We start from the raw sequence: 57,671 nt of genomic DNA on the forward strand, positions 1-57,671 counted from the left end.
GTCCTCTTGTTCAACCCCATGCGCGACGTAGGATTTCGCGCATGGGGGGTGCTGCGCCGAACGGGCTGCCGGGCTGGGTGACGCTGCTGCGCGCGCCCAACCCGGGTCCGATGACGCTGGACGGCACTAATACGTGGGTGCTGCGCGCCCCAGGCGAGACCCATGGCGTCGTCATCGACCCCGGCCCGCTCGACGAGGGCCATCTGCAGCGCATCGCCGGTCACGGCCCGTATCAGTTCATCCTCATCACCCACGGTCACCATGATCACGTCGAGGGCGCAGCCCGGCTCTCCGAGATCCTGGGCGGCACCGCGGTGCTCGCGGCCGACCCGGCCCACTGCGTCGCCGGCGAGCCGCTCGATCCGAGCGAACACCTCGGCGGGTCCGGGCTCGAGGTGCAAGTTCTCGACACGCCGGGACATACGTCGGATTCAGTGTGTTTTCTGATCGACGCGGGGAAGGCGCCGGTCATGTTCACGGGCGACACGATTCTCGGGCGCGGGACGACCGTCGTTGCCCATCCGGACGGCGACCTGGGTGCCTATTTGGGCAGCCTCGAGCGTCTGAGCGCGTACGAGAAGGTCCTCATGTTGCCCGGGCACGGCCCGTCGCGTACTGACGTCGCCGCGCTGGCCCGCGAATACCTCGACCACCGCCGGGAGCGGTTGGCGCAGGTGGAGGCGGCGATGGCGGCCGGCGCGCGCACCGCCGAGCAGGTCGTCGACATCGTCTACCCGGACATCGATCCGGCCGTCCGTTTCGCGGCCGTCTGGTCGGCCTCGGCGCAACTGGATTACCTGAATCACAAAATCGGGGAATCAGGAACACCCGCAGGCAGGTTGGATCCGCTGTGACCTGTCCTGTGTGTGGAACCGTCGCCGTGCCCGGCGCCCGCTTCTGCCACAACTGCGGCGCGGCCCTGCCTGCGGCCGCGACCCTGCCGGCGGCCGAGCGGCGCATCGTCACCGTGCTCTTCGGTGACCTGTCCGACTTCACCTCCTGGTCGGAAGACCTCGACCCGGAGCGGGTCGGCGCGGTCACCGACCGGGTGCTGGCCGCCCTGGCCGGCGCGGTCAAGACTTTCGGCGGCCACGTCGACAAGCTGACCGGCGACGGCATCATGGCTGTCTTCGGCGCCCCGGTGGCCCATGAGGACGACGCCGAGCGGGCGGTCCGGGCCGCGCTGAGCATGCAGCGCGCGGTCCGCCGGGTGCTCGACGACGAGCGCGGCGGCGGCGCCCCGCTCGGCCTGCGCGTCGGCCTCAACACCGGCGAGGTGGTCGCGGGCATCCAGGCCTCGATCGAGTACACCGTCATCGGCGACACGGTGAACACCGCCGCCCGGCTGGCCGACGCGGCCGCCGTCGGCGCGGTCTACGCCGGCTCGCGCACCAGCGGCGGCACCCGGCACGTGGCCTCCTGGCGGCAGCTGCGCCCGTTGCGGCTCAAGGGCAAGCGCGAGCCGGTGCCCGCATTCGAACTGCTCGGCCTGCACGACGCGCCGGGCACCCGCTCCGGCCTGGGTGACGAGGCCCCGTTCGTGGGGCGCGAGACCGAGCTGGGCCGGGTGGCCGGGCGGCTGTCCGAGGCGATCGACTCCGGCACCCCGCGCGTGATGGTGATGACGGCCGAGGCCGGGATCGGCAAGTCCCGGTTCGCCGGCGAGGTCAAGCGCCTCGCGGCCGGCTACGACGTCGGCAACGGGCGGTACGCGGCGCACACCGGGGCACGGGTGCTGCGGGTGCGGTGCCGGGCCTTCGGTGAGCGCCGGCGATTCGCTCCGCTGGCTGACCTCGTACGGAAATCAGTCGGTCTCCCCAAGGACGTGGTGGCCACCGTCGGCCGCACGGTGGTCGAGGAGAGGCTGCGCAAGCTGGCCAACCGCCTCGGCCGCGACGGCGAGCCGGCCCACATCGACATCGACCGGCTGCTCGCGCTGCTCGGCTACGGCGAGGCCCCGGCCAACCCGGTGGGCCCGGCAGCCGACGCCGACTGGCAGCCCTCGACCAAGCGCGCCGACGCCGAGGCGATCTCGGCCGCGGTGGCCGAACTGCTGAGCGCGCTGGCCGCCGAGGCGCCGCTGGTGGTCATCGTGGACGATCTGCACGACGCGACCGCTTCGACCGTGGACGCGTTGGGCCGTACGTTGTCGCTGCTCGACGGCCCGGTCGTGGTGCTGCTGCTCGGCCGGCCCGAACTGGTGCGCACGGCCGGCGCGCTCACCCGCCTGGCCGACGCCGAGGTGCACACGCTGCCGCCGCTGCGCGGCGCGGACGCCTCCCGCCTGCTCACCTCTTATCTCAACGGCGGCAAGCTGCCGCAGCCCGACACCGACCGGCTGCTGGCCACCGCGCAGGGCAACCCGTTCTATCTGGCCGAGATGGTCACGCTGCTCATGGAACGCGGCGCGCTGACCCCGGCGGTCGGGGCCAACGCGGCCGGCAAGTGGCAGCTGGCCGACGGCTCGCTGGGCCGGCAACTGCTCTCGCGCGACCTGGCGGCCGTGCTCGCGGCCCGCATCGACGCGCTTCCGCCCGAGCCCCGCTCGGTGCTGCGGGACGCGGCCGTCGCGGGCGACCGGGTGCCGGCCGGTGTCATCGAGGCGTTGCGCGAGCGCCGGGCGTCGAGCGACGCGCGGCCGGGCGCGGTGGCCGCGGTCGAGCTGGAACGCTCGATCGACGAGTTGCTGCAGCGCCGCATGCTGCACCGCTCGCGGGGCGGTTACGCCTTCACGACGCCGTTGATGCGCGAGGCGGCCTACTCCGGCATCGGCAAGGCCGATCTGGCCGAGCGGCACGCCTACCTGGCCCAGTGGGCCGCGCCCGAGAGCCTTGAGCAAGTGGGCTACGACAGCGCGGGCCGGTTGAACCTGAGCGACAACGAGCGCGACGCCTTCGTGGCCACGCACGCCGAGTGCGCGGTCGAGCTCGCGAACGCGGTGCGGCTGCGTCCCGAGGCTTCGGTACGCGAGGTGGCGCCCCTCGGCGTGGCGGCGCTCGGCCGTCTGGCCCGCCGGGCGCTGGCCAACATCGAACCGGCCGCCTCGATCGAGTACGCCGAGCGGGCCGGCGGTCTCACCCCCGAGGGTCTGCCGCTGCCCGACCAGCTCGTGCACGCCCGCGCCCTGCTGCGCCTGGGCCGGGCCGAAGAGGCGCTGACCCAGGGCGAGCGGATCGCCAAGAACGCCGCCGACGAGCCGGTCAACAAGGCCGAGGCGCTGCTGGTGGTCGGCCGGGCCCACGAGGCGCTGGGCGACAGCGGCCGTGCGGTCGCCGCCTGGCAAGAGGCGCTTGAGGTGGCGACCGAGGCCGAGCTGCTGCCGGAGCGGGCCAACGCGATGCGCCGCCTGGGCATGGCCGACTTCCTGGCCGGCCGGCTCAGCCAGGCCAGCAGCCGGTTCGCCGCGGCCTACCAGGTGACGCTGGCCGCCGGCGACCGCCACGGGCAGGCCTGGGCTTTGCAAAACCTGGCCTGGGTGACCACCACCCGGGGCGACTTCGCCGGCACCGACGCCGTGCTGGGCCGGGCGGCGCGGCTGTTCGCCGAGCTGGGCGACCCGGTCGGCCGCTCGTGGCTGCGCGGCACCACGGCGTTCGCCCGGCTGCTCTCCGGCCGCCTGCAGGAGTCGCGGCGGCTGGCCCGGATCTTCCTGCCCTTCGGCGACCGGGTCGGCGAGGCGTGGGCCGTGGGCACGCTGCGGGCGGTCGAGGCGTACGCGGCCTCGGAACTCGGCGAGCTGGCCGAGGCCGACGGGGAGGCGCGCCGGGCCTACCGGGACTTCAACGCGGTCGGCGACGACTGGGGGCGGGGCCTCGCCCTGGTCGTCCGCGGGGCCATCGCCCGCGGGCTGGGCGAGCTCGACCACGCGTACGACCTGCTGACCGACGCCCTGGCCTACGCCGACCGGACGGGTCACCCGCTGCTGCTGGGCATGGCCGGCACGCTGCGCGGCTTCGTCTCGCTCAACCGGGGCGACCTGTCCGGGGCCGAGGCCGACGCCCGCCGGGTGATGTCCGCCGTCGAGCCGCACAACCCGATGGCGCCGGCCCAGGTCGGCCCGCGGGTGCTGATGGCCGAGGCGCGGCTGCGCTCGGGCGACGCCAAGACGGCGATGGGCCTGCTGGCGCCGATCGCCACCGACACCGGGGTGCCCTCGCTGCTTTTCTCGCGGCGGCACGCCCTGGCCTCGTACGCCGCCGCCCTGCTGGCCGACGGCCGGGTCGAGGCCGCCCTGACCTGGATCGAGCGGGCCCGGCAGGTGAACGCCGAGGACGTGCGCAGCGGGGTGCTGGCGGCCATGGTCCACGCCCGGGTGCTGGCCGCGGCCGACCAGTGCGACGCGGCTCATGCGGCGGCCGAGGAGGCGGTTCTGCTGGCCTACTCGACCGAGCAGATCAGCGAGCGCGTGGCGGCCGAAGAGCTGCGGGCCGCGCTCGCGGTGGAGCCGCTGGAGTCGTCCGCACCTGCGACTGTCGCCTACGCGTCTGACGTGCCCGGATGATCGCCCGGGCGCCTGGCGTATTTTCAACTTCATGACCGAGACACCGCGCGGAGCGTTGCCCGCTCCGTACGTGCCTGGCATGTCCGGCTTATCCGTGATGGCGCGGGGTGGGTACGCCACCGTCTATCGCGCGATGCAGGACTCGGTCGGCCGTGAGGTCGCCATCAAGGTGGAGAATCGCCGCCTCGAGAGCGACCGTGACCAGGCACGATTCCTGCGTGAGGCGCGCGCGGCCGGGCGCATGTCGTCGCACCCGCACGTGGTCGACCTGTTCGACGTCGGCGTGACGGTCGACCAGCACCCGTACCTGATCATGGAGCTGTGCGACGGGTCGTACCTCGACCGCATGCGCCGCTCGCCCCTGGGCGCGGCCGAGACCCGCGACCTGGGCGTGAAGATCGCCGACGCGCTGGTGCACTCGCACGCCAACGGGGTGCTGCACCGCGACGTGAAGCCCGCCAACATCCTGTACTCGCAGTTCAACACGGCCGTCCTGGCCGATTTCGGGCTGGCCGTGCTGGGCGAGATGCGCGACTCGTCGGTGACACTCGAGGTGCTCACCCCGGCCTACGCGCCGCCCGAGATGTTCCGGCACGACGAGCCGAGCGGGGCGGTCGACGTCTACGCGCTGTGCGCCACGCTCTACGCGGTCATGCGGGGCCGCCCGCCGCGCTGGGACGGCGACCGCAGCCCCAGCCTGCTGACCCTGATGGACCTGTTCCACCAGCCGATCCCCGACCTGCCCGGGGTGCCGGCCGGGCTGACCCAGGTGCTGCGGTACGGCATGGCCAACGACCCGGAATCCCGGCCGACCGCCCAGCAGCTGCGCGAAATGCTCACCGCGGTGCAGCTCAACCCGCCGCACCAGGTGCCGCCGCCGCGCTTCTCGCCCAGCGACGACACCCCGACCATCCGCAACCCGCGGCCGCCCAAGAAGAAGTGGTTCGGCCTACTCGGGAGCGAGAACCGCTAGCAGTTCGCCGGTGTCCACCTCGGCCCCCGGGTGCACCGGCAGCGAGGCGACCACGCCGGCGCTGGGCGCGTGCACCGGGTGCTCCAGCTTCATCGCCTCCAGGGTGAGCAGCAGCTCCCCGGCCCGCACGCGCTGACCGGGAACCACGAGCACCCGCCGCACGGCGCCGGGCAGCGGCGCGATCAGCGAACCTTCGACGGCGTCGGGAGCGGGCAACGGGAACCGGGACAGCGCGCGCAGCGCCACCGAACCCTCCGGGCTGTCCACGTACGACACCTCGCCCACCCGGTGCACGTTGAACGTCAGCCGGATGCCGTTGACGTCGAGCACGACCCGCTCGTCGCCGGCCCGCACCACCACCGTCTCGGGGTAGTCGGCCGCCACCGGCGCGTGGCCCAGCCCGGCCAGGTCGAGCTCTTCAGGGTCCACTGTGCGCACCCACCAGCCGGCCAGCTCGCCGTGGCGGTTCATCCGGTAGCCGACCTCAACCGGGCCGGCCGGGCCGTCGTACACGGCGGTCTGGGACCCCGACGGCACGTTGCGCCAGCCCGACGGCACCGCGCCGAGCACCGGTGCGGTGGCCCGCCGGTCGGCCGCCCCGGCCAGGGCGGCGGCCAGGCAGGACAGGCGTACGGCGTCGACGGCCGACAACAGCGGGGCGAACACCTCGGGCCGCCGGTCCAGGAAGCCGGTGTCCACGTCGCCGGTGCGGAACGCGTGGTGGCGCAGGGCCCGCACCAGCAGGTCGCGGTTGGAGGCGACGCCGTGCAGCTGGGTCCGGGTCAGCGCCGAGGCCAGCATGCGGGCCGCCTCCTGCCGGGTGGGCGCCCAGGCGACCAGCTTGGCCAGCGTGGAGTCCTGGTGCACGCCGACCACCGAGCCGCTTTCGACACCGGCGTCGAGCCGCAGGCCGGGCGCGGGCAGCGGGCGGAACCGGCCGGCCACGTCGGGCACGGCGAACCGGTGCACGGTGCCGGCGGCGGGCAGCCACGCGTACGCCGGGTCCTCGGCGCACAGGCGCACCTCGATCGCGTGGCCGCGGATCGGCGGCGGGCCCGGCATGGGCAGGCTGCCGCCCTCGGCGACCAGCAATTGCAGGCGTACGAGGTCATAGCCCGAGACGCACTCGGTGACCGCGTGCTCGGCCTGCAGCGTCGGGGTGAGCTCGAGGAACCAGAAGTCGCCGTTCGTGTCGAGCAGGAACTCAACCGCGCCCGCGCCCACGTAGCCCAGCGCCCGCACCGAGACGATCGCCGCCCGGCACAACTCCTCGCGCAGCCCGGGGTCGACGGCCGGCGACGGCGTCTCCTCGACGATCTTCTGATAGCGGCGCTGGATCGAGCACTCGCGCTCACCGAACGGGACGACCGCGCCGTGCTCGTCGGCCAGGATCGGCACCTCGATGTGCCGCACGTCCTCCACGTACGGCTCGCAGTAGACCTCGCCACCCACCTCGCGCCGGGTCGTGGCCAGCGCCTCGGCCAGCGTCGCGGCGTCCCGCACGACCCGCAGGCCGGCCCCGCCGAGCCCGGTGTCCGGCTTGATCAGCACGGGGAAGCCGGGCACCTCGTCCGGGTCGGTGAAGCTGGGCAGCACCGGCACCCGGGCCTCGGCCACCTGGGCCTTGGTCTCCTGCTTGCTGCGCAGCACGCCCAGCGTCTTGGCCGGGGCGCCGACCCAGATCAGGCCGGCGTCGGCCACCGCCGCCGCGAAGTCCGGGTCCTCGGCCAGCTCGCCGATGCCCGGGTGGATGGCGTTGGCGCCGGACCGCTGGGCGGCCGTGATGATCAGGTCGCCGCGCAGGTACGACGAGCGGGGTGTGCCGCCGTCGATGCGTACGGCGTAGTCCGCCTCGCCGACGTGCGGGTCGTCGGAGTCGGCGGCGGAGTAGACGGCGACCGTCTCGATGCCGACCAGGCGGCAGGTGGCGAACACCCGGCGCGCCGTCTCGCCGCGGTCGGCCACCAGAAGCCGTCGGATCACTGGTCCACCTTTCCGGATCTGAACACGCCGACGTGCCCGGCGCCCTCGACGGCCGCGCTGTGCACGGCGGAGAGGCAGAGCCCGAGCACGGTACGCGTGTCGCGGGGGTCGATGACGCCGTCGTCGTCGCCGTTCGCCAGCGGGCCGTCGGCGGGCCAGCGGAATGCGAAGCGGGGGTCGCCGGTGCGCCCGGTGTTGAGGGCGAGCAGGGGCACGGTGGAATGGGCCAGCGCGTCGACCGCGCCCGAGCCAAGGGCGCCGGTGTCACCGGGCCGGATCAGCAGCAGCGAGGTGTCGGTGGCGTTGGCCAGCTGGATGAAGTGCACCGCCTTCTGGGTGTCGGCCGCGGACTGCGGGCCGCCCGAGGTGGACAACACCCCGACCGGGTAGCCGTGCAGCTCACCCCAGCCGGCCAGCACGGCGGCGCCGACGGCCGGCTTGAACTCGTCGAAGTCGCTGGCGTCGAGGATCCGGGCCAGCACCTCGCGCGGCTCGACCAGGGCGGGCCGGCCGGCGCCGGCCAGGGCGAGCAGGTCCTCGGCGTCGTACTTGGGCTCGGCGGGCGGGAAGCTGCGTGGCTGCGGGCCGCATTTGCGCCAGTTCAGACGCCGTACGCACTGACGGGCCAGCCGCAGGGCGTCGCGCTCGTCCTCGGCCAGCTGATCGGCCCGGGGCAGGCTCTTGGCGTGCCCCCGGACCAGGATCGTGTAGTCCGACAGGGCGGGCAGGTAGGCGGCGTCGCCGCTGGTGGGCCCGAAGACCACGCCGACGGTGGGAACCCGGGCGCCGGCCAGGCGGCTCAGGTCGCGGGCGACCCCACCGCCCGGTGGCGAGCCGTTGGTGGTGGTCTCGGCGGCCGACTCGACCAGGTTGACCAGCGGCAGGCGGTTGGCCGCGGCGATGCGCACGGCCCGGCGGATCTTCTCGACCGCGTACGGGTTGACCGAGGTTCCCTCGACGGTGGGGTCGGTCGCGATGATCATGCACTCGGCCGCCTCGACCACGCCGATGCCGGTGACCACGCCCGCGCCCACGGCGAACTCGGTGCCCCAGCCGCAGACCGGCGACAGCTCCAGGAACGGGGCGTCCTGGTCGAGCAGCATCTCGACGCGTTCCCGGGGCAGCAGCTTGCCGCGGGCGTGATGCCGGGTTACCGCACGCTCGCCACCGCCGGCGCGCGCCTCCTCGATGGCCGCCTCGAGCCGTTCCAGCCGGTCGAGGGTGGTGTTGCGGCCCTCCAGGTAGCCGGGCGTGCGCGCGTCGATGGCGGTGTCGAGCACGGTCACGTCGGAACCCCGATGCGCTGTACGCCCCCCACCATGTTCAAAGCCGCGCCCTCTCGTATCCGCCGGTGCCTCTCGACCACCTCCGTAACGAGTGGTCGAGCGGGTGCGACACGGATGCAAATGCGGCTGGTTTGTACCCTTTTAGGAGGTTCGGTACGCATTTTTAGGGGCCGCCCCGGTGGGACGGCCCCTGAGAGATCAGGTGGGGTCAGACGCGGGCGCGCCGCGCCAGACGCTCGGGGTCCAGGATGATCACGCTCTTGCCGTCGAGCCGCAGCCAGGCCCGGGAGGCGAAGTCGGCCAGGGCCTTGTTCACCGTCTCGCGGGACGCCCCGACGAGCTGCGCCAGCTCCTCCTGGGTGAGGTCGTGCGTCACCCGCAACACGCCGCCGTCACGCGTGCCGAACCGGCCCGCCATCTGCAGCAGGTTCTTGGCCACGCGGCCGGGCACGTCTGTGAAGATCAGGTCGGCCAGGGCGTCGTTGGTGCGCCGGAGCCGGCGGGCGAGCACCCGCAGCAGCTGCTCGGCGATCTCGGGCCGGTTGTTGAGCCACGGCCGCAGCGACGTCTTCTTGAGCCGGGCCAGCCGGGCGTCGGTCACCGCGGTCGCGGTGGCCGTGCGCGGGCCGGGGTCGAACAGCGAGAGCTCGCCCACCATGTCGGACGGGCCCATGATCGAGACGAGGTTCTGCCGGCCGTCGGCGGCGCGGCGTCCCAGCTTGATCTTCCCGGACAGCACGATATACAGGCTGTCACCGGCCTCGCCCTCGTTGAACAGGACGTCGCCCTTGCGGACCTCGACCGTGTCCATCTCTTTGGCGAGCGCCTCGGCGGCCTCCGGGTCAACGCCCTGGAAGATCCCGCTGCGCGCCAGTACCTCATCCATCGCCGCACCTCCGAACACGCGCAACGCCTGCGCTCGATCAGTCTAGGCGCACGCGGGCAAGAATCGGGCGGGCACCCCTTGATCCAGATACCGCAGGGTAACCGGCCCGGCCGTGACGGGCAGTATTTTCCGTCGCCGAGTGTGGTCGACGACCAGCCTTTCGACGGTTCTTCCGCGTAGCCACCTGAAGGTATCGTCGCCGTCGATGAATTCCCACCCCTCGCATCGAGGACCAGGCATTTTCGGGCGGCCTGTCCTTACTGTCGCTATTGTCCTGGCGGTTCTGGCCGCCGTCGGTGTCGGAAGTGTCGCCTTTGCGAACCGCGACCGCGGCTCCTCGGAGGTGACCTGGGCCGACCCGACCACTCCGGCCTCCGCGCCGCCGGCGTCGCCCGCGGCTTCCTCCCCTGCCGCGCGCGAGGAATCGGGTGTCAGCACCGTCACACTCTCGGCCACCGGCGACATCATGATGAGCAATGCGCCCGGCCGCATGCCGCCGCGCGACGGGGCGGGCTTCTTCGACTCGGTGAAAGAGGCGCTCGCCTCCGACCTGGTCATGGGCAACCTGGAGCAGCCGCTCACGGCCGACACCGGCACCTCCAAATGCGGGGCGGCGGCGACCAACTGCTTCGCCTTCCGCTCGCCGACGTCGTACGCCAAGCACCTCAAGGACGGCGGCTTCGACCTGGTCAACACGGCCAACAACCACTCCAAGGACTTCGGTACGCAGGGCGCCCGCAACACCCGGGCGGTGCTCGACGAGACCGGCATCAAGGCCACCGGCAACACCGACGAGATCACGGTGACCGAGGTCAACGGGATCAAGGTCGCGGTGGTCGGGTTCTCCTCGTACGCGGGGGCCAACAGCCTGATCGACCTCGACCAGGCCCGGTCGGTGGTCGAAGCGGCCAAGGGCGAGGCCGACCTGGTCGTGGTGCAGGTGCACATGGGGGCCGAGGGGGCCGACCAGCAGCACGTGAAGCCGGGCACCGAGACGTTCTTCGGCGAGAACCGGGGCGACCCGATGAAGTTCAGCCGGGCGGTGATCGACGCCGGGGCCGACCTGGTCGTCGGGCACGGGCCGCACGTGCTGCGGGGCATGGAGTTCTACAAGGGCAAGCTCATCGCGTACAGCCTGGGGAACTTCGCCGGGGGCGGGCGCACGCTGTCGCGGACGGGAGTGCTCAAGTACGGCGGGATCCTGCACGTGACGCTGCGGAAGGACGGGTCGTACGAGGGCGGGAAGTTGCTCTCGACGTACATGAACTCCAACGGCCTGCCGACCCGGGACGAGTCGAACGAGCAGGGCCGCAAGCTGGTGGCCCAGCTGAGCAAGGCCGACTTCCCCGAGACGGGTCCCTCGTTCGGGGCCGACGGGTCGATCGAGCCGTAGTCGCGCCCGAAAATCTTGTCGCAGGGGCGACGTACTCTTTAGCGGTGACTCTGGTGGGGCGGTCGGTCAAGCGGTTCGCGGCGGAGACGCCCATCGGGCGCAAGCGGCGCGCCCGCAAGATGGCCCGCGAGCTGGCCGACACGCATCCCGACGCGCACTGCGAGCTCGATTTCACCACCCCGCTCGAGCTGGCGGTGGCCACGATCCTGTCGGCGCAGACCACCGACGTCCGGGTCAACCAGGTCACCCCGACGCTGTTCAAGCTCTATCAGTCGGCCGCCGACTACGCCGGGGCCGACCGCACGGCGCTCGAGACTCTGCTCAAGCCCACCGGCTTCTTCCGGGCCAAGACCGACTCGCTGATCAAGCTCGGGCAAGCGCTGCTCGATCGGCACGACGGCGTCCTGCCCTCGACGCTCGACGAGCTGGTGGCCCTGCCCGGCATCGGGCGCAAGACGGCCAACGTCATCCTCGGCAACGCGTTCGGCGTTCCCGGCATCACTGTCGACACCCACTTCCGGCGGCTCACCAACCGCTTCGGCTGGGTCGCCGAGGACGACCCGGTGAAGATCGAGTTCCTGGTGGCCGACCTGATCGAGAAGCGCGACTGGACCATGCTGTCGCACCGGGTGATCTTCCATGGGCGGCGGGTGTGCCACGCGCGCAAGCCGGCCTGCGGGGCGTGCACGCTGGCCGCCATGTGCCCGTCGTACGGCACCGGCCCGACCGAGGCGGCGGCCGCGGCCAAGCTGCTCAAGGGGCCGCGGGCGCGCGAGCTGGCCGTCGCCGCCGGGGTTGACCCGGCGCTGGTGCCGGCGGCCGCGGTGGCCGCGCCGGAGGCCCCGTGAACCAGGCCGTTCGCTGTGGGCAGGCCGCCGCGGCGGGGAAACCGGCCCGTTCCCGGCTGACGCGGCTGCTGGTGGCGCCGATGGTTCTGGTGCTGGCGGCTGCGTTGGCGGCCTGCGGCGACGACGAGCCGGCCATCGCCTCGCCGTTCACCGGGTGCGGCTCGCTGACCGAGCCACCGGCGGCGGCCGCGACCGACCTGCCCGATCTCCAGCTGCCCTGCTTCACCGGCGATGACGAAGTCTCGTTGCGCTCGCTGCGCGGGCCCGCGGTGATCAACATCTGGGCGTCGTGGTGCGAGCCGTGCCGCACCGAGCTGCCGGTCATGCAGGGCCTGGCCGACAAGGCCGAGGGCCGGGTCACGGTGCTCGGCGTCGACTCCGGCGACAAGCGCGACAAGGGCGCCGACTTCGCCACCGACAAGGGCGTCCGCATGCCGACGCTGTTCGACGAGAAGGGCGCGCTGCTCAACAATCTCGGCCGCATCAACCTGCCGGTGACCGTCTTCGTCGACTCGTCTGGCAAGTCCTACGTTCACCCGCTGCCGCTGGACGCGCGCGGCTTGTCCGAGCAACTGCGCAAGCACACCGGCGTGACGGTGACCCCGTGACCGAGGGCCGGTTGCTGCGGCGGCCCGACGGCTTGCCGTCGTGGTTCGAGCCCCTGCTGAGCCGGGTGGCCGGCAGCCGTACCGAAGACTTCACCCCGTTGCGGGCGCCGGCCCACGGCGGCCGGTCCAGCGCGGTGCTGGTGCTGCTCGGCGAGAGCGAACCGGCCGCCGGCACTCCGGGCGGGCCCGACCTGCTCGTGCTGCAACGCGCGGCGACCATGCGCAACCACGCCGGCCAGCCCGCGTTCCCCGGCGGCGGCACCGACCCTGAGGATGCCGACGCCGTGGCCACCGCCCTGCGCGAGGCCAACGAAGAGGTCGGTCTCGACCCGTCCAGCGCCGAGGCCCTGGCCCTGCTGCCCGAGCTGTACATCCCGGTCAGCTCGTTCGTCGTCACACCCGTTCTGGCCTGGTGGCGGCGACCCCATCCGGTGAGCCCGTTGCAGGCGGCCGAGGTCGCGCACGTGGCCCGGCTGCCGATCAGTGAACTGGTCGACCCGGGAAACCGTATCCGGGTACGCCATCCCAGCGGCTGGGTCAGTCCCGCCTTCCAGGTGCGCGGGATGCTGGTGTGGGGGTTCACGGCAGGGGTGATCTCGAGGGTGCTCGACATGGGTGGCTGGACGCAGCCGTGGGAACCTGGCCCGCTGGTCGAGCTGCCCGAGGCGAGCGCCCCGGTGCCCGCCACCCGCGGCGGCGCGCCCGACGAGGTGTTGCCGTGATCCGCCGGTGGTCCCCGACTTCTACTCTGGGTGAGTGTCCGTGGTCGATGCCATCCTGATCCTGCTCATGCTGGTCTTCGCGATCAGCGGCTACCGCCAGGGCTTCGTCATCGGCGCGCTCTCGTTCGGCGGCTTCTTCAGCGGGGTGCTGATCGGCCTGCAGGTCGGTCCGCTGATCGCCGACCGCTTCACCGACCCGACCGCGCGGCTGGTCGTCTCGCTGGTCACCATCTTCGCGGTCGCCGTGCTGGGGCAGACGCTGGCCGGCTGGCTCGGCACCCACCTGCGGCGGGCCATCCAGAGCAAGCCGCTGCAGCGAGTCGACGACGCCGGCGGCGCGGCCGTCTCGCTGGTCGCGGTGCTGCTGGTGGCCTGGCTGATCGCGGTGCCGCTGGGCTCGACGCCGTTCCCCGGCCTCAACTCGGCGGTGCGGAACAGCACGATCCTGGGCGGCATCAACAGCCTGATGCCCGAGCAGGCGCAGGCGCTCTCGGCGGCGCTGAGCGACACCCTCGACACCAGCGGCTTCCCCGCGGTCTTCGGGGGCCTGACGCCCACCAAGGCCAAAGATGTGGCGGCACCCGACCCGAAGCTCAAGGGCTCCCAGATCGTCGCCCGGTCGAAGCGTTCGGTGCTGAAGGTGCTGGGCACGGCCCCCAGCTGTTCCCGGCGCATCGAGGGCACCGGCTTCGTCTACGCCGACGAGCGGGTGATGACCAACGCGCACGTGGTCGCCGGCACCCGCGAGACGACGGTCGAGGTGAACGGCCGCCGGCGCGACGCCACGGTCGTCGTCTACGACCCCGACCGCGACCTGGCCGTGCTGTACGTGCCCGGCCTGGGCGCCCCGGTGATGCCGTTCGTGGCCAAGCAGGCGACGACGGGGGCGAGCGCGATCGTGCTGGGCTATCCCCAGGACGGCCCGTACGACGCCCAGTCGGCCCGCATCCGCGACGTCGGCAAGATCACCGGCCCCGACATCTACGACGCCGGCGACGTGACCCGCGAGATCATCACGATCCGCTCCCTGGTCCGCAGCGGCAACTCCGGCGGCCCGCTGATCACCCCCACCGGCCAGGTGCTGGGCGTCATCTTCGCCGCGGCGGCCGACGACAAGAACACGGGGTTCGCCCTCACCGCGAACGAGGCTGCGCCGGTCGCCCAGGCAGGCGAATCCCGGACCCGAGGCGTCCGCACCGGCGACTGCGCCTGACCCGCACACCCGGGCCAGCCCCTCGAACCACACTCACCTGCCGAGTCATGATCGGTGATGAGGATCGGCGGAGAAGGCTCCTCTAAAGTCGTCGGTCATGAGCGTCGCCATCGAGGTCGTCCAGGAAGTCACCGAAGACCTGGTCAAAGCGTTCGGACGGCTCCTGCCCCAGCTGTCGCGATCGGCCCAGCCGCTGGATGGAGCGGCACTGCGCGCCCTCACCGAGTGGCCAGGGAACAGGCTGCTCATCGCGCGGATCGACGACCAGATCGTGGGCACGCTGACTTTGGTCACGTTCCCCATCCCTACTGGTCGGCGGGCCTGGATCGAGGATGTTGTGGTGGACGAGGCAGCCCGCGGTCACGGTGTTGGCGCAGCCCTGACGCAGGCGGCCGTCGAACTCGCCCGAGCCGACGGCGCGCGAACTGTCGACCTGACGTCGCGGCCGACCCGTGCGGCAGCAAACCGGCTCTACGAGAGGCTCGGCTTCCAAGTGCGCGACTCGAAGGTGTATCGACTGGAAAGCTAGCGGCCCCCGACGCCCCCGAGCGGGTGAACCCGGTCAGGTGGTGCCGGCGAAGCGGCGGATGGTGAGGACGGCGGCCACGGCCGAGAGCAGGAACAGAGCTGCGGCGGCCCACCACGCCTGATGTGAGGTGGACTGGGGTGCGGCCAGCGGGGCTGCGCCCGAGCCGGGGTCGTTCTGGGGCTTCAGCGGGGTCAGCCCTTGCGTCGTGCCGTCGGGGGCCGAGAGAGCCTGGCCCGGGGCGGGGGCGCTGCCGAAGCGGGCGATGCCGGGGGACGGGGACGTGTCGAGCGGGTTCTCGAAGACGGGCGGGATCGAGGCGGTCAGGGCGGCCACGGGGTCGACCAGGCCGAAGCCGAAGAGGGGGTCGCGGCCGGCGGCGCCCTTGTCTTTCGCGGTGCGGATGATGCGGTTGATGACCTCGCCGGCCGGCATGTCGGGCCAGCGGGAGCGGATCAGCGCCGCGGTGGCCGAGACCATGGGGGCGGCGAAGCTGGTGCCCTGCACCTTCCAGTAGTCGCCGCCCGCGTTGGCTCCGACCAGCTGGGTGGCGGGGGCGGTGACCACCGTTTCCTTGCCCGTGATCGAACCGGACCACAGGGTGGTGCCGTCGCGTTCCATGCCGGCCACGGCGATCACGCCAGGCTCGCGGGCCGGGTACCAGACCCCGCTGGACGACGACGCGCTGGTGTTGCCGGTGCAGGCGACCACGACGACGTCTTTGGCGAACGCGTAGTCGAGCGCGGCGGCCAGGGCGGCGCTGCTGCCGTTGCCGCCGAGCGACAGGTTGATGACCTTGGCGCCGTGGTCGACCGCCCAGCGCACGCCTTGCGCGACGATCAGCGCGTCGCCGTAACGATTGTCTTCATCGAGAACTCGTACGGGCAAGATCTTGGCTTTAGGGGCGATGCCCACGACGCCGGACGTGTCGTCGTTGCGGCCCGCGATGATGCCCGAGACGGTCGTGCCGTGGCCGACCAGGTCGGTGTCGCCGTCACCCTTGTCGTCGACCAGGTCGAGGCCGGTGAGCACCTGACCCTGCAGGTCGGGGTGGTCGGAGTCGACGCCGGAGTCGATGACCGCGACCGTCACCCCGGAGCCGCTGGAATACGTCCAGGCCTCGGCGATGTCGAGAGTGTCCAGATGCCACTCGTCGGCCCGGACGGAGTCACCCTTGAGCGGACTGGGTTCGGCGAGCGTGACGGCGGAGGCCGGGGCGGCGGGCAGGGCCAGCGCGAACAGCCCGGCTGTCGCGGCCGCGGCGAGACGGCGTGCGCGACGCCGCCGCGGCATGACCGGCCGGCCACTCACCCATTCAGCGCTCAAGTTCGCATCGCCATTCTGATCCTGGATGGTCGATGCAGATTACTCCGAAACCGGCCCCAGCGGCTGCTGTCTGTCTATGCCTATCGCACCGCCTGTCTGTTAATTCCGCGCGCATGTCAGTACGGCGCCAGGTGTGCCAACTGAATCAGCCTCACGCCCTCACGCCGAGTGAGCAGACGCCCCCGGCCCGGCGGCATCAGCGCGGGCCGGACGGCGCCGACCAGCGGGCCCTCGTCGGACGGTCCGGACATCACCAGGCCGGGCGCGGACAGTTCGCGCAGCCGCTGGATGACCGGCTCGTAGAGCGCCCGCCCGGCCCCACCGGCCCGCCGGGTCAGGATCAGGTGCAGGCCGACGTCGCGGGCCTGGGGCAGGTATTCCAGCAGCGGGGTGAGCGGGTTGGTCGGGCCGGCCACGACTAGGTCGTAGTCGTCGACCAGCACGAACAGCTCGGGCCCGGTCCACCACGAGCGCTCGCGCAGTTGCTGGGCGGTCACGTCGGGGCCGGGCAGGCGGCGTTCCATGTAGCCGGCCACCGATTGCATGAGCTCGAGTGTTTTCTGCGCCTGAATGCCGTACCCGATGCGGTGTTCCGTCTCGGGCAGGTCCATCAGCGACCGGCGGTAGTCGACCAGGATGATCCGGGCTTCTTCCGGCGCGAAGCGCTGCGTGATCGTGGTGGCCAGCGCGCGCAGGAACGTCGACTTGCCGCACTCGGCGTCGCCGAACAGCAGGAAGTGCGGGTCCGAGGCGAAGTCGATCTCGACCGGCTGCAGGTCGGCCTCGCTGATGCCGATGGGCAGGCGCAGGCCGCCGCTGCGGTGAAGATCCATTTCCGCGTACGGGACCAGGGCCGGAAGCAGCCGGACGCGGGGAGCAGGGGCGCCGTGCCAGTTGGCCGCCACCTCTTTGACCAGATCAGTGGTGTCGGCCAGGGTGCTGAGCTCGGGCCGCACGGTCAGCAGGTGCAGAAACTTGTTCTTGTCGGTCGGGTGCTCGATGATGCCGCGGCCGGCCTTCTCGGGCACGGTCATGGCGGCCCGGCGGTTGACCGTGGAGTCGCTGGGGTCGCCGAGCCGCAGCTCGACGCGGGAGCCGAACAGGTCGCGGATCGCGGGCCGGAAGTCCATCCAGCGCGAGGTGGCGGCGACGACGTGGATGCCGTACGACAGGCCGCGGGTGGCGATGTCGGTGATGACCGGTTCGAGTTCTTCGTACTCTTTGCGGAGCGTGGCCCAGCCGTCGATCACGAGGAACACGTCGCCGAACGGGTCGGTGTCGGTGCCCGGGTTGGCCGGATTGGCTCGGCGCCGGCGGTACGAGGCCATCGAGTCGATGCCCATCGCGCCGAACCTGGCCTCGCGCTCAGCCAGCAAAGTGGACATTTCACCCACCGTACGCCTGACGCCGACCGCGTCGAGACGGCCCGACACTCCGCCGACGTGCGGCAGGTCGCGCAGCGTGCCCAGCGCGCCGCCACCGAAGTCGAGGCAGTAGACCTGCACCTCGGCCGGGGTGTGGGTCAGGGCCAGGCCGCAGATCATCGAGCGCAGCGCGGTCGACTTGCCGCTCAGCGTCGAGCCGACCACCGCGACGTGCCCGGCCGGACCCGAAAGCTGCAGCCACATCACGTCGCGGACCTGCTCGCGCGGCTTGTCGACCAGCGCGATCGGCACCTGCAGGGCGCCGTGCAGCTCGGGGTTGGCGAAGGCCAGACCGCGCACCGGGTCGGCCACCACCGGGCCCAGCAGTTCGTCGAGCGCGGCCGACACGGTCAGCGGCGGCAGCCACACCTGGTGGGCCGGCGGTCCCTGCCCACCGAGGCGGTCGACCATCACGTCGAGCACGCTCTCGCCGGCCGGTGTCTCTTCGGGCGGCGGCTCGACCGGTTTGATCGGCTTGGGCGCCGGGACGTACCGGGTCGAGTACGGCAGCACCTGCGGGTCGGCGCCGGGGCCACCGGCGGCGGCGCGGGCGCCGGCCTTGGCCATCGGTCCCGACACGTACGCCGCCTTGAAGCGCAGCAGCGGCTCGGTGCCGAACTTGAGGTAGCCGTGCCCGGGCGACCTCGGCAACTCGTACGCGTCGGGAACTCCCAGTACGGCGCGCGACTCGAGCGCCGAGAAGGTCCGCAGACCCACGCGGTACGACAGGTGGGTGTCGAGGCCGCGCAGCCGGCCCTCCTCGAGCCGCTGGCTGGCCAGCAGCAGATGCACGCCGAGCGAGCGGCCCAGTCGTCCGATCTGGACGAACAGGTCGATGAAGTCCGGTTTGGCCGACAACAGCTCGGAGAACTCGTCACAGATGACCAGCAGCGACGGCAGCGGCGGCAGGGCGGCGCCCCCGGCCCGCGCCTTCTCGTAGTCGCGCAGGCTGGCGTAGTTGCCTGCTTTGCGCAGCACCTCTTGCCGGCGGATCATCTCGCCGTCGATCGCGTCGACCATGCGGTCGACCAGCGGCAACTCGTCGGCCAGGTTGGTGATCACGGCCGCCGTGTGCGGCAGCCGGTCGAGCGAGGCGAAGGTCGCGCCGCCCTTGAAGTCGATGAGGACGAAGTTCAGCGTCTCGGACGAGTGCGTCGTGGCCAGGGCCAGCACCAATGTGCGCAGCAGCTCGGACTTGCCGGAACCGGTGGCCCCGATGAGCAGGCCGTGCGGGCCCATGCCGTCCTGGGCCGACTCTTTGAGGTCGAGCTCGACCGGGGCGCCGTCGGCCCCGACGCCGATCGGCACCCGCAGCTTGTCGCGGTTGGGTCGGGGCATCCAGGCCTGGGCCACGCTGAACGTGTCCGGCTCGCCGATGCCGAGCAGGTCGGACAGGCCCATCTCGGCCGCCAGCGGGGTGTCGGCCGACTTCGACATGGCGGCCAGCCGCAGCGGGGACAGCCGGCGGGCGACCGCCTCGGCCTGCTCGACGCTGAGTCTGTCCGGCGTGCCGACCTCGGCCTCGTGCTCCATCGAATAGGTGTTGAGCACCCGCCGGCCGCCGTGCTGGGCCACCTCGAGCACCAGCAGCGACCGGTCGAGCAGGCGCGGCGGCTGCTCGTCGAGATCGAGGACGGTGACACCGTCGATGCCGTCGTCGAGCTGGGTGGCGCCGCGCAGTCCGGCCCCGTCGAGCACGATCACCACGTGCGGCGAGCTGTGCCCGCCGGAACCGAACCGCGGGCGGTTGCCGATCACGTCTTCCAGCAGCTGTTCCAGCTCTTGGCCGGTGCTGGCGACCAGCCGCACGTGACCGAGCGCGTCGGTGCGGGCCGGGTGCAGGTTGTGTGGCAGCCACTTGGCCCACTCCCAGTCGGAGCGCCTTTCCGGCCCGGCGCAGATCGCCACGATCAGGTCGTCGGGGGCGTGGAAGGTGGCCAGCTGGGTGATCATGGCGCGGGACAGGCCCTGGACGTCGGCCTCGGGGCCGCGCAGGAACACCCGGGCGAAACCGCGCAGCGAGGCGGCGACGGGAAGATCGGGAACTACTGAGTACGCGTCGAGGAAGCGCCGGAGTGCGCCGGCCGTCATCGGCTCGAGCTCGTCGAGCGGCCGGGTCACCGGAGGCAGCAGCGGGGTGGCCAGCGTCTGCGGGCCCACTGCCAGCCGTACGACGCCGAAATCGGGATCGCTGGTGCGCCTCTCCCACACCCGGTGGCTGCCGGCCGTCGACCACAGCTTGGTCGGGTCGGGGTGGCGGTAGAGCAGGCCGACGCGCTGCTTGCGGGCCGTCTCACGAACACGTTTGCGCAGGCCGGACAGGTGCCGCAGGTATTCGCGGCGGGCCGCCATCATCTCGGCCTTCTTGGGCGAGCCGTTCGAACCGAAGCTGGTCGCCATCATCGCGATCGACGAAACGCCGAACAGGCCACCGATCACATAGGAGTAGGCGCCGCCGCGGCCCTGACCCATCATCATCGCCATCGCGACCGAGCCGCCCAGCATGGGCAGCGCCATCATGGCCTGCTGCCAGCGGCCGCCCGTGGCCTGCGGGATCTCGGGCGGCGGCTCGACAGCGATCTCTCCGGTCGGAATCTCCGGCGCGGGCCGCCGGGCCGACCGTTTGATCACCACCGTGCTCATGCCGCGTTATATCCCTTTCGTCCACAAGGGTGTGATGGTCACTCCCTGTGCGCGGGTCCGTCGCCGGACGTCGCGTCGGCCCCATGGTAGGTAAAGTCTGCTCGCGTTCGCAGCCTCGTCACCTTCGATGGCATATGCGACGCTCGACGGGGGAGGCGATCCATGAGCATCGGTCTGGCGCGGGTGACCATCAGCGCGCCGCAGCGCCGCATCGACGTGGCGCTGCCCGAACACGTGCCCCTGGCCGAACTGCTGCCTGAGGTGCTGCGACACGCTGGCGAAGGCCTGGCCGACGACGGCGAGAAGCACGGCGGGTGGGTGCTGCGGCGTACGGACGGGGTCGCGCTCGCCACCGCCCAGGGTCTTTTCCCGCAGGGCGTACGCGATGGCGAGATCCTGCATCTGGTGCCCGCCCACGACGAGTGGCCCGAGCTCGAGTACGACGACGTGGTCGAGGCCATCGCCGAGGGCGCGCGCCGCCGCGGCAGCGCTTGGACGCCGTCCTCCACGCGAACGGCCACATTGGTCGGCGCGGGTGTCCTTCTCGCTCTCGGCCTGTTCGCGGTGCTCGCCGCCGGGCCATCCTGGAACGGCGCGGCCTTCGCGGGCCTCGGCCTGGCGGTGCTGCTCGCGCTGGCCGGGGTCACTGCTTCCCGCGCGTACGGCGATGCCAGGGCCGGCGCCGCCCTTGGTGCTTACGCCATGCCGTTCGCCTTCGCCGGCGGGGCCGTCCTGGTCGCCACCGACGACCGGGTCGGCGTGGTCGGGCTGCTGCCGTGGCTGGGCGGCTCCGAGCTGCTGGCCGGGTCGGTCGCGCTGCTGCTGATCGCGGCGCTGGGCGCGGTCGGGGTGGCGGCCCGGCTGCGGTTGTTCACGGCGGGCGCGGTGGCCGGCCTCTTCGGCGCGGTCGCGGCCCTGGTCAGCATGGTGACGACGGCCGCCGGCGCGGCCGCGGTGCTGATCTCGATCCTGGTCTGCGGCATCGGCGCGCTGCCGCTGCTGGCCATCCGCTTCGGCAAGATGCCGACCCCGCCGGTCACGCTGCCCACCGGGGCCGAGGCCTCCGAAGGCTTCACGACGGCGAGCACGTCGAGCGCGCTCGACGCGGCCCGCGAACGGCCGGACCGGGCGACCGTCTTCGCGGCCGTGACGCGTACCGAAGAACTGCTGGCCGGCATGCTGCTGGGCCACGCCGTGCTGGCCGTGGGCGCGTTCACCGTCCTGGCCGTCGCGGGCACCCTCTCGGCCCGCATCCTGATCGCGGTGTCGGCGGCGGCCCTGCTGCTGCGCTCGCGGCTGTTCATCACGCTGCGCCAGCGGGTGCCGCTGGTCGTGGGCGGGCTGGCCGGGGTGGCCGCGCTCGGTCTCGACCTGCTGCGTGGCTCGGACCCGGTGATGCTGCTCGGGGTGACCGCCGGGGCCTTGGCTCTCGCGCTGATCACGGTGGTGGCGGGCGCGACCTATTCGCGCAAGCCGCCGTCGCCGTACCTGGGGCGGGCCGCCGACCTGTTCGACACGCTGGTCGTGGTGTCGGTGATCCCGGTGGCGTGCGCGGTCGTCGGCCTGTACGACGCCGTGGGCGACATCAGCCTGTCCTGATCTTCGGTTCCTGCAGCGAGTCGACGTTCTTCCAGCGACATTTCGTCTTACAGCGCCTCGTCGTTCTTACAGCGACCTTGCGTTCTTACAGCGACCTTGCGTTTTTACAGCGACGCGCGGGCGGTCCGGGACCGCCCGCGCGCTCGCGGGGCCGCGCGACGTCGGCGGGCGACGGCGGGGCGCGGCTCTTATCTGTATGTGCGGGCTTGCGTCAGTGCTCGAGGCCCTCGGCCTCGGCGGCCTCCTGGCGCTTGAACGACGCCCGGATCTCTTCCTCCGCCTCGACCCGGCCCGTCCAGGTGGCGCCCTCGACCGACTTGCCCGGCTCGAGGTCCTTGTAGACCGTGAAGAAGTGCTGGATCTCCATCCGGTCGAACTCGCCCAGGTGGTGAATGTCGCGCAGGTGCTCCTGACGCGGGTCTTCGAACGGCACGCAGAGAACCTTGTCGTCGCGGCCCTTCTCGTCGGTCATCCGGTACATGCCGATGGCCCGGGCCCGGATCAGGCAGCCGGGGAAGGTCGGCTCCTGCACCAGCACGAGCGCGTCGAGCGGGTCGCCGTCCTGGCCCAGGGTGCCCTCGATGAAGCCGTAGTCGGCCGGGTACTGAGTCGAGGTGAACAGCGTGCGGTCGAGCCGGATGCGGCCCGTCTTGTGGTCGACCTCGTACTTGTTGCGGTGGCCCTTGGGGATCTCAACCACTACGTCGAAATCCATTTTGTGCTCCCTTGTTCGCCCGCTGAAAGAAACCGGGCCGGGCGAGAACACTGCGGCCGGTCAGGCGGCCGACAGGATCCGCGCGCGACGGTGTGCCGGATGTCGCTAGTCTCCCCTAAGTCTTACGCCGCGCTCTAGGAGGGGCTCGTGGGGAGGCAAGATTCACACGATGGTCCCGGATACGACGGCGTGTCCGAGTCGCATGGCGGCTCTGGAAACGGTAACCCGGCCGAGGGCGTGACGGGTGTCGCTTCGCCCCAAGCCGGTGCGACGGTCGATCTCAGTGGTCACGGGGGTGCACAGGCGTCCCGGCCATCACCCGAACCGGCCGTAGGCGAGGGTCGGGCGACCGTGCCGCCGTCGGCCGTTCGGCCGCCCGGGGTGGCCGGTCGGGCACAGATTGCCGGCGGGAGCGCCCCCCAATCGGGGCAATCACCGCGCGCCGTCGCGAATGGGCCGGAAAATCGGGTCATGCAGCCGCAGACGCCGGCCCGGGACCCCGAGCGAACCCCCGGCGAGAAGACGCGCGACCTGTCGCCGCCGCCCCCCGCACGGGCCACCGGAGGCAGCATCCTGCACGACGGCACCCCCCAGTCATCGCAGCCACCCCACCCGGCGCAGCCGCCCACAGCGCAATCGCATCGTGGAGCGCAAGCCCAGCCGCCAGCTGCTCCGCTCGTGCAGCCACCGGCAGCGCAGTACGGAGCGAAAGCTCAGTCAACGGCGCAGCCGCAGCGTGGAGCGCAAGGGCAGCCGCCAGATGCTTCGCATCCGCAGCCCGCGGCACAGGGGCAACCGCCGACCGCGCAATCGCAGCGTGGGGCGCAGGGGCAGCCGCCGTTCGTGCAGCCGCCGCAGTCCCAGCCGCCGATGGCGTCACAGGCGCAGCCGTGGACTTCGTCGGCGCAACCGGCGCAAGCGTCGTTCGGGCCGCGGTCGCAGCCGGCCGGGCTACCCGCGGCGCCGCAGCCAGCAGCGGAGGAGCGGGCTCAAGGCGCTTGGGCCACCGCGCCTGGGTCCCCGGCCGCTGGCGGCACGTATGGGCGGGCTTCGGTTCCGCTGAATACCGTGCGGCCCACATCGCCCGGCCCGGCTGCTTCGGCTGCCGGCCCACTGGCCCTACCGCCCGCCTCTGCGCCGGCGGCATCGCCCGCGTTCCCGCCGGCATTGCCGCCCGCGACAACACCAGCATTTCCGGCGGCGACTTCTGTGGCCGTGCCGCCTGGGCCGGTCGAGGGGCTGTCGGCCTTCCCGCCGGCGGGGCCCTCGGGAGGCGGTTCGGTTGGTGGGCCACCGGCGGGGTCCGCAAGCGGCGGGTCAGCTGGTGGGCTGTCGGCTTCGTCGGCAGGGCCCCCCAGGGGTGGGCCGGTTGGTGCGCTGTCGGAGCTGCCGCCGGTGGGGCCTCCAGGGGGCGGGGCCTCTGCAGGTGCTGACGACGGGATGATGCCCGCAGGCGGCGGAGCCCGGAAGTCCCGTACGAAATTATTTGTAGTTCTTGGCTTGGTTATTGCTCTTGTCGCAGCCGCGGGAGTCGTCGGAATCCTTCGACCCGGTCCGGTCGACAGGTGGCTGTCGTCGGCCGAACCGACCAGCGAGCCGACCCCGGCGCCGACGACGCCCGACCCGTCGCCTACGCCCGTCTTGGCCGCGGCGAACGGTGGGGGAACGGAACTCACCGCCGCGTCCGCGACCAAGGCGATCGACCCGTTGGTCAAGTCGCCCGCGATGGGCACGAAGGTGCACGTCGCGGTGCTGGATGTGACCTCGGGTGACGTTCTCTACTCGCGCAACGCCGACACGATGACCACTCCCGCCTCGACGACGAAGCTGTTGACGGCGGCGGCGGTGCTGGACGCGCGCGGGCCCTCGTACCGGCTCAGCACGCGCGTCGTTGCTGGTAGCGCGCCGGGTGAGGTCGTGCTGATCGGCGGCGGTGACCCCACGCTCGCGACCACCAGGAACACGCTCTTCCCGGGCGCGGCCCGGCTCGATCTGCTCGCGGCGCAGGTCAAGAAGTCGCTGGGCGCCACCAAGCCGACCCGGCTGCTGTACGACACGTCGCTGTTCAGCGGGCCCGAGACGGCCAAGGGCTGGGACTCGAGCGACATCTCGTTCGGGCAGGTCTCACGGATCCAGGCGCTGATGGTCAACGCGGGCCGGGTCAAGCCGATTCACAATGAGTTCGGCGGGGACCCGCGGGCGTCGAATCCGGCCGACGCGGCGGCCAAGGCGTTCGCCAAGATGCTGGGTGTGCCTTCGTCGGCCGTACGCAAGGGGAAGGCGCCCGAGTCGGCGGGGCAACCGCTCGGCGTGGTCCAGTCGCCTCCGATGGTGCAGCTCACTGACTGGATGCTCGAGCAGAGCGACAACACCGCGGCCGAGGTGCTGGGCCGGCAGGTGGCGCTGGCCGGTGGCAAGCCGGGCACGTTCGACGACGCCACCGAGGCGATCGTCGGGCGGATGCGTGACCTGGGGCTGCCGGCCGACGAGGCCGACCTGTACGACGCGAGCGGGCTGTCGCGCAACAACGGGATCAGCCCGACCATGCTCACCCAGCTGCTGTCGCTGGCCGCCTCGGGTCAGCAGCCCGCGCTGAGTGCGATCTTCGGCGGGCTCCCGGTGGCGGGCTGGTCGGGAACGATGCTCAAGCGGTTCGTGACGCCCAAGCCGAATCAGGGCGGGCAGGGCGTCGTACGGGCCAAGACCGGCACGCTGAGCGGGGTCAACACGATGGCCGGAACCCTGACGACGGCCGACGGGCGCCTGCTGGTCTTCGCGATCATGGCGAGCGGTTCCGGGAACGCGATCACGGGGCGGGCGGCGCTCGATGCCGTGGCGGCGAAGCTCGTTTCGTGCGGCTGCTGATCTCAGGGTTTCACCCGAGGATGGCCTGGAATCCCGCGGGTACGGTGGGGTGATGGCGCAGTTCGTTGATTGGGATCTGGCCGCCGCGACCGCCGGCGCGCTGTCGAAATCGGGCCCGACGGTCTCCTACGAGGACGCGATGGCGGTGGTGACCGAGCTGCGGGATCTCACCGACGAGGCGGCCGGCCACGTCGCGGCCTACACGGGCCTGTCCTCGCAGGTCGAGGTGCCGCCGGTCCGCGTGGTCGACCGCAAGGACTGGGCCGCCGTCAACATCGAAGGCCTCAAACAGGTGATCATTCCGCTGGTCACCCGGCTCTCCGGCGACAAGCAGCCGGGCGGGCTGGCCGACGCGATCGGCTCCCGGGTCACCGGCGTGCAGGCCGGCACCATCCTGGCCTACCTGTCCGGCCGCGTGCTGGGGCAGTACGAGGTGTTCTCCGGCAATCCCGGCCAGCTGCTGCTCAACGCGCCCAACATCGTCGAGGTCGAGCGCAAGCTGGGCGCCGACCCGCGCGACTTCCGGCTCTGGGTCTGCCTGCACGAGGTCACCCACCGCACCCAGTTCACCGCCGTCCCGTGGATGCGCGGCTACTTCCTGGGCGAGGTGCAGGCCTTCGTCGACGCCTCGCAGAGCACCGAGCACATTCTCGAGCGGCTGCGCCGGGGCGTGGCCACGCTGTCCGACGCGCTGCGCGACCCCGATTCGCGCTCGTCGGTGCTCGACATCGTGCAGACCCCTGGGCAGAAGGCCGTGCTCGACCGGCTGACCGCGCTGATGACCCTGCTCGAGGGGCACGCCGAGTTCGTGATGGACGGCGTCGGGCCGGACGTGATCCCGAGCGTCGAGTCGATCCGGGCCAAGTTCAACCACCGTCGCGAGAGCGGCAACCCGCTCGAGAAGGCGATCCGGCGGCTGCTCGGCATCGAGGTCAAGATGCGCCAGTACGCCGAGGGCCGCAAGTTCGTGCACGGCGTGGTCGAGCGGGTCGGCATGAACGGCTTCAACAAGATCTTCGACTCGCCGCTGACCCTGCCCCGGCTCGACGAGCTGGGCGACCCGGACGCCTGGGTGGCTCGCGTGCACGGCCCGCAGCCGGCGATCGGCGGGTAAGTGGCCCGCATCCCGCCCGCTGTCGCCACCATCCGGCAGGCCGTTCGGCGGGTGCTGCCAGCCGACGGTCTCGTGCTGGTGGCGTGCTCGGGCGGGGCTGATTCGCTGGCCCTGGCCGCGGCGGCCCGCTTCGTGGGGCGCTCGGTCGGGTTGGTGACCGTGGATCACGGCCTGCAGGACGGCTCGGCCGCGCGGGCCGCCGACGTGGCCGCCTGGGCCTCCGGCGCCGGCTTGTCCCCGGTCATGGTCGAGACGGTCTCGGTGGCCGGGCGGCCGGGCGGTCCCGAGGGGGCGGCGCGAGAGGCCCGGTACGAGGCCTTGAACGCAGCCGCTGAGCGGGCCGGCGCGGTGGCTGTGCTGCTCGGGCACACTCGCGATGATCAGGCCGAGACGGTGTTGCTGGCGCTGGCCCGGGGCGCGGGGCCACGCGGGCTCTCCGGCATGCCCGCGCGCAAGGGGATCTTCGTACGGCCGCTGCTGGACGTGGCCCGGGCCGACACCCGCAAGTCGTGCGCGGCGCTCGGGCTGGCGCCGTGGGAAGACCCGCACAACAGCGATCCGGCTTTCGCACGCTCACGCGTACGCGGTGCGGCTCTGCCGGCGTTGGTCGAGGCTCTGGGCCCAGCGGTGGTGGCCAACCTGGCCCGCTCGGCCGAGCTGATCGCGGCCGACAACGAAGAGCTGGACAGGCTGGCCGGGGCGGCTGCTTCGGTGGACGTCTCCGACCTATCGGCGATGAGCCGGGCGATCCGCCGGCGGGTGCTGCACTCGTGGGCCTTGAGGCTCGGCGCGCCGGGCGGGGCGCTCTCGCACCGGCACGTCGCGGCGCTGGACGCCCTCGTCACGCAGTGGCACGGTCAGGGGCCTGTACACCTGCCGGGCGGCATCCAGGTCGCTCGTGAGCGGGGAGTACTCGTTCGAGTGCCCTGACGGGCTGTGAGAGTTGTCACTCCCCGTGTGCATTCGGCGGACGCCATGGGCGGAACTGCCCGATTCCCTGCGGTTCCGGGCCTCGTGATCACTGACCCGTGCGACGGGCCGCAACCTTCATGCGGCAGGCTGGAGCCATGGCTGATGGCTCCTGGTACGACGCCGACATCGACCACGTGATCATCTCTGAGGAGCAGATCCGGGAAAAGATCGCCGAACTGGCGAAGCAGGTCTCCGCCGACCACGCCGAGGCCGAGGACGGCATTCTGCTGGTCTGCGTGCTCAAGGGCGCTGTCATGTTCATGGCCGACTTCGCGCGCTCGCTGGGCCACTACGGACCGTCGACCGAGATGGAGTTCATGGCCGTCTCCTCGTACGGGCAGGGAACCACCTCGTCCGGCGTGGTGCGCATCCTCAAAGACCTAGACCGGGACATCACCGGCCGGCACGTGGTCGTGGTGGAGGACATCGTCGACTCCGGTCTGACGCTCTCGTGGCTGATGAAATACCTGCAGTCGCGCTCGGCGGCCAGCGTCGAGGTGGTGGCGCTGTTCCGCAAGCCGGACGCCGTGAAGGTGCAGGTGCCGGTCAAGTACGTCGGCTTCGACATCCCGAACGAGTTCGTGGTCGGCTACGGTCTGGACTTCGCCGAGCGCTACCGCGAGCTGCCGTACGTCGGGGTGCTGAAGCCCGAGGTCTACGCCCGTAGCTGAACCGTTTCTCAGCCCCTTCTCAGAATTCAGTCCTTATGGGCGGTTTTGCCACTAAAGCAGGCTGAACGGGCGACGACCGGGAAGTGGCCGGGCAGCGGGCTCACGGGTTCGTAACCGGCACCCACGGTGTACCGTCGAGTGACCGATGGCGCAGTGTCACAAGCGCCGGAGGGGCCGGGAAGATTTCACCGCCACGGTTTCACCACGACAGCGGGGGTATCAGACCGGGGCCGCCGGTGGGCGGCACGTTGAGGTGACCAGGACGCCGATCAGGAGGGTCCGGGCGCTTGGCGCCCGACAACAGTATGGAACGTACGCGTTTCTTCCGCCGCCCGGTGGTCTGGATCATTCTGGTGATCATCGGCGTTATTGCGCTGAGCTCCTTCTTCACCAGTGGTCCGAGCTACCAGCGCGTAGATACCTCGGTGGCGCTCGAGCGCCTGAACCAGCCCGGCATCAAGAAGGTCGTTCAGAAGGACAAGGAGCAGACGCTCCAGATCGACCTCGCCACGCCCGAGCGGTTCGAGGGCAAGCAGACCGACAAGATCGAGACCCAGTACCCGTACGAGGTCACGCAGACGATCTGGAACGAGGTCCAGGAGGCCAAGACGGCCGGCCGGATCACGGGCACGATCAACACGACGGTCTCGGGCGACAACATTCTCTTCAGCCTGCTGATCAACCTGCTGCCGATCGCCATTCTGGTGATCCTGCTGCTGCTGTTCATGTCGCAGATGCAGGGCGGCGGCTCCCGGGTGCTCAACTTCGGCAAGTCCAAGGCGAAGATGATCACCAAGGACACCCCGAAGACGACGTTCGCCGACGTGGCGGGCTCGGAAGAGGCCGTCCAGGAGCTGCACGAGATCAAGGACTTCCTGCAGAACCCGGCGAAGTACCAGGCGCTCGGGGCCAAGATCCCGAAGGGTGTGCTGCTGTTCGGCCCGCCCGGAACGGGTAAGACCCTGCTGGCCCGCGCCGTCGCCGGCGAGGCCGGGGTGCCGTTCTACTCGATCTCGGGTTCCGACTTCGTCGAGATGTTCGTGGGTGTCGGCGCCAGCCGTGTCCGCGACCTGTTCGAGCAGGCCAAGTCGAACGCCCCGGCGATCGTCTTCGTCGACGAGATCGACGCCGTCGGCCGCCACCGCGGCGCCGGCATGGGCGGCGGTCACGACGAGCGCGAGCAGACGCTCAACCAGTTGCTCGTCGAGATGGACGGCTTCGACACCAAGGGCGGGGTCATCCTGATCGCGGCCACCAACCGGCCCGACATCCTCGACCCCGCGCTGCTGCGCCCCGGCCGTTTCGACCGGCAGATCCCGGTCGACAACCCGGACATGGAGGGTCGCAAGCAGATCCTGCGCGTCCACGCCAAGGGCAAGCCGTTCACGCCCGACGTCGACCTCGACTCGGTGGCCCGCCGCACGCCGGGCTTCTCCGGCGCCGACCTGGCCAACGTGATCAACGAGGCCGCGCTGCTGACCGCTCGTAACGAGAAGCGGGCGATCTCCAACGAGTTCCTCGAGGAGTCGATCGACCGCGTCATCGCGGGCCCCGAACGCCGTACGCGGGCGATGAGCGACAACGAGAAGAAGATCACCGCGTACCACGAGGGTGGACACGCGCTAGTGGCGTACGCGCTGCCGCACTCCGCCCCGGTGCACAAGGTGACGATCCTTCCGCGTGGCCGCTCGCTCGGTCACACGCTGGTGCTGCCGACGGAAGACAAGTACACCCAGACCCGGGCCGAGATGATCGACACCCTGGCCTACGCGCTGGGTGGCCGCGCGGCGGAAGAGCTCGTCTTCCACGAGCCCACCACCGGCGCCGGCAACGACATCGAGAAGGCGTCCGGCCTGGCCCGGGCCATGGTGACCCAGTACGGCATGAGCTCCAAGCTCGGTGCGGTCAAGTACGGCACCAGCGGGGACGAGCCGTTCATGGGCCGCAACATGGGCCACGAGCGGGACTACTCCGACTCGGTCGCGGCCGACATCGACGCCGAGGTGCGCGCGCTCATCGAGCTGGCGCACGACGAGGCGTGGGAGATCCTGGTCGAGTACCGGGACGTGCTCGACAGCATGGTTCTCGAGCTGATGGAGAAAGAGACCATCACCCGGGAAGACATGGACCGGATCTGTGCCCGCGTGGTCAAGCGCCCGCCGATGTCGCCGTTCAACGGCTTCGGCAAGCGCCTGCCGTCCGAGGCCCCGCCCGTGCTCACCCCCGCCGAGCGGGAGAAGCTGCGGACTCAGGCCGAGGCGGACGGGCAGATCGCCGTCGGCCCCAACCCGAACGGCAGCAGCCCGGAAGGCGCCAACTGATTTCCGACGACGACGAGCTGGACTATCTCGCCGCCCGGCTGGTCGACGGCAAGCTCACCGGTGCTCCGGTCGAGCAGGCCGTCGACCTCGGGCGGATCGAGAAGGCGGTTCGCGAGATTCTCATCGCGATCGGGGAAGATCCCGATCGCGATGGTCTTGAACGCACCCCGGCCCGGGTGGCCCGGGCGTACGCGGAACTCTTCGCCGGCCTGCGGGTCGACCCGGCCGAGGTGCTGAAGACCAGCTTCGAGGCCGACCACGAAGAGATGGTGCTCGTCCGCGACATCGAAGTGATGAGCATGTGCGAGCACCACCTGCTGCCCTTCAAGGGCGTGGCCCACATCGGTTACATCCCCGGCCCGAACGGCCGCATCACCGGGCTCTCCAAGCTGGCCCGGCTGGTCGAGGTCTACGCCCGGCGGCCGCAGGTGCAGGAGCGGCTGACCTCGCAGATAGCCGACCTGCTGATGGAGAAGCTGGACGCTCGCGGGGCGATAGTGGTGCTCGAGTGCGAGCACCTGTGCATGGAGATGCGAGGCATCCGCAAGGTCGGCGCCCGCACGGTCACCTCGGCGGTCCGCGGCGCCTACCAGACCGACGCCAAGGTCCGCGCCGAGGCGATGGCGCTGATCAACGCCCGCTGACCTTGCCTCAGGCCCGGACCATCCGGTTGGCCAGGGTCGACATCGTGTACGTGCCGATGCCCAGCACCACCTCGAGCGCATTGCGAGTGGTGAAGCCGGCGCTCAGGAAGTCCTTGAGCTCTTCGTCGGGCACTTCGCCCGCGGTCTCGAGCACCCGCATCGTGAAGGTCCAGAGGGCCGCCAGCCGCTCGTCGGCGGGCGGTTTTCCCGTACGCAGGGCAGTGATCAGGGCTGCGTCGGCGTTCAGCGCGCGCAGGCGCCCGGTGTGCATGGCCAGGCACACGCGGCAGCCGTTGCGCGCGGCGATCACCATCACGACCACCTCACGGGCCAGCGGGTCGAGGGTGCTGCCTTCGAAGAGGGCGCTGGCCTGCAGGAAACCGCCCAGCATCTCGGGCGACTCGGCCAGGCGGGCGACCGCGTCGGGCAGGTGGCCGAGGTGCTCGACGGTGTCTTTCATGAGCGGCCGCGAGCCGGTCGGCGCGGATTCGAGGGTGTGCTGAGGGAACATCATTCCTCCGCTAAACTAGTCAACGTGGTTGTCGAAACAGTAAACCAGGTTGTCGAGTTTGCCAATGGCTGACGCCGACCCGCCCGGCTTCGAGCTGCCCCTGCTGCTCTTCGCCGGGTTCCGCTCCCTCATCGACGAACTGCACGCCGAACTGGCCGCGCGCGGCCACACCGAGGTGCGCCCGGTGCACGGCTTCGCCATGCAGGCGATCGGCCCGTACGGCGCCTCAGCCACCGACATCGGCCGGCGCCTAGGAGTCTCGAAACAGGCCGCCGGCAAGACAGTCGACCGCCTGGCCGCCCTCGGCTACGTCGAACGCGCCGACGACCCGTCCGACGCCCGCCGCAAACTGATCCGCCTGACTCCCCACGGCCTCGACATGCTGACCCAGTCAGCCGAAATCTTCGACCGCCTACGGGCCCGCTGGGTGACCACCCTCGGCGCCGAAGGTGTCGCCCAGCTGGAGTCGTCGCTGCGCACGGTCGTGCCCGCGGCCGGCTTCCCGGTCGACGTCCCGGGATGGTTCGGCTGAGGGCTTGTTACCGCGCTTCCAGCAGGGTGCCCAGCACCGCGATGACCACCATGACCGCGAGAATCCCGCCGAGAACCCACCAGGCGGCCGGATGCCCGAAGTTCAGCGTCAGCCCCAGCCCCGACCGCCGAGGCACGAGCAGCCGAGGATCCCGCGGGTCCGAATAGAACCACCCCTGCCACCCGGTCATACATCCACTATCGCTGAGCCCACGTTTTCCACAATCCCGGGCTGTCCACAGGGCACCCGCTCCCGGCTCGCAATTTCGACGACAATGACTGCGGGGGGCTCCCCCTGGGAGCCCGCTTCTAAGGGAACGTTGCACCACCCCTGCTCGTTGGGGGTTGGCAATGTTTGCAGATCATGTGGCCGGCTGGGTGCCGGGTGGCGCCAAGGACACGCAACGGCGCCGGTATTTCGAGTTGCTGGCGCAGGGCATGGGCACGACTGGGGCCTGCCGGGTTGTCGGTGTGGACCGGCGGACCGGCTACCAGTGGCGTCATGCCGACTCGCGCCGTTCTCGTAGGGCCTACCGGTTGGCGAGGCAGCGTGAGCGGCGGGTAGCCGCTGCGGCCGCGGCCGCAGCGGCTGAGGCGGCGAGTTCGCCGCGGTATCTGTCGCGGGCTGTGCGGATCGTGATCGCCGATCGGCTGCTGGCCGGGGCAGCCGGACAGCGATCGCGTCAGAGCTGGGCCGGCCGCGGTGCACGATCAGCCGGGAGGTCCGCCGTAACCGCCACCGCGACGGCAGTTGTCAGCCCTGCACCGCCGCGCAGCAGCATGCCCAGAGCCGCCGGCCTCGGCCCAAGCCCCGCAGACTCGCCGTCAACCAGCCGCTGCACCAGGCAGTGCAAGCCATGCCCGAACAGCGATACAGCCCGCAGCAGATCAGCCGCCGGCTATGCCTAGAACACCTGGAGCAAAGCGAGTGGCACGTGTCCCACGAAACGCTCTACCAGGCCATCTACGTCCGAGGCCGCGGCTCGTTACGCCGCGAACTGGTCGCCGTTCTGCGCACCGGCCGAGCCGTGCGCCGGCCGCACCGCCAGCAGCCAGAACGCCGAGCACGTCCGTGACGCCCTGCTGCACATCGTCGCGACACTGCCGCAGCATCTGAAACGGTCACTGACCTGGGACCAGGGCGTCGAAATGGCATTGCATCACCAGTCCAGCACCGCGACGGGCATGCCGGTCTACTTCTGGGACCCCACTCGCCCTGGCAACGCGGATCCAACGAGAACACCAACGGACTCCTGCGCCGATACCTCCCGAAAGGCACTGACCTCACCCGGCACACACCCGAAGAGTTGGCCGCTGTCGCGGCCGAACTCAACGGTCGCCCACGGATGACCCTCGGCTGGCACACACCAGCCGAGCGTCTGGCTACACTTCTGGACTTCAACGGTGGTGCAACGACCCCCTGAAACCGCCGAGGGTGGGCTCTGCGTTAGGGGCAAAAAGTCCGTCAGGGTTTGATGGCTCGGGTTGCGAAGTAGCCGGGCAGCCAGTCCGCGGTGGCGTCCGAGTGGTGTGGCGCCTCTTCGAAACCGGTGATGATGAAGCTCGCGGCCAGCTGGCCGCCGATCTGCTCGGCCATGCTGTGGCTGTACTCCAGTGGCGCGTCGGCGCCGAAGAGGCGGGCGCGTTCCTCGGCCGGCACGTGCGTGAGGTCGCTGTACGGCAGTTTGTGCCGGACCACCAGCTCGCCTCGCTCGTCCAGTGCCTCGTGGTCGAACAAGTAGAGGTCCGGGTTGAGGAAGCCGCACAGCAGCGTCCCGCCCGGTCGCAGCACCCGGAAGGACTCCCGCCACACCGGGGCGAGCTCGGGGACGAACAGGTTCGAGACCGGGTTGAAGACCAGGTCGAACGAGGAATCGGCGAACGCCGACAGGTCGCGCATGTCGCCGAGTACGGTCCGCAGCGGCAGGTTGTCCCGCTGGGCTACCAGCTCGTCCTGCTCGAGCTGGCGAGGCGAGTTGTCCAGCACGGTGACCCGGGCTCCGGCCGCGGCGAGCGTCGGGCCCTGCTGGCCGCCGCCGGAGGCCAGGCACAACACGTCCACGCCGGCCAGGTCGGCGGGGAACCAGGAACGGTCGACGGGTTCGTAGCCGATGAGCACCACCGACCAGTCGCCGGCCCGCGCCCGGGCGACCGTCTCCGCTGAGATCGGCCGCGACCACTCGTTGCCCTGGTCGACCTCCCGGTCCCAGGCCGCGCGGTTGTGGGCGACGGGATCGATCTCCATCCGTACACGCTATCCCGGGGGATACTGGCGGGATGATCGAGAAATTCAATCCCGCTACGGTGCACGAGCCGCCGGGCTATTCGCATGTGACGATCTCGTCGGCCGGGCGGTTGGCTCACCTGGCCGGGCAGTGCCCGCTCGACCTCGACGGAAAAGTGGTGGGGGAGCCGGGGGATTTCGACGCCCAGACCGATCAGGTGATCGCCAACTGCCTGGCCGTGCTGGCGGCGGCGGGGGCTGAGCCAGGCGACGTCGTGCGCTCGGTGATCTATGTGGTCAGTTCGGAGACGGCGGTGCTGGCCTCGGTCTGGGATCGGCTCAACGCGTCGCCGCTGGCGCCTGCGTTCGGCACCGCGTCGACGCTGCTGGGGGTGGCCGCGCTCGGGTTCGGCGGGCAACTGGTCGAAATCGACCTGACGGCCGCGCTGGCCTGACGACCGTTGAAGGGCGCCTCTAATTGAAGAACGAAGCGAGACCCACGCCCATGCAGGTCAGCAGGACGGGGGTGAGGCAGGCTATGGCGCCGACTATCGGCGTACGGTCGACCGGCTCGGGGCCGCCGCCGTAGACGAAGCCGATCGTGACCCAGCCCAGGCCGAAGGCCAGCACGGGCATGCTGAGGCCGCACAGCAGCGCGTACGTGGGCACCGAGCCGGGCGACGCGACCAGGTAGAGCACGATCTGCACGATGAGGACGACCGCGGCGAACGGGCCGTAGATCAACAAGTTGCGGGCCCACGGGCGCCACCGGCGGGCCGGGGCCGTCTCGGTCAGCAGGGCGTCGCCGGCCTCGGCGGTGCGGCGGGCCTGCTGCAGGGCGGTGAGGGCCGCGGCGGGGCTGCCGGAGGCGGTCTGAGCGGCCACCTCCCGGTCGACGGGCTGTGGCATGAGCTCGGCCGGAGGCACCGCCAGCTCGCGGCCCAGCCGGGCCTCCTGGGCCGCCAGCCGGGCCCGTACGACGGAAAGCTCTTGCCTCGCGGCCGTGACCGCCGCCTGGTGTTCGGTGGCGGCCGCGCTCGCCGCCCGGCGGACCGCGTCCAACCGTTGGGCGGCGGCCAGATAGTCGGCCCACGGGCCCGGCGCCGGCGGCGTGGGCTGGGCCGGGATGGCGCCGGTGGCCTGCTGCTGATCGGTCACCGCGGATCACCCGGATCGTCGGTCACGCCGGGATCGAGGAACGGCATGACGGTGAGGGTGCGGTCGTCCCGGCGGTCGTGCAGCAGTGCCCGGTTGGGTCGGGGATGCCAGGCGACCGTACGGCCGATCATGGCCGACACCTCGGCCGGCGGCACGTTGAGGAACAGCAGACCGGACACCTCGTCGTGACCGGCCGCGTCGGCGAACCGGTGGGGATCGCGCCACCAGGAAAGCAGGTGGGCGCCGCGAGCCGGACCCTCACTGAGCAGGGCAGCCAACCCGGTCAGGCCGGCCGGGGAGGCCGCGTCCATCCCGAAGACCACGCGGTAGCCGGGGCGGGCCGGATCGAGCTCGGCGGCGAGACCGGCCGCGTCGACCAGCGTCACCTCTTGGCGATGGCCGATCTCGGCGGCCAGGGCCTCGGCCAGCCGGTCGCCCTCGGCGACGAGCGAGGCAATGACAAAGCGAGCCGTACGGGGCTGGTGGAACGCGGCCACGCTGCGCGCCGCCGCGTCGAGCACCTCGGACGCCGACGCCTGCGACCCGAAGATAGCCAGATGCCGCCCGGGTGTGCTGTCGAGCGGGAAGGCGGCGGTGGTGAGGCCGACGTCGAGCAGGCGGCCGACCAGCGCGGTCGGGGTGGCGCCGCGACCGGCCAGCGCGGCCCGGTACGTCGGGTCGTCGGCCAGGTGCTGATGCGCGTAGCCGGCGAAGATGCGCGGCGGCTGGGACTCGGGGTCGCGGGCGCCCCACAGCCGGTGCCGCAGGTCGCTCAGCAGCTCGTTGTCGGCGTGCGGATCGGGAAAGCGGATGATCCGCTCGTGGCCGCGGGTGGCGCCGCGCGGGCCGCCCAGGCCACCCGCCGTGTTCACCACCGCGGTGCCCAGCGGCAGGCCCGCCGCCGAATCGTTCGCGGGCTCGAGCACGTCACCCCCGCCGGGCAGCGCGATGCGTACGGGGAATTGCCCGAAGAACGAGTCGCGCTTGGCGTAGTGCGCCTCCAGCCCGGCGACGTTCTGGCTGGCCAGCACCAGGTGGATGCCGCACGAGCGACCGGTGCGGGCCAGCGACTCGAGCAGCGTCGTAGCCTCGGTCGCCACCGGGTCGTTGCCGGCCAGCAGCGCCGGGAACTCGTCGATCACGCACAAAATGCGGGGCAGGGGGCGCTTCAGGCCGTCCTCAGCGGCGGCCGCGCGCAACTCCGTCAAGGTGGAGACACCCGCTCGCTCGTACGCCGTGTTGCGCCGTGACATCTCGGCGTTCAATTCCCGCAGTACGGCCAACCCGTACTCGCGGTCGGCCTCGACACCCACGGCGCGGGCCTGCGGCAGCCAGGTGCGGTCACGCTGGGTCGGCACGAACTCGGCGAACGTGACGCCCTCTTTGAAATCGAGCAGGTACAGCGCCAGCTCGGCCGGGCTGTACCGGGCGCACAGGCCGTAGAGCACGTTGACCAGGAAAGCCGTCTTGCCCGCACCGGACCGCCCACCGACCATCCAATGTGGTGTGAGGTCGTTGAAGCGCAGCGCCAGCGGGGTGTCGCCGTCGTGGCCGACAACCGTGCTCAGGCCCTCGCCGGCGTCGCCCGGCCACAGCTGCTCACCCGGTTCGAGCAGCAGATCGGCCAGGGTTACCTGCGTGGCGGCGGCCGAATGGGCGGCCAGCTCGCGGCACACGGCGTCGACCAAATGCGGCGGCGGATCCTCGTCGAGGAAGACCGGGGCGTTGAGCCACGACACGTCGCTCGTGGAGCCATAGGTAGCCCCCGGCGGGTCACCGATCACCGCGTACGGATTGCGGACCGAAACCATTGTCGTACGAGGTAGAGGCGCCTGGGTGGTCTCGGCCGTCAGTGGCGGGGGCGGCCAGCCCGCCACGATCAGGTGCAGGCCGGAATCGGGGCCCTGCTGGGCGAGCGCGGCGATGCGGCGCAACTCTTCGCCCTCGGTCAGCTCGGGCAGGCTCGCGATGACGACCAGCATCATGCGGTCACGCCGGCTACGGCGCGGGGCGGCGCCCCGACCGGGACGCAGCCACTTCTCGGCCTCGGCGAGCACGTCGCGCAGCCCCTGGCGGTCGGTGGCCGGGGGCGACAGCAGACCGGCGTCCTGCAGATCGGCGAAGGGCGCGAAGACCTCGCCGCCGCCGATGCCGTCCACCGCGCGGACGAGCAACGACCCGGCCGGCGCGGCGGCCAGCAGACGCACCAGGATCGACCGGAGCAGACCGAAGACGCGCGAGTCGGTGGCGGTCGCGTCGATCGTCAGGTGACCAGTGCCGAGCAACGGGATGACGGCGGGAAAACGGGCGTCGTCGAGCGGCTGGGCGACGCCGAGACGCACGAACTGGGGCGGGTAGACGCCGCCCAGCGGAGTGTTGGCCGACTGCGCGTCGAGCGGCGACCCGAGCCAGCCGGGGGCGAGCGCGCCCGCGGCGGCCCGCAGCTCTTCGGCCAGCCGGTGCTGCTCGAGCGGGTCGGCGCCGGCGGTCTCGGCATCGAGCGCGGCCGACGCGGCGTCGGTCAGAGCCACCGCCTGCCGGTGCAAAGCGGCAGCCTGCTGGACCCGCAAGGCCGAATCCACCACCGCTCTCACCTCCTGTGTGCGGGTAAAACTTATCCCAGACGGGCCGGGGCATCGCGTTCCCGGTGCCCGGTTCGATGTCCGCGTCGTACGGATCGTCCTGCTCCGGGTGCGGTTGGGGTGACACGTGACCCGAGGCACTACTGTCGTATGTGTGCAGCCGCAGGAGCCCGTGACCGGATCGACGCCCCCGCCGCCGGGGGCCGGGACGCCCGCGGCCGAGCCGGTGGCCAAGCCCCGGAACCGCCGGCTGCGGTTGTGGTTGGCGCTCGGGGCGGGGATTTTGACCCTGCTCTGCCTGGGCGGGATCGGGATCGCCGTGCTGGTCTACGACGACGAAACCAAGATCGAGCGGGCCGAACCGGACGCGGTCGCCGACAGCTTTCTGCGTGCCTATCTCGTCGACCGCGATGACGACCGGGCGTCGCTCTACCAGTGCAAGTCCGGCGGCGACTTCGCAAGCATCGCCGCCTACCGCGCGGACATAGTCAATCGAGAGAAGCAGTTCTCGGTGGGCATCCGTGTTTCTTGGGGCACGATAGCCGTCCAGACGAACGCCGATCGCGCGGAGGCCGAGACCGACCTGGTGAAGACCGCGTCGAAGCAATCGGGCCGCATCACTGACACTTGGCGGCTGAGCCTGGTCGACCAGGACGGTTGGCGCGTCTGCGGAGCGACCGAGGTTCCGTAGGTCATTCCACCCAGAGACGATGCACCAGCACTTCGAGCGTCCGAGGTGCGTGACCGCTCCAACCCCAGCGATACCAGTCGAGTTCGGTTGTCACGCGAGCGCAGATGTCGCCCTGGCTGTTGGTGTGTAGCTCCGTCACCGCGCGAAGCTCGCGTTCCTCGGTGCCGTCGTCGCGCAGGCGGACGACACGGCGTCCGGACAAAGCGGGCGCGTCGAGGGCGGGCACCGGCGTACGTCGCGACGGCTCATCCAGCGAGACCAGCCGCGACGTGATGTCGCCGGTCGGAAGCGAAATGCCGGCCACGCCGTACTCCTCGACCCAGACCCGTTCCACCGGCACGAGCGGTGCGAAGATCTCGGTCTGCTCGGCCTCGGCGCGATACCACTCGCCCTCGGTCATGACCGGCACGTAGGTGCGGCTGCCCTGAACGACCTTCTCGTCGGCCCGAAGGTCCGAGCGCCAGCCATGGCCGGGTAGCCCGATGAGGACGCGCCGCCCGCGCAGCTGTCCCGTCATCGTCGCCGGCGTCGGCACTATCGGCCGGGGCGGGTCGAGCTGCCAGTCGGGGTGCCCGGCGAACGGGTCCGGCTGAGGCTCGCCGGTCATCCCTCGCCGCCCAGCGGGGTGCCCTGCTCGCGCATGAACCGCACGGGATCGATGGCGCCGGCGCTGGACCTGTCGTTGTTCAGGTGGACCTCGAAGTGCAGGTGCGGGCCCGACGAGTTGCCGCTGGTGCCGACGCGGCCGATGATCTCACCGGCCGTGACCTCCTGGCCCTCGTGGACGAACGGCTTCACGATCATGTGGCAGTACCTCGTCATGACGTCCCCGGCGTGCTGGATCTCGACCATCCAACCGCATCCACCCTTGCCCGGGTAGCCGTCGACGTTGCAGGTGCGCCGCCCGCTGTGGTCCTCGTCGCATTTCACCTTGGAGACGATGCCGCTGGCCGCCGCCGTGATCGGGGTCTGCTTCCCGGCGATCAGGTCGACGCCCTGGTGGGTGGGGCGGGACGCGGTACGGAACCCGGAACCGACCACCGCGCCCACCGGACGGGTCCAGCCCGACGCGGCGATCTGCCGGCCGGAGGCGCACACCATCGTCACTGAGTCGCCGGCCGCTCCGGCCGCGCCGTCGGCCAGCTGATTCACGATCTGGGTGGCGAGAGGTTCGTGCTTGGCGTAGGCATCGGGGTAGGCGCTGATCTGCACGCGCTGGGCCGCCCGGGTGAGCGACATCCTCTCCCAGCCCTGGATCGTCTTGAGCTTGTTGTAGAACTTCGTGGCCGCGTACACCGGGTCCCGCACCTGCGTGGGCGAGCCCCAGCCCGAGCTGGGCCGCTGCTGGAAGAGGCCCAGCGAGTCGTGGTCGTTCCGCGTGCCGAGGTTGCCCAGGTTGTTCAGCCGGGACTCCTGCATCGCCGTGGCGACCGCGATGACCCAGGCCCGGGGCGGCATCTTGAGGTCGGCGCCGACGTTGATGATGACCGCCGCGTTTCTGATCTGCTCGGCGCCGTACGGCCGGATCCGGGGCAGCTTGGTGTCCGGGTCGACCGGTCCACCCTTGCCGCAGCCGTAGGACGACGCGTTCAGGCCGTCCTTGTTCTCGTCGGTGAGGCTGCCGACAAAAAGGGCGGTGATGCCACCGCCGCAACACAACAGAGCCAGCGTCGCCACCAGGGCGACGAGCAGAGCTATCTTGCGCGGCCGGGGAATGCTCACGACGACCAGTCGATCCCGTCGACCCGCCAGTGCCCGTCCGGCGCGATGAGACGCAGGCTGAGCTTGCCCGTGTCCATCGTGACGACGGCGTTCACCACTGTCGCACTCACCGGCACCAGGCTCGGCCGGCCGATCACCCGTTCGGCCGGGACGCCGGCCGGGTCGACGCCGTCCAGCTCGTCGGCGAGCTTGGTGGTCGAGTTGGGCAGTAGCTGCGCGCGCCACGCCTTCGGGGTGACGTTCTGGTGGTCGGCCCAGGCCGAGGCGAACGCGTAGGCGACGGCCTCCGGCTTGGCCCGCCCCGGCGTGGTGGACGGGCTCGGCGGCGGATCGGTCTCGAGGACGCTGTCGTCGTCCTTGGGATCGGCGCTCACCACCGGGCCGGGCGACGCCGTGCCGAGTGAGGGCCGGGAGTCGTCACCGTCGGAGAACAGCCGGGCCAGGCCGACGATCGCCAGCACGATGACGCCCAGGACGATGGCTACGCCCCAGCGCGACCGGAAGATTCTGTTGAGGCCGAGTTCGAGGGAACGGGGCATGTGATCACTTGGCCTCGGAACGGATACGGGGGGTGGCCGGTTCCGACGTGGTGCTGCCGGTCTCGGGTCGGTAGATCGCGTACGACGAAGGCTGCTCGGCCACGTCCGGTTCCGTCCAGCCGGTGCCCCGGCGCGGCGGGGTGGCCCGGCTCGCGGTCGGTGCCGTGGTCACCGGCTCGCGGGTGTCATCGCGGGTCGGGCGCTCGCGCACCGGCCGGTCGCTCACGGACTCGTTGCCGTCCGGCCGCGTCGGCCCCGCCGTGCCGCCGCGGGCACCTGTGGTGGCCGGAACGACGTTGCCGCGGTTCGCCGAGTGGGCCGGATCCTCCAGGCGCGCTTCCGGCCTGAGGTTGCTTTGGTCGACGTAGACCGTCCGTCCGCCCTTCGCGACCACCTGGCCACGGTCGTCCACCGAGTCGGCGCCCTCAAGCTTGGAGGCCGAACGCAGATCGCGGAAGAAGTTGCGGTGCCACGAGCCGGTGGCGATCGTGCGAGCGCTGTCCTTACCGCCCAGCTGAGTGATGCGCCGATACGGCCGCAGAAGCAGCCAGCCCACCACGCCGACCAACCAGACGAGGACGACCTGCAGCCAGCCCGGCAGCGTCGCCGTATTCATGATCAAGTCGACGGCGAACAGGTAGATGGCGGCGCCTGTGCCGAAGATGGCGATATTGAAGACAGCAGCGACAACGGCATTGCCGAGTCGCTTGATACCCGCGTTGGCCGGACGCAATAGACCAACAGTTCCGAGGATCGGCGCGGCGATGACCGCCCATCGGAAGATCAGGAAGCCTAGAAGCACGAGGAGCGACGCCGTCAGGTCGAACATCGCGAACATGATCGCGGCCAAGACGGCGATGAAACCGGCACCGACTCGGTCCATGCCGTTGACGCCCTGAAGGTACTGATACGCCTCGGGATCTTCGTTCTTGATCTGCTCAGCGACGCGTTGCCATTGTTCTTTCTTGCCGTCCAGTACACCGTTGCGCGTCGCAGGGTTGGCGCGGATCCGCTCGGCCTCGTCCCATGAAAGCGACCGAGCGTCATAAAGCGCTTCGCCGTACTTCTTGGCGGTCGTGCTGTCGGCCGAGCCGAGCAGGCCGCGAAGCCAGTTGCGGTAAAGCATCGTGTCGGTCGCGGTGTCGCTTGCTCGTACCGCCGGTGGCCGGTTGTCCTCACAGGCGTCGCCGCCGAGGGCACAGTCGGTAGGCTTCTCCGGGCGAGGACCGACGGCGTCATGGACGACGCCAAGGGTCGTGACCAGTGTCTGGTCCGCGATGTTGGCCGAACGAACCGGCCACGTCGCGATCGCGGTGACGATGACCATCACCAGGATCGCCCAGCCCGCGGTGGTGGTTGCAGCGCCCATCTCGGCCTGCCTGGAACGCCACAGGAGGTAGAGGCCGACGACAGCCAGCGTGATGACACCGAAGACGCTGAAGACCTTCTCGTACACGGCTCTGGTGGCCTGGTCGACGAGAGGATCAGCCCAGCCCCACAGCGACGCCGGATTCCAGGCCCGTTCGCGCAGGGCATTGGATGCCCCGATAACAGCGGTTGCCACCATGAACTCGCCATTGGCGATCGTCGTCTCGAATTTATAGTCGGGATCGACGAGCGTTGAGGCGCATCCGCTGTCCAGGTCGTATGTCGTATAGCTGTAGCCGGCGTATCCGTACTGGCTGTACAGGCCCTGAGGACCGTTGCTCTTCGACGATTCCGGGCGCTCGGCGAACCAGCCCGCAAGGCCCGAATCAGGTGTGCTGGGAGTCGGCGGGTTCAGGCAGGTCGCCCGGCTCTCGCCGACTTTCGCCAGTCGCCCCGCGCACCCAGTCGGATCCTGCTGCCACTCCTCGAGGCTGCAGGCACCGCCCGGCGCCCGGGACGGCAGCCCAGCCGGCGCCGCCGAAGCCGCCGGCGCGGCCACCGCCCACGCGATCGACGCCACGACCATGACGGCCATCGTGGCCAGCAGCGCCAACCCGCGACGGACCATCTCAAACCTCCAGGTCGGACGGCAACATCGGGACCGAGGGCGCCGCCTTGGCGGCCGTCGGCGTGGTGTCGAGGTGCTCCAGCAGACCTTCAACGTACGACACGTCGACACGCACCTTCTGCACGCGGCCATCGACGTCCCTCATCACGAACTCGCGGAATCCGAGCCGGGAGGACGACGACGTGTCCACCTGGGACAGCGAGGCCAGCGTCGCCTCGTACCCGTCGTGCACCGGCACCCGCAGCAGCCGCAGCGCCTCCGATGCGATCTCCTGGTCTTCCGCGATGCGGCCCACGAAGACCGTCGAGACCAGGTTCTGCACGTCGAGGCCGAGGATGTCGCGCGGGTTCTGCGAGGCCACCAGCGCCGCGAGGTTCCACTTACGCGAGTCGCGGGCCAGGCGTACGAGGAACGATCGCCCCGACCGCCAGCCCTCCATGAAGTGGGCCTCGTCGAGCCCGACCATCTTGCGCGACGACATCGAGCCGCCGTAGCAGCGCCGCACCGCGAGCCGGTGGGCCGTGTGCAGCATCGGCAGGGCCAGCGATTCTTCGGCCGACCAGTATTCGCGCTCGATCTTAAGGTCGGGCAGCCGCAGGCCGGCCATCGTGATGACGGTCAGCGCCGCGTCCGCCCCGAGCAGGTGCTGCGGCGGCGAGCCGAAGAACAGCAGCGCCAGCGGCATCTCGGCCGTGTCGAGCAGCAGGTTGGCCAGTTCTCGGCCCTCGTCGTCGTCCAAACCCTGCAAGGTGCGGACGACGTCGTCCAGGGTGGACGTCTCTTCGGCCGGCACCTGACGCACGGCGTGCCGCAGCAGCGTCGCCGTGGACGCCTCCTTGGCGACCTGCGGCGGCACCAGCATCGAGCAGATGTCCTGGACGAGCATGCGGCGCTCGGCCCGGGCGTTGGAGACCGCGATCTCGAACTCGCGGTCACCGGCCGGTCCGGTGGCGAACTCCGAGCGTACGGGTGTGGGAATCAACGCGTACGGCGCAAGAGTGCCCTGTTCCGAGCCGGTCAGATTCAGTACGCGCGAGTAGGGCCGCAGTTCCGGCATCTGACACAGCCGGGCGAGCGGGCCGGACGGGTCGAGCAGGGTCACCTGGACGCCCCGGCGCGCGTTCAGGTAGCCCAGCGCGCCCATCAGCGTCGACTTGCCACCGCCGGGCTCGGCCACGAAGACGCCGAGGCCGGAACGCTCGCGCACCTCCATGGGGAAGTGCAGGTCGAGGAAGACCGGCCGGCGGCACGTGCCCGCCGTACGCCCGATCAGGTCGCCCCGCCGGTCGCCCACGGTCGACGCCGCCTGGGGCAGGGCCGCCGCCAGCAGCTTGACCGGCATGCGCCGCACGTAACCCGTGTTGGCGATCGGCTCACCCGGAATGAACTCTCGGGCCAGCTGGTCCTGGTTCTTCGGGTGCTGCAGCGAGATGCGCAGCTCACGGGAGTAGAGCTGGATCAGGCGGCGGGCCCGCTCCAGGCATTCCTCGCGGGTGGCGCCGCCGACCGCGATCCGGTGCCAGCCGTGGGCGCGGGCCGATTCGACCGGCAGGCCGGTGGTCATCTCGTCGCCGATCACCAGCGCCCGCTTGGCCAGGCGCTCGAGTTCGGGCGGGGCGTCGATGCCGTGCTCGGCGTAGTCGAGCTGCTGCGACCGGATCATCCGGAGCCGGTGCTCCAGATTCTTGAACGAGCTGCCCGAGCCGAGGATGTCGATCCGCGAGGACAGCTCCATGGGCCAGGGCAGCCGCTCGTGGAAGTGCATCCACGGCTCGTGCTTCTCGGGAATCTCGAGCGGCTCCATCCGGCCGACGGAGAGCACGGCGACGTGCCTTTCCTCGCCGGTCATCCGGTTCACGAGCTTCACAGTGGAACCGTACGGCGTCCGATATCGCTCCACCTGCTCGGTCAGCGCCAGCAGGTCGCCGGTGTCCCACTGCCCGTTGGTGACCGGCGAGAGCGGCCCGGGCGGGGCCATGCACAGCGCCACCGAGCGGAACAGCAGCCATTCCAGCTCTTGCGGGGTGACCCGGCGGCCGCGCATGCCGAACGCGTTCAGCACCTCGTCGAACTGCTCGACGGCCCGGTTGAGCTTGCGCCGCTCGCCGTCCGAGGTGCCGCGCCCGAAGATCCGCAGAACCCGCTCCGAGAACGTGTCACCGAGCGAGCGCCGCGCGAACGTCACACCCAGGTACGTCTGCCCCTCGGCGTGGTTGACCGAGAGCAGGTGCCGCTGGGCCGCCACCAGGTGGTCGGACCACGAGGTGCCGCCGCGCACGTCGGGCAGCGGCTTGGCCGTGAACGAGTCGACCGTACGGGCCCACTCGTCGGCCGGGAAGGGCCGGTTGGTACGCCGCAGGTGCAACCGGAAGCCGGCCAGGCCCGCGTACTGCTCGGAGATCGCGCTGAGCAGGGCCTCGCGTTCCGCGTCGGGCCGGAACGCCCAGCGCACCTCGGGGAGGTAGTACCAGGCTGTGACCGTGCTCTGGGTGAAGGTCAGGTGGCCGGCGATCTCGCTGATCTCCAGCTCCATGACCGGGTCGCGGTCGTTGAACTTGAGCTTGTTGGGCCGCAGCGCCACCGGCCGGGGCTGCTTGACCTTGTTCTCCCGCTGGGCGGGCAGGTTCTTCTCTTTCTTGCGCTTGGCCGGGGCCTTTTCCTTGCGCTTGGCCGGGGCCCGGTCGGTGGCCGGCACGGGCAGGGGCGCCTCGGCTGGCGGGGCTTGCGGCGCGTACGCCTCCACCGGCCCGGCCTGCGTCGGGGTCGCGGTGGCGCCACCCACCGTCTGCCACAGCGGCGGCGTCGACGCCGGAGCCGGGGCGGCCGGTTCGGCCGGCGTCTGAGGCGAGGGCGGCCAGTTGTCGAAGTCGGGCCAGTCCTCGAAGTCCGGATCGGCGGCCGTGGCGGCGCCGGCGGACTCCTGGAAGTAGTCGGCCTTGGGCCCGATCGGCGCCCGGCTGAACGGCGACGGCGAAACCGGCTCGGGCGTGCCCCAGGGGCCGGCCTGGCCGTTCAGACCGTCCTCGGCGGACGGCGTCGAAGCGACCGGCGGCAAGGAAGTCGAAGCGACCGGCGGCAAGGAAGCAGCGGGCGCCGGAACAGCGGGCGGCGCGGATTCGACGGGCGGCGGAGACGCCGGCGGCATGGCGACCAAGGGCGGCGCGACCGGCGGCTCGTCGACCGGAACCGGCGCCGGAGCGAGCGCGACCGGCTCAGGAGCGACCGGCTCGGGCGTAACCGGCTCGGACACGACCGGCGACGACGCAACCGGCAACGGCGCGACCGGCGATGGCGCGACCGGCGACGGCGCGACCGGTGACGGCGCGACCGGCTCGACCGGAACCGGAGCCGGCCCGGGCGGCGACACCGGCCGGTCGTCGAAGTCGAACCCGAAGTCGAAATCGAGATCCGGATCGGGCTGCGGCTTCGGCCGGGCCTGGGTTTCACCCGGCGGAGTGGCGGCGATCGGCGAAGGCGGAGCGGCCCCGCCGAACAGATCGAGGAACGGCGAATCGATGTCGAGCGCCGTGTCCACCGCCGTCCCGCGCGGCCGCAGCGGCTGCGGCGACTGGAAGACCCCGACCGCGCCGTGCTCCGGCGCGGCCACGAACTCTTCGGAGCCCTCGTCGGCCGAATCTGACGAGGAGTAGTGGTTCGTGCGCACTCCGTTACTCTGCCTGCCCTGCGTGTTGGCATCCGCCCGGGGATGACCGTGCGGAACGGGTCCGGTCATGCGCCATCTCCGTGGGAGCGTGCGAATGAACTGGTCATACCAACTCCTCCCGAACCCGGATGCGAGTGGCGACAAGTCTCGGGTCGCGGCGCTCGACCGCCGGCTCGCGCGTGCGGCGCCAGTCGGTCAGTGCGGTCCGGATGACGACCCGGGCCGGACGGTCGGGGTCGACATGGCGGAACACGTACGACGTGGTGACCATGGCGAGAGCGATCTCCCACGCGGGGAAGGGATCGAACTCGAAGGTCATCAGGTAGTGCAGGAACATGAACAGCGGAACCAGCGCCACGAACATGCCGTACTGCGCGTAGGGCAGGTGAATGGGCAGGGTGTAACCGGGGGGGCCCAGATAGACGAGCCGCGCCCGGTAGATGTCGTCGTCGGTCCGAAGCCGCATCTCAGTTGAAGATCAGCTTGATCAGGGCGTCGCCGACGAAGAACAGGGTCGCGGCGCCGGCGATGAAGGCCAGGCCCACGATGGCGATGGCCGAGCTCGTCAGCACCTTCGAGATCTCGCCCCGGCTCGCCCGGCCGATGAAGATCACGCCGAGGACGGCGAGCAGGATCGGTGCGATGTTGCTGGCGAAGAAGGTGACGATGCCTTCGGTGTTGATGCCCTTGGGTTCGGGCGCGGCTAGCGTGGCCTGCTGAAGCACGGCCGCGGCCTGCGTGGCGAGCTCAGTGGCGATCATCGGTAAACCTCCCCGTGCCCGGCTAGGGGGTTCCGGGCACGCTGCAGTTGTGAAGCTTCACGGCATCGCCCATATCGTGCTACTTCCCACCCTGCGCGTCGAGTGAGCCGTTCGGGCATTGCCATGCTCGTCTGCTCTCTCCGGTTCCTGCAAATGATGCCTAGTTCCGAAGAGTACGGCCCGCCGTTCTTGGCTACAAGCGTCCGAAACGTTACGCAAGGTGATGGCGTGCGTGAAATTGAGTTACGGGCCATCGTACGCACGTGCGACAACCCCGCCCGCCGTACCCTCGGTCCGTGACGACGGAGCGGACGGATGCGCAGGTCGCGGGGCGGGCACTGATGCATATGGATCACCCGGTCGTGATGGGCATCCTGAACGTCACGCCCGATTCCTTCTCGGACGGCGGGAAATACACGGACGTGGACGCCGCCGTCCGGCACGGCATCGAGTTGCATCGGGCGGGCGCGGACATCGTGGACGTGGGCGGCGAGTCGACCCGCCCCGGGGCTGAGCGCGTCGACGCCGAGACCGAGATCGCGCGGGTCGTGCCGGTCATCGCCGAGCTGGCCCGGGCCGGTGTGCCGCTGAGCATCGACACCACCCGGGCCGCGGTCGCCCTGGCCGCCCTGGAGGCGGGCGCGTCGGTGATCAACGACGTGTCGGGCGGGCTGGCCGACCGGGGCATGGCCGGCGTCGCGGCCGAGGTCGGCTGCCCCTGGATCCTCATGCACTGGCGGGGGCACTCGCGGCACATGACCGAGCTCGCGGTCTATCGCGACGTCGTTTCCGAGGTACGCGACGAGCTGCTCGAACGCGTCGGCGAGGCCACGGCGGCGGGCGTCGGGGAGTCGCAGATCATCCTCGATCCCGGGCTCGGCTTCGCCAAGACGGCCGAGCACAACTGGGCCCTCAGCGCCCACCTCGACGTGCTCATCGATCTGGGCTACCCGGTCCTCTTCGCCGCCAGCCGCAAGACCTACCTGGGCCGGTTGCTGGCCGGTCCGGACGGCGCCCCGCGGGCGGTCGAGGACCGTGAGGCGGCCACCCTGGCCACGTCGGTTCTGGCCGTGGCGGCCGGGGCCTGGGGCGTACGGGTCCACGACGTGACCGCCACGGCCGACGCGCTCGCCGTCTGGCGCGCGACCGGTTCGCCGCGGCTGCGCACAGTGTCCGCGAATGAGAAGGAGTGAACGGGGTGGAGGGTCGGATCACGCTGACCGGGCTGCGGGTGCGCGGCCGGCACGGCGTCTTCGAGTTCGAGCGCGAGCAGGGCCAGGACTTCGTGATCGACGTGCACCTCGACCTCGATCTGGGGCCGGCCGTGGCCAGCGACCACGTCAACGACACCGTCCACTACGGCGAGCTGGCCGGGCGCCTGGCCGAGATCGTCGGCGGGGAGCCGGTCAATCTCATCGAGACGCTGGCCGATCGGCTGCTGACCGCCTGCCTGGACGATCCGCGCGTCTCGGCGGCCGAGGTCACCGTCCACAAGCCGCAGGCCCCGATCCCGCTCGAGTTCGCCGATGTGGCGGTCACCCTGCGCCGGAGCCGGGCGTGACCCGGGCCGTTCTCTCCCTGGGCAGCAACCTCGGCGACCGGGAGCAGCACCTGCGGGGAGCGGTCGCCGCGCTGCGCGGGGTGGTCGAGCGCTGCTCCGGGATCTACGAGACCCCGCCCTGGGGTGACGCCGACCAACCCTCGTACCTCAATGCGGTCTTGCTCGTCTCGGACCCGGAAGCGGAGCCCCGTGATTGGCTGAAGCGCGCCCAGGCCATCGAAACTGCGGCCGAGCGCGTACGCGATCCGGAGCGCCGCTTCGGCCCGCGGACCCTCGACGTCGACGTCATCACGGTCTGGGACGCTCAGGGCCGGCCGGTGCTCAGCGACGACCCCGGCCTGACCCTGCCGCACCCCCGCGCGTACCTGCGGGCTTTCGTGCTGCGGCCGTGGCTCGACATCCAGCCGGATGCCGTCCTGCCCGGACACGGTCCGGTCGCCGCCTTGCTGGCCACGCCCGAGGTGGCGGGCGACCTCGCCGGTCTGACGGCCCGACCCGATCTCGCACTAGAGTCGTCTTTGTGAGCAGCAACCCGCAGGCGCCCCAGTCGGACCCGTCGATGCGCCCGACCAGCATCTCCGTGCTGGTGGTCGCGGGCCTGGCCAGTGCCGCCGTGGGTTGGCTGCTGCTCAGCTTCTCGTACTCGACACTGCCCGACCTGCCGTGGTCGCCGGTGATCGTCCTGGCCGTGCTCGCGGTGGCCGAGGGCCTGCTCGCGCAGAACACGGCGGCCCGCATCCAGCGCAAGCCGGGCGCGCCCCGGGTCGACCCGCTCGCGGTCGCCCGCTACGTCGCCCTGGCCAAGGCGTCCTCACTGGTCGGCGCGATCTCGGCCGGGTTCTCGGTGGGCCTGCTGGCCTGGCTGGCCATGGAGCCCACGCAGGCCGCGCACAACGATCTGCCGGTCGCCGTGGGCGGCGCGGTCTCGGCGGCGGCGCTGGTCGGCGCGGCTCTCTGGCTCGAGCGGGCCTGCCGCATCCCCGAGCAGCCCGACTCCAAGGACGAGAACGAGCCGGGTCGACCCACCGGCCTACTCTGAGGCCTGCGACCCACCCCCTGTTTCCGGCCTTGAACTGAGACCGACTCGTATCCGTATGCTCTGGGCGGCGTGCGTCTGATGCCGCACGGTGGGCGCACACGAGGAGGCGCGACGATGGCGTACGACGACTCGACCTACCGTCGGCAGACCGAGGATCCCACCCCGACCGATCCGGCCGCCTACCGGGCCAACACGCTGGCCGCGGCCGAGCAGCGCCGGCGGGCCGAGGAGCTCGACGGCGCCGGCGAGACCACGGCCGACGTGCTGCGCCGGGCCGAGGCCGACGAGGACGGCCGCGACCGGCTCGGCATCCACCTCGGCTGGGAAGTGATCCTGCTGCTGGCCGCAGCGGCGATCGGGTTCCTGCTGTGGCGCCTCGAACCGGACAGCCTGCGCCGCCCCGCCCTCGACGACCTGCTCGTCACCGGCGCCGCGATCGGCCTGCTGGCACTGGGCGCGGGCCTGACCCTGCGGGCCGGCGTGCCCAACCTGGCGCTCGGCCCGATCGCCCTGGCCGCCTCCCTGCAGTACGCCGAGCAGGGCGACCAGGGCCTGGTCAAGGCGATGGTCCCGGCGCTGGTCTTCGCGGCCGCGGGGGCGATCGTGCTCGCCCTGATCGTCCTCGTGCTGCACGTGCCGGGCTGGGCGGCGACGCTCGCGGCCGCCCTCGGGGTGGTCGTCTACGACCAGCTGCGCGTCGCCCCGGTCGCCGTCCAGGGCACCTACGACCCCACTGATCAGGCCTTCTTCCTGTTCGGCGGGTTCGCCGTGCTCGCTGTGCTCGGGGGCGCCCTGGGCACGGTCACGCCGGTGCGGCGCTGGCTGGGCCGTTTGCGTCCGACCGGCGACCCGGCCAGGCGCCGGGGCGCGGTCGTGGGGCCGCCGGTGTTCGGCGCGCTGATTCTGTCCTCGCTCTTCGCGGTGGCCGCGGGCACCCTGCTGGCCACCCAGTCCGACGGGCCGATCGTCCCGGGCACCGGCTTCGAGTGGACGGGCATCGCCCTCGGCCTGGCCATGCTGGCCGGCACCAGCGCGTACGGGCGTCGGGGCGGCCTGTTCGGCACGCTGTTCGCCGTCGCCGCCCTGACGCTGTTTCTCGACTACGCCGACCGGCGCGAGTTCGACATCTCGCTGTTCGCGATCGCCGGCTGTGTCCTGGCGGGCGGCCTGGTCGTGACGCGGCTCGTCGAGACGTACGGGCGGCCGCTGCACCCGGCCGGCCCGGCCGACTGGAACGCCGCCCCGGCCGCCGGCGGCAACAACTGGCAGCCCGATCTGCCCGAGACCTGGTCGACCGCCTCCACGACCCCGCGCGCCGACCGCTGGGACTCCGGTCCCTGGGGTACGGGCACTGGTCAATGACCGTACGCCGGGTCGGCCTATGCTCTTGGTCATGACCTCTCCGAGCTTCGCCGAGCTGGACGCCCTGCCCACCGAGGAGCTGCGCGAGCGCGCCTTCCACCGGGCGCGGGAGCGGCGCGACGTCGGCTTCTTCTGGTCGGTCTTCAAGCACCTGCCCAACGCCGACGAGGCGGCCGAGCTCGACGGCGCGCCCAACTCGATCGGCCCCACGGTCGACGAGGCGTTCGCGCTCTGGCGTGAGCTCGAGGGGCACGGGTACGGCGAGAACGAACCCCTGCTGCGGGCCGCGTTCATCGACTACCTGCAGAAGCACGAAGGTCACTGAGAGTCATCGATAATCGTCGTTTGAAATGAGCCGCGCGCCGGGAAATTAGCGGCGCATGGCTCTCGGTAACCGTTACAAGTCTGCGCCTGGTGCGGGCACGCTGGCCGCGCTCATATTGGTTCTCGTCTTCGGCAGCCCCTGGTATGCCGAATGGGCGATCAAGAACACCAACCCCGAGACGGCCGGCGGCTGGTTCCTCAACCTGCTCGCCTGGCCGCGCTGGTCCTTCGACTCCGACGACTCCCTGCGCGAGATCATCGTCGGCGACCTCAAGGCGATCCTGCTGGTCGTGCTGACCGCGCTGTTCCTCTACCTGCTGCCCGGTTCGCAGCTGGCCCGGGCCCGCGGCACGATCAGCCAGTTCTTCGCCGGCTGGGCCTCCTACGTCTTCGCGGCGGGCTTCGCCGCCCTGTTCACCACGCTGTTCCTGGCCGACCCGTCGCTGGTGTCGGCCTTCCGGGCGGCCAGCAACGGCGCCTCGTACGGGCTCTTCGTCGGCTGGATCGTCGGCCTGGCCACCCTGGGCGGCTACCGAGGAACCCGCTAGCCGATCAGGCCGCGGGACGGCTCTCGCGGCTGTGCTCCTCGAAGAGCCCGGCCCGCGAGACCGTCCCGATGGCCTGACCGTTCTCGACCACGACCACCTCGCTCACGTCAGCCGCCAGCATCGCGGCGAGCGCGTCGTAGAGCGTGCCGCCGGCGTCGACGGTCGGCTTGCCGTCCGCCGTCGCGCCCGCTTGCAACGCCGTACGGATCGGGGTGACCGCGAGCCGTCGGATGCCCCGGTCGGCCCCAACAAAGTCGGCCACCGCCGCGGATGCGGGCCGGCTCAGCAGTTCGGCCGGGGGAGCGTACTGCCGCAAGGTCCCACCCTCGCCCAGCACCGCGATCCGATCGCCCAGCCGCACGGCCTCGTCGATGTCGTGGGTGACCAGCACGATCGTCTTGCGCACGGTGGCCTGCAGCTTGAGGAACTCTTCCTGCAGCCGGCCGCGGGCGATCGGGTCGACCGCCGAGAACGGCTCGTCCATCAGCAGCACCAGCGGGTCGGCGGCCAGGGCCCGGGCCACGCCCACCCGCTGCCGCTGACCGCCGGAGAGCTCGTGCGGATAGCGCTTGGAGTAGCGGGCCGGATCGAGGCCGACCAGCTCCAGCAGCTCGTCCGAGCGGGCCGCGATCTTCGCCTTGTCCCAGCCCAGCATGCGCGGCACGGTGCCGACGTTCGTGCGGATGTTCTGGTGCGGGAACAGGCCCACGTTCTGGATCACGTAGCCGATGTGCCGCCGCAGCTCGACCGGGTTGCGCTCGAGCACGTTCTGGCCGTCGATGAGGATCCGGCCGTGGGTCGGCTCGATGAGCCGGTTGATCATGCGCAGGATCGTGGACTTGCCGCAGCCGGACGGCCCGATCAGCACGGCCAGTTCGCCGGCGCGCACCTCGAGGCTGAAGTCGCCCACCGCGACCGTGCCGTCGGGGTAGGTCTTGCCGACGTCCTCGAGCGTGATCGAGGCCGCACTCCTGTCGCGCCCAGGCTCGTTGATCGCGGTAGCGTCCACGTATGTCCTTCCTCTCCTGGGACCCGGTGGGTGTTGGGCCACTGGCCGCCCCCGCCGATGACGGGCCGGGAAATCCGTGGTTCTCCTGGCAGTACGTGCGGGACAACGCCGGGGCCCTGGGTGACGCGCTCGAGTTCCACGCGGGCCTGACCGCCCGGGCGGTCCTGCTCGCACTGGTCGTGGCCCTGCCGCTGGCCGTGCTGGCCTACTGGATCAAACCGTTGACCGGCCCCATCCTCGCACTCTCGGGCGTGCTCTACACGATTCCGTCGCTCGCGCTGCTGGCTCTGCTGGCGCCCGCGGTGGGCACGACGACCGACACGTCGGTGCTGATCGCCCTGGTTCTCTATGCGCTGCTGGTTCTCGTACGCAATGCCCTCACCGGCCTCACGCAGGTGCCGGACGAGGTCAGGGACGCGGCGACCGGCATGGGATACGGACGTTTCGGGCGCCTGCTGCGGGTCGAGTTGCCGCTCGCGCTGCCCGGCATCATGACCGGGCTGCGGCTGGCCACCGTCTCCACCGTGGCGCTCGTCACGGTCGGCTCGCTGATCGGGCAGGGCGGCCTGGGCGACCTGATCCTGGGCGGCTTCCGCAACAACTTCTACAAGGCCGAGATCGTCACCGGCTCGGTGCTCTGCCTGGCTCTGGCGCTGGTGCTCGACCTGCTGCTGGCCGGCGTGGGCCGCCTGCTGACGCCCTGGGCGCGCCGGAGGGCGTCATGAACACTCTCTCCGAGGCCATCACCTGGCTCAACGACCCGCTCAACTGGACCAACCCGGGCGGCCTGCTCGAGCGCTTGGGCGAGCACCTGCAGATCAGCTTCTGGGCGGTGCTCATCGGCTGCCTGATCGGCTGGCCCGTGGGCATCTGGCTCGGCCACCGCGGCCGGGGCGGCGCGGGCGTGATCACCTTCGCCAACCTGACCCTCGCCCTGCCCACGCTGGCCCTGCTCACGATCCTGCCGCTGACCCCGCTCGGCTTCGGCAAGCCGCCGGTCGTGGTTGCGCTGGCCGTCTTCGCGATTCCGCCGCTGCTGTCGAACGCCTACACGGGCCTGCGCTCGGTCGACCCCGAGGTGCGGGAGGCGGCCAAGGGCATGGGCCTGTCCGGTTCGCAGGTGCTGTGGCGGGTCGAGCTGCCGCTGGCCGTGCCCTACCTGGCGGCCGGGCTGCGCACCGCCGCCGTTCAGGTGGTCGCGACGACCACGCTGGCCACCTTCGTCAACGGCGGCGGCCTGGGCGAGATCATCAGCGCCGGTTTCGGGCTCGGCATCAGCGTCGGCGGCAACCAGATCGTGGCCGGCGGGATCTTTGTGGTGCTCCTCGCACTTGCCGTCGAGGGCCTCCTCGCGCTCGTGCAACGCCTGGTCACACCCCGTGCGCTGCGGGCCGCGAGGCGCCGCCGGCCCACCGCGGCGGCCCCGGCCGGGTAACGGTCCGGCGTAATCCTGGAAAGTGTCACACCCGGCGGGTAGAGATGGCAGGGCAGGCGGTTCTCCTCCGCCCGTCGGACACGCGGCGCGACCACCCTGATCGCGCCGGGACACAGAAGGCGGCACTATGCGTCGACACCTGATCTTGATGGCCGCCACCGCGACGGCGGCCGTCGTCTCCCTCGCCGGTTGCGGTGACGCCGGCTCCTCCGGCACCGAAGCCCCACCCTCCGCGGCGGCCGGCGCCGGCTGCGCCCCCGTCGCCGGCGACAAGCTCGTCGTGCTCGAGGACGACAAGAAGCTGCAGAACACCGACAACGTCCTGCCCGCGATCAACAAGAAGGCGTCCTCGCCCGAGCTCATCGCCGCGCTCGACAAGGCGTCGGCCGCTCTCGACACCACGAAGCTGATCGCGCTCAACAAGGCGGTCGCGGTCGACCGCAAGTCGTCCCAGGCCGCCGCGGAAGAGTTCGCAGCTGCGAACAATGTCACGGCCGGCATCACCAAGGGCTCCGGCGGTCAGCTCACCATCGGCGCCGCCGACTTCCCCGAGAGCGCCACCCTGGCCCAGCTCTACGGCCTGGCCGCGAAGGCCGCCGGCTACACGGTGAAGGTGCAGACCATCGGCAACCGTGAGCTCTACGAACCCGCGCTCGAAAAGGGCGACCTCGACGTCGTCCCTGAGTACGCGGCCACTCTGGCCACGTTCCTGGCCGGCAAGGTCGAGGGCAAGAACGCCAAAGACCCGTCCTCGCCCGAGCTGCAGACCACGATCACCAACCTCACCGCGCTCGGTGAGAAGCGTGGCCTGGTCTTCGGCAAGCCGTCCGAGGCGCAAGACCAGAACGCGTTCGCGGTGACCACCGCTTTCGCCGACAAGAACGGTCTGAAAACACTGTCCGACCTGGCCGCCAAGTGCTCCGGCGCGGCCACCGTCCTGGGTGGCCCGGCCGAGTGCCCGCAGCGTCCCAAGTGCCAGCAGGGCCTGATCGACACGTACGACTTCAAGGCCGGCAAGTTCAGCAGCCTGGACGCCGGCGGCCCGCTCACGCTGACCGCCCTCAAGACCGGCACGGTGAGCGTCGGCCTGGTGTTCAGCTCCGACCCCGCACTGGCCGCCAGCTGACGAGAATTGTCCGCGATCGCCGGGTTTCAGACCATCTGAAGCCCGGCGCTCGAACAGTTGCTCGATCGGGGAGTCTGGGTAATATCGGCGCCCATGCCGGATCAGGACTCCGTGGCGGGTAACGCACGTCTGCTCCGCGGCCTCAATTGGGCGGGCGTTCTGCTCGCCCCTCTGGCCGCGGCTGTCGTCCTGCTCGGCCAGAGCTCCAACACCGTGCGGTTCGCCGTGCTGCTCATCGCCGTCGCCGTCGTGCTGGTCGGCGCGACCGCGCTGGTACGCAGCGACCCGGTGGTCGGCCGCCTGGACGTCGAAGAGGCGGTGGCCAACCAGGTAGCCACGCTCCGGCGCGAGCTGCGAGCCGAGTTCGCCCCCGCCGGCCCCGGCTTCGCCGCCCCCGCCGGCTCGGTCCACGGCGGCCCGTCCGGCCCCATCCACGGCGGCCCGTCCGGCTCGGTCCACGGCGGCCCGTCCAGCGCCGTCCACGGCGGTCCGTCCGGCTCGGTCCACGGCGGCGGCAGCGTTCACGGCGCCTCGGCCGGCAATCTCCACGGCGGCCCTCCGGGCAACGTCCAAGGCGGCGTTCCCGCCGGGGCCGTGCGCAGTGGGGGAACGCAGCGCGCTTCCGCCGTCGTCGCGCCGCCCCCGCCCGCCGACGAGGAGTCAGGCTTCTTCGCCGACGCCCCGCCCCTCCACCCCGAGGACGACCCGTTCGCCAAGCCGTCCGGCTTCCCCGGCCGCGCGAACGTCCCACCCGCCTACCCGGCCGCGGACCGTCGCGGCGTGGCCGGCTACCAGGGCCCCGATCATCGCGGCGCGGCCGACTACCAGGGTGCGGATGACGGCGGCGTGGCCGGCTACCAGGGTGCCGATCGTCGCGGCGCGGCCGACTACCAAGGTGCGGACGATGGCGGGGCCGGCTACCAGGGTGCCGACTACCAAAGTGCATCCGGGTATGAAGATGCGGCCGGTTACGAGGCCGCCGGCTACCAGGGCGCTGATTACCAAGGCACGTCCGGCTATGAGGACGCGGCTGGGTACGAGGGCGCCGCCGGCTATCAGGGCGCTGATTACCAGGGCGCGGCCGACTACCAGGACCAGTCCAGCTACCCGGGTCAGCCCGACTACCAGGGTGAGCCCGACTTCCCGGACCGGTCCGCCGACTTCCCGAGGCAGCCCGCCGGACCGCCGCCGACGGGTTCCCCCCGTCCACCGATCCCCGCAGGCGGCCGAGCCGGAGTTCCCGCCGCGTCCGCCGCGGTTCGCCCACCGGCCCGCACCGGCCCCGGCATGACCACTGGCGGCCGCCCAGCCGGCTCGGCCGGCCGCGAGCCTGGCACTTCGACCGGCGGCCGTCCTGCCGCCGCCGTGCCTGCGCCGCCCCCAATTCCCCGCCAGCGGGGTGCCGCGTCCGTGCCGCCACCCGCCCCGCCGCGCGCCTCCGCCTCCGTCCGCCCGGCCAATTCCGGCGGTCCAGCTGGCCCGGGAAGCGCGGGCCCCGGCGGACCGGTGAATCTCGCTGACCTCGGCGGTCGTGGAAGCCCGGCCAGTCGCGGCGGTGGGCCCGGAAACCGGAGCGGCGTCGGCTCTGGTGATCACGGCGGCCCCGGCGGCTCGTTCGGTGGCCAGCCGGAGTCGCTGGTCGACGACTTCGGCGC

At 71.3% G+C, this 57,671-nt stretch carries 48 protein-coding genes and 2 pseudogenes (1 of these 50 running past the window's edge); 31 read left to right on the forward strand and 19 right to left on the reverse strand.

The features are described from left to right. Positions 1–41 precede the first annotated feature (41 nt). The 3 genes and pseudogenes from OWR29_RS31490 to OWR29_RS31500 form a co-directional block, all read left to right on the forward strand. Positions 42–854 (forward strand): MBL fold metallo-hydrolase, encoded by an 813-nt coding sequence (locus OWR29_RS31490; RefSeq protein ID WP_267567009.1) that lies wholly within the window; start codon positions 42–44, stop codon positions 852–854. Then, positions 851–4,501, forward strand: a complete 3,651-nt coding sequence (locus tag OWR29_RS31495; RefSeq protein WP_267567010.1) for an adenylate/guanylate cyclase domain-containing protein — start codon at positions 851–853, stop codon at positions 4,499–4,501. The genes OWR29_RS31490 and OWR29_RS31495 overlap by 4 nt, the downstream gene beginning before the upstream one ends. A gap of 31 nt (positions 4,502–4,532) precedes the next feature. Then, a pseudogene (locus OWR29_RS31500) lies at positions 4,533–5,340 on the forward strand (serine/threonine-protein kinase); the annotation flags it as partial. A 110-nt stretch (positions 5,341–5,450) separates the two neighbouring features. Here OWR29_RS31500 and OWR29_RS31505 read toward each other — a convergent pair. The 3 genes from OWR29_RS31505 to OWR29_RS31515 all read right to left on the reverse strand — a co-directional run bounded on the left by OWR29_RS31505 (position 5,451) and on the right by OWR29_RS31515 (position 9,629). Then, on the reverse strand, positions 5,451–7,457 hold the full coding sequence (locus OWR29_RS31505; RefSeq protein ID WP_267567012.1) for an ATP-binding protein: 2,007 nt from the start codon (positions 7,455–7,457) through the stop codon (positions 5,451–5,453). Continuing rightward, positions 7,454–8,743, reverse strand: a complete 1,290-nt coding sequence (locus tag OWR29_RS31510) for a carboxyl transferase domain-containing protein (RefSeq protein WP_267567013.1) — start codon at positions 8,741–8,743, stop codon at positions 7,454–7,456. Before OWR29_RS31510 ends, OWR29_RS31505 begins: the two co-directional genes overlap by 4 nt. A gap of 208 nt (positions 8,744–8,951) precedes the next feature. Next, entirely contained in the window at positions 8,952–9,629 is a 678-nt protein-coding gene (locus OWR29_RS31515) for a Crp/Fnr family transcriptional regulator (RefSeq protein ID WP_020515203.1), read from the reverse strand. Positions 9,630–9,834: 205 nt separating this feature from the next. Between OWR29_RS31515 and OWR29_RS31520 the strand changes: the two genes are divergently transcribed. The 6 genes from OWR29_RS31520 to OWR29_RS31545 all read left to right on the forward strand — a co-directional run bounded on the left by OWR29_RS31520 (position 9,835) and on the right by OWR29_RS31545 (position 14,942). Next, the gene (locus tag OWR29_RS31520) at positions 9,835–11,022 is read left to right on the forward strand and encodes a CapA family protein (RefSeq protein WP_267567014.1); all 1,188 of its coding nucleotides are present in this window, start codon (positions 9,835–9,837) and stop codon (positions 11,020–11,022) included. Positions 11,023–11,072: 50 nt separating this feature from the next. After that, positions 11,073–11,870, forward strand: a complete 798-nt coding sequence (gene nth, locus OWR29_RS31525; protein WP_267567197.1) for an endonuclease III — start codon at positions 11,073–11,075, stop codon at positions 11,868–11,870. After that, positions 11,867–12,478, forward strand: a complete 612-nt coding sequence (locus OWR29_RS31530) for a TlpA family protein disulfide reductase (protein ID WP_267567015.1) — start codon at positions 11,867–11,869, stop codon at positions 12,476–12,478. Before nth ends, OWR29_RS31530 begins: the two co-directional genes overlap by 4 nt. 11 nt (positions 12,479–12,489) lie before the next feature. Then, positions 12,490–13,200 carry an NUDIX hydrolase gene (locus OWR29_RS31535; protein ID WP_267567198.1) on the forward strand — a complete coding sequence of 237 codons (711 nt, stop codon included), beginning with the start codon at positions 12,490–12,492 and terminating at the stop codon, positions 13,198–13,200. Between the two features lie 34 nt (positions 13,201–13,234). After that, positions 13,235–14,413, forward strand: coding sequence for a MarP family serine protease (locus OWR29_RS31540; protein WP_267567016.1), 1,179 nt, complete (start codon positions 13,235–13,237; stop codon positions 14,411–14,413). A gap of 97 nt (positions 14,414–14,510) precedes the next feature. Beyond that, positions 14,511–14,942 carry a GNAT family N-acetyltransferase gene (locus OWR29_RS31545; protein WP_267567017.1) on the forward strand — a complete coding sequence of 144 codons (432 nt, stop codon included), beginning with the start codon at positions 14,511–14,513 and terminating at the stop codon, positions 14,940–14,942. Between the two features lie 33 nt (positions 14,943–14,975). Here OWR29_RS31545 and mycP read toward each other — a convergent pair whose 3' ends face one another. Beyond that, positions 14,976–16,232 carry a type VII secretion-associated serine protease mycosin gene (gene mycP / locus OWR29_RS31550; protein WP_267567199.1) on the reverse strand — a complete coding sequence of 419 codons (1,257 nt, stop codon included), beginning with the start codon at positions 16,230–16,232 and terminating at the stop codon, positions 14,976–14,978. Between the two features lie 149 nt (positions 16,233–16,381). Next, positions 16,382–20,332 carry a type VII secretion protein EccCa gene (eccCa, locus tag OWR29_RS31555; protein WP_267567018.1) on the reverse strand — a complete coding sequence of 1,317 codons (3,951 nt, stop codon included), beginning with the start codon at positions 20,330–20,332 and terminating at the stop codon, positions 16,382–16,384. A gap of 162 nt (positions 20,333–20,494) precedes the next feature. Here eccCa and eccD point away from each other — a divergent pair, with 162 nt between their 5' ends. After that, positions 20,495–21,931, forward strand: coding sequence for a type VII secretion integral membrane protein EccD (eccD, locus tag OWR29_RS31560; RefSeq protein ID WP_267567019.1), 1,437 nt, complete (start codon positions 20,495–20,497; stop codon positions 21,929–21,931). 211 nt (positions 21,932–22,142) lie between these two features. On the opposite strand, the gene OWR29_RS31565 is transcribed toward eccD, so the two are convergent. Beyond that, entirely contained in the window at positions 22,143–22,646 is a 504-nt protein-coding gene (locus OWR29_RS31565; protein WP_253240572.1) for an inorganic diphosphatase, read from the reverse strand. A gap of 1,641 nt (positions 22,647–24,287) precedes the next feature. On the opposite strand from OWR29_RS31565, the gene dacB reads away from it, so the two are divergent. The 6 genes from dacB to folE all read left to right on the forward strand — a co-directional run bounded on the left by dacB (position 24,288) and on the right by folE (position 31,233). Further along, on the forward strand, positions 24,288–25,511 hold the full coding sequence (gene dacB, locus OWR29_RS31570) for a D-alanyl-D-alanine carboxypeptidase/D-alanyl-D-alanine endopeptidase (protein WP_267567020.1): 1,224 nt from the start codon (positions 24,288–24,290) through the stop codon (positions 25,509–25,511). A gap of 52 nt (positions 25,512–25,563) precedes the next feature. Beyond that, positions 25,564–26,625, forward strand: a complete 1,062-nt coding sequence (locus OWR29_RS31575; protein ID WP_267567021.1) for a zinc-dependent metalloprotease — start codon at positions 25,564–25,566, stop codon at positions 26,623–26,625. Next, a complete protein-coding gene (gene tilS / locus OWR29_RS31580; protein WP_267567022.1) occupies positions 26,626–27,555 on the forward strand; it encodes a tRNA lysidine(34) synthetase TilS in 930 nt (309 codons plus the stop codon). Between the two features lie 137 nt (positions 27,556–27,692). Beyond that, on the forward strand, positions 27,693–28,268 hold the full coding sequence (gene hpt, locus OWR29_RS31585) for a hypoxanthine phosphoribosyltransferase (protein ID WP_267567023.1): 576 nt from the start codon (positions 27,693–27,695) through the stop codon (positions 28,266–28,268). A 305-nt stretch (positions 28,269–28,573) separates the two neighbouring features. Beyond that, positions 28,574–30,589 carry an ATP-dependent zinc metalloprotease FtsH gene (gene ftsH, locus OWR29_RS31590; RefSeq protein ID WP_267567024.1) on the forward strand — a complete coding sequence of 672 codons (2,016 nt, stop codon included), beginning with the start codon at positions 28,574–28,576 and terminating at the stop codon, positions 30,587–30,589. After that, a complete protein-coding gene (gene folE, locus OWR29_RS31595; protein WP_267567200.1) occupies positions 30,586–31,233 on the forward strand; it encodes a GTP cyclohydrolase I FolE in 648 nt (215 codons plus the stop codon). The genes ftsH and folE overlap by 4 nt, the downstream gene beginning before the upstream one ends. A gap of 7 nt (positions 31,234–31,240) precedes the next feature. Here the strand turns inward: folE and OWR29_RS31600 are convergent, their stop codons facing one another. Next, positions 31,241–31,747: a carboxymuconolactone decarboxylase family protein gene (locus tag OWR29_RS31600; RefSeq protein ID WP_267567025.1), complete on the reverse strand. Its 507-nt coding sequence runs from the start codon at positions 31,745–31,747 to the stop codon at positions 31,241–31,243. 61 nt (positions 31,748–31,808) lie between these two features. On the opposite strand from OWR29_RS31600, the gene OWR29_RS31605 reads away from it, so the two are divergent. Continuing rightward, positions 31,809–32,276 (forward strand): MarR family winged helix-turn-helix transcriptional regulator, encoded by a 468-nt coding sequence (locus OWR29_RS31605; RefSeq protein ID WP_267567026.1) that lies wholly within the window; start codon positions 31,809–31,811, stop codon positions 32,274–32,276. 7 nt (positions 32,277–32,283) lie between these two features. On the opposite strand, the gene OWR29_RS31610 is transcribed toward OWR29_RS31605, so the two are convergent. After that, positions 32,284–32,466, reverse strand: a complete 183-nt coding sequence (locus tag OWR29_RS31610; protein ID WP_267567027.1) for a DUF5808 domain-containing protein — start codon at positions 32,464–32,466, stop codon at positions 32,284–32,286. Positions 32,467–33,147: 681 nt separating this feature from the next. Between OWR29_RS31610 and OWR29_RS48330 the strand changes: the two are divergent. Next, a pseudogene (locus OWR29_RS48330) lies at positions 33,148–33,699 on the forward strand (IS30 family transposase); the annotation flags it as partial. Positions 33,700–33,740: 41 nt separating this feature from the next. On the opposite strand, the gene OWR29_RS31615 reads toward OWR29_RS48330, so the two are convergent. Next, a complete protein-coding gene (locus OWR29_RS31615; RefSeq protein ID WP_267567028.1) occupies positions 33,741–34,520 on the reverse strand; it encodes a class I SAM-dependent methyltransferase in 780 nt (259 codons plus the stop codon). 32 nt (positions 34,521–34,552) lie between these two features. Between OWR29_RS31615 and OWR29_RS31620 the strand changes: the two genes are divergently transcribed. Beyond that, positions 34,553–34,954: a RidA family protein gene (locus tag OWR29_RS31620; protein WP_267567029.1), complete on the forward strand. Its 402-nt coding sequence runs from the start codon at positions 34,553–34,555 to the stop codon at positions 34,952–34,954. Positions 34,955–34,973: 19 nt separating this feature from the next. On the opposite strand, the gene OWR29_RS31625 is transcribed toward OWR29_RS31620, so the two are convergent. Then, positions 34,974–35,657, reverse strand: coding sequence for a hypothetical protein (locus OWR29_RS31625; protein WP_267567030.1), 684 nt, complete (start codon positions 35,655–35,657; stop codon positions 34,974–34,976). Then, a complete protein-coding gene (locus OWR29_RS31630) occupies positions 35,654–38,242 on the reverse strand; it encodes an FtsK/SpoIIIE domain-containing protein (protein WP_438872681.1) in 2,589 nt (862 codons plus the stop codon). Before OWR29_RS31630 ends, OWR29_RS31625 begins: the two co-directional genes overlap by 4 nt. Positions 38,243–38,393: 151 nt before the next feature. Between OWR29_RS31630 and OWR29_RS31635 the strand changes: the two genes are divergently transcribed. Then, on the forward strand, positions 38,394–38,930 hold the full coding sequence (locus tag OWR29_RS31635; RefSeq protein ID WP_267567032.1) for a hypothetical protein: 537 nt from the start codon (positions 38,394–38,396) through the stop codon (positions 38,928–38,930). Between the two features lies 1 nt (position 38,931). Here OWR29_RS31635 and OWR29_RS31640 read toward each other — a convergent pair whose 3' ends face one another. The 7 genes from OWR29_RS31640 to OWR29_RS31670 all read right to left on the reverse strand — a co-directional run bounded on the left by OWR29_RS31640 (position 38,932) and on the right by OWR29_RS31670 (position 47,612). Next, complete coding sequence (locus tag OWR29_RS31640; RefSeq protein ID WP_267567033.1) at positions 38,932–39,537, reverse strand: hypothetical protein; 606 nt, start codon at positions 39,535–39,537, stop codon at positions 38,932–38,934. Further along, positions 39,534–40,652 (reverse strand): M23 family metallopeptidase, encoded by a 1,119-nt coding sequence (locus OWR29_RS31645; RefSeq protein WP_267567034.1) that lies wholly within the window; start codon positions 40,650–40,652, stop codon positions 39,534–39,536. The genes OWR29_RS31640 and OWR29_RS31645 overlap by 4 nt, the downstream gene beginning before the upstream one ends. Then, positions 40,649–41,191 carry a hypothetical protein gene (locus OWR29_RS31650; protein WP_267567036.1) on the reverse strand — a complete coding sequence of 181 codons (543 nt, stop codon included), beginning with the start codon at positions 41,189–41,191 and terminating at the stop codon, positions 40,649–40,651. Before OWR29_RS31650 ends, OWR29_RS31645 begins: the two co-directional genes overlap by 4 nt. Positions 41,192–41,195: 4 nt before the next feature. Further along, entirely contained in the window at positions 41,196–43,187 is a 1,992-nt protein-coding gene (locus OWR29_RS31655) for an MFS transporter (protein ID WP_267567037.1), read from the reverse strand. Between the two features lies 1 nt (position 43,188). Then, positions 43,189–46,851 carry an ATP-binding protein gene (locus OWR29_RS31660; RefSeq protein WP_438872682.1) on the reverse strand — a complete coding sequence of 1,221 codons (3,663 nt, stop codon included), beginning with the start codon at positions 46,849–46,851 and terminating at the stop codon, positions 43,189–43,191. 103 nt (positions 46,852–46,954) lie between these two features. Continuing rightward, positions 46,955–47,317 carry a hypothetical protein gene (locus OWR29_RS31665; RefSeq protein WP_202990866.1) on the reverse strand — a complete coding sequence of 121 codons (363 nt, stop codon included), beginning with the start codon at positions 47,315–47,317 and terminating at the stop codon, positions 46,955–46,957. A 1-nt stretch (position 47,318) separates the two neighbouring features. Next, positions 47,319–47,612: a hypothetical protein gene (locus OWR29_RS31670; RefSeq protein WP_267567039.1), complete on the reverse strand. Its 294-nt coding sequence runs from the start codon at positions 47,610–47,612 to the stop codon at positions 47,319–47,321. Between the two features lie 341 nt (positions 47,613–47,953). Between OWR29_RS31670 and folP the strand changes: the two genes are divergently transcribed. From folP to OWR29_RS31705, 7 genes are all read left to right on the forward strand, one after another. Then, positions 47,954–48,805 carry a dihydropteroate synthase gene (folP, locus tag OWR29_RS31675; RefSeq protein ID WP_267567201.1) on the forward strand — a complete coding sequence of 284 codons (852 nt, stop codon included), beginning with the start codon at positions 47,954–47,956 and terminating at the stop codon, positions 48,803–48,805. A 5-nt stretch (positions 48,806–48,810) separates the two neighbouring features. Then, the gene (gene folB / locus OWR29_RS31680) at positions 48,811–49,173 is read left to right on the forward strand and encodes a dihydroneopterin aldolase (RefSeq protein WP_267567040.1); all 363 of its coding nucleotides are present in this window, start codon (positions 48,811–48,813) and stop codon (positions 49,171–49,173) included. Continuing rightward, positions 49,170–49,697, forward strand: coding sequence for a 2-amino-4-hydroxy-6-hydroxymethyldihydropteridine diphosphokinase (gene folK / locus OWR29_RS31685; RefSeq protein WP_267567041.1), 528 nt, complete (start codon positions 49,170–49,172; stop codon positions 49,695–49,697). The genes folB and folK overlap by 4 nt, the downstream gene beginning before the upstream one ends. A 35-nt stretch (positions 49,698–49,732) precedes the next feature. Continuing rightward, positions 49,733–50,212 (forward strand): DUF3180 domain-containing protein, encoded by a 480-nt coding sequence (locus OWR29_RS31690; protein ID WP_267567202.1) that lies wholly within the window; start codon positions 49,733–49,735, stop codon positions 50,210–50,212. A 114-nt stretch (positions 50,213–50,326) separates the two neighbouring features. After that, complete coding sequence (locus OWR29_RS31695; RefSeq protein ID WP_267567042.1) at positions 50,327–51,574, forward strand: ABC transporter permease; 1,248 nt, start codon at positions 50,327–50,329, stop codon at positions 51,572–51,574. A 31-nt stretch (positions 51,575–51,605) separates the two neighbouring features. Further along, positions 51,606–51,899: a hypothetical protein gene (locus OWR29_RS31700; protein WP_267567043.1), complete on the forward strand. Its 294-nt coding sequence runs from the start codon at positions 51,606–51,608 to the stop codon at positions 51,897–51,899. Positions 51,900–51,954: 55 nt separating this feature from the next. After that, positions 51,955–52,446 (forward strand): hypothetical protein, encoded by a 492-nt coding sequence (locus tag OWR29_RS31705; RefSeq protein ID WP_267567044.1) that lies wholly within the window; start codon positions 51,955–51,957, stop codon positions 52,444–52,446. Between the two features lie 4 nt (positions 52,447–52,450). Here OWR29_RS31705 and OWR29_RS31710 read toward each other — a convergent pair whose 3' ends face one another. Further along, a complete protein-coding gene (locus OWR29_RS31710) occupies positions 52,451–53,455 on the reverse strand; it encodes an ABC transporter ATP-binding protein (RefSeq protein WP_267567045.1) in 1,005 nt (334 codons plus the stop codon). 2 nt (positions 53,456–53,457) lie between these two features. Between OWR29_RS31710 and OWR29_RS31715 the strand changes: the two genes are divergently transcribed. From OWR29_RS31715 to OWR29_RS31730, 4 genes are all read left to right on the forward strand, one after another. After that, positions 53,458–54,180, forward strand: a complete 723-nt coding sequence (locus tag OWR29_RS31715) for an ABC transporter permease subunit (protein WP_267567047.1) — start codon at positions 53,458–53,460, stop codon at positions 54,178–54,180. Further along, complete coding sequence (locus OWR29_RS31720; protein ID WP_267567048.1) at positions 54,177–54,890, forward strand: ABC transporter permease; 714 nt, start codon at positions 54,177–54,179, stop codon at positions 54,888–54,890. The genes OWR29_RS31715 and OWR29_RS31720 overlap by 4 nt, the downstream gene beginning before the upstream one ends. A gap of 127 nt (positions 54,891–55,017) precedes the next feature. After that, positions 55,018–56,016, forward strand: a complete 999-nt coding sequence (locus OWR29_RS31725) for a glycine betaine ABC transporter substrate-binding protein (protein WP_267567049.1) — start codon at positions 55,018–55,020, stop codon at positions 56,014–56,016. Positions 56,017–56,109: 93 nt separating this feature from the next. After that, a protein-coding gene (locus OWR29_RS31730; protein WP_267567050.1) for a hypothetical protein crosses the window boundary here: on the forward strand, positions 56,110–57,671 show its 5' portion. The gene runs 346 nt beyond the window's last position; 1,562 of the gene's 1,908 nt are visible here — the first part of the coding sequence; it begins with the start codon at positions 56,110–56,112; the stop codon falls past the right edge of the window.

The organism is Paractinoplanes pyxinae (assembly GCF_026626335.1).
In the GTDB taxonomy this organism is placed as follows: Bacteria; Actinomycetota; Actinomycetes; order Mycobacteriales; family Micromonosporaceae; genus Actinoplanes; species Actinoplanes pyxinae.

Excerpts from the sequence above, each read along its gene's own strand:
- OWR29_RS31490 (WP_267567009.1), top strand. The coding sequence starts at position 42 with ATGGGGGGTGCTGCGCCGAACGGGCTGCCGGGCTGGGTGACGCTGCTG.
- OWR29_RS31515 (WP_020515203.1), bottom strand. The coding sequence starts at position 9,629 with ATGGATGAGGTACTGGCGCGCAGCGGGATCTTCCAGGGCGTTGACCCG.
- OWR29_RS31520 (WP_267567014.1), top strand. The coding sequence starts at position 9,835 with ATGAATTCCCACCCCTCGCATCGAGGACCAGGCATTTTCGGGCGGCCT.
- OWR29_RS31545 (WP_267567017.1), top strand. The coding sequence starts at position 14,511 with ATGAGCGTCGCCATCGAGGTCGTCCAGGAAGTCACCGAAGACCTGGTC.
- mycP (WP_267567199.1), bottom strand. The coding sequence starts at position 16,232 with ATGCCGCGGCGGCGTCGCGCACGCCGTCTCGCCGCGGCCGCGACAGCC.
- eccCa (WP_267567018.1), bottom strand. The coding sequence starts at position 20,332 with ATGAGCACGGTGGTGATCAAACGGTCGGCCCGGCGGCCCGCGCCGGAG.
- eccD (WP_267567019.1), top strand. The coding sequence starts at position 20,495 with ATGAGCATCGGTCTGGCGCGGGTGACCATCAGCGCGCCGCAGCGCCGC.
- OWR29_RS31565 (WP_253240572.1), bottom strand. The coding sequence starts at position 22,646 with ATGGATTTCGACGTAGTGGTTGAGATCCCCAAGGGCCACCGCAACAAG.
- OWR29_RS31575 (WP_267567021.1), top strand. The coding sequence starts at position 25,564 with ATGGCGCAGTTCGTTGATTGGGATCTGGCCGCCGCGACCGCCGGCGCG.
- hpt (WP_267567023.1), top strand. The coding sequence starts at position 27,693 with ATGGCTGATGGCTCCTGGTACGACGCCGACATCGACCACGTGATCATC.
- ftsH (WP_267567024.1), top strand. The coding sequence starts at position 28,574 with ATGGAACGTACGCGTTTCTTCCGCCGCCCGGTGGTCTGGATCATTCTG.
- OWR29_RS31600 (WP_267567025.1), bottom strand. The coding sequence starts at position 31,747 with ATGATGTTCCCTCAGCACACCCTCGAATCCGCGCCGACCGGCTCGCGG.
- OWR29_RS31605 (WP_267567026.1), top strand. The coding sequence starts at position 31,809 with ATGGCTGACGCCGACCCGCCCGGCTTCGAGCTGCCCCTGCTGCTCTTC.
- OWR29_RS31610 (WP_267567027.1), bottom strand. The coding sequence starts at position 32,466 with ATGACCGGGTGGCAGGGGTGGTTCTATTCGGACCCGCGGGATCCTCGG.
- OWR29_RS31615 (WP_267567028.1), bottom strand. The coding sequence starts at position 34,520 with ATGGAGATCGATCCCGTCGCCCACAACCGCGCGGCCTGGGACCGGGAG.
- OWR29_RS31620 (WP_267567029.1), top strand. The coding sequence starts at position 34,553 with ATGATCGAGAAATTCAATCCCGCTACGGTGCACGAGCCGCCGGGCTAT.
- OWR29_RS31640 (WP_267567033.1), bottom strand. The coding sequence starts at position 39,537 with ATGACCGGCGAGCCTCAGCCGGACCCGTTCGCCGGGCACCCCGACTGG.
- OWR29_RS31650 (WP_267567036.1), bottom strand. The coding sequence starts at position 41,191 with ATGCCCCGTTCCCTCGAACTCGGCCTCAACAGAATCTTCCGGTCGCGC.
- OWR29_RS31655 (WP_267567037.1), bottom strand. The coding sequence starts at position 43,187 with ATGGTCCGTCGCGGGTTGGCGCTGCTGGCCACGATGGCCGTCATGGTC.
- OWR29_RS31665 (WP_202990866.1), bottom strand. The coding sequence starts at position 47,317 with ATGCGGCTTCGGACCGACGACGACATCTACCGGGCGCGGCTCGTCTAT.
- OWR29_RS31670 (WP_267567039.1), bottom strand. The coding sequence starts at position 47,612 with ATGATCGCCACTGAGCTCGCCACGCAGGCCGCGGCCGTGCTTCAGCAG.
- folP (WP_267567201.1), top strand. The coding sequence starts at position 47,954 with ATGCATATGGATCACCCGGTCGTGATGGGCATCCTGAACGTCACGCCC.
- OWR29_RS31690 (WP_267567202.1), top strand. The coding sequence starts at position 49,733 with ATGCGCCCGACCAGCATCTCCGTGCTGGTGGTCGCGGGCCTGGCCAGT.
- OWR29_RS31695 (WP_267567042.1), top strand. The coding sequence starts at position 50,327 with ATGGCGTACGACGACTCGACCTACCGTCGGCAGACCGAGGATCCCACC.
- OWR29_RS31700 (WP_267567043.1), top strand. The coding sequence starts at position 51,606 with ATGACCTCTCCGAGCTTCGCCGAGCTGGACGCCCTGCCCACCGAGGAG.
- OWR29_RS31705 (WP_267567044.1), top strand. The coding sequence starts at position 51,955 with ATGGCTCTCGGTAACCGTTACAAGTCTGCGCCTGGTGCGGGCACGCTG.
- OWR29_RS31715 (WP_267567047.1), top strand. The coding sequence starts at position 53,458 with ATGTCCTTCCTCTCCTGGGACCCGGTGGGTGTTGGGCCACTGGCCGCC.
- OWR29_RS31720 (WP_267567048.1), top strand. The coding sequence starts at position 54,177 with ATGAACACTCTCTCCGAGGCCATCACCTGGCTCAACGACCCGCTCAAC.
- OWR29_RS31725 (WP_267567049.1), top strand. The coding sequence starts at position 55,018 with ATGCGTCGACACCTGATCTTGATGGCCGCCACCGCGACGGCGGCCGTC.